Origin of the sequence: Pseudomonas sp. W22_MBD1_FP4 (assembly GCF_052113765.1) — a bacterium.
Taxonomy (GTDB): Bacteria; Pseudomonadota; Gammaproteobacteria; order Pseudomonadales; family Pseudomonadaceae; genus Aquipseudomonas; species Aquipseudomonas sivasensis.
In genome coordinates, this window is record NZ_JBGQOI010000033.1 from 1 (window position 1) to 50,077 (window position 50,077).

Genomic DNA, 50,077 nt, shown 5'->3' on the forward strand with positions numbered 1-50,077 from the left:
CGATAGCGGTCCTTCAGCCGAGCATTTATTGGCTGAAGGACCGCTATCGGGAGCAAGCCCCCTCCCACAATTGTTTTGGGTTGTTATTGAAAACGGTGACCTGTTTCAGGGCAGTACAGAGAAAACGATCGCAGACAGCGCAATCACGCCTATCACCACCACAAATACATTCGACACCTGGCCCGAATACTGGCGCAAGGCTGGCACGCGCTGGATCGCGTACATCGGCATCAGGAACAACAGGCACGCGATAATCGGCCCGCCCAGGGTTTCGATCATGCCCAGGATGCTTGGGTTGAAGGTGGCCACGGCCCAGCAGGTCAGCACCATGAACAGGGCGGTGCTGCGTTCCAGCCACTTGGACGACAGGGAGCGGTTACGCCCGCGTAGAGATTTGACGATCAAGCCCTGGAAGCCTTCGCTGGCGCCGATGTAGTGGCCAAGGAAGGATTTGGTAATGGCCACCAGCGCGATCAACGGCGCGGCGTAAGCGATCACAGGGGTTTGGAAGTGGTTGGCCAGGTACGACAGGATCGAAATGTTCTGCGCCTTGGCTACCGCCAGGTCCGCCGGGGACAGAGCCAGCACGCAGCTGAAGCAGAAGAACATCACCGTCAGCACCATCATGCCGTGGGCTGTGGCGAGGATGCCGCTGCTTTTGCGCTCGGCCAGCGGGCCGTACACGCGTTTCTGGTCGACGGCGAATGCGGAGATGATCGGCGAATGGTTGAACGAGAACACCATCACGGGGATCGCCAGCCACAGGGTCTTGAAGAACACGGGCAGCGGCATGCCCTCACTGGCAGAAGCGAAAAACGCGCCGTTCCAGTTGGGAATCAGACTGAGCGCAAGCAACAGCAAGGCGGCGACGAACGGGTACACCAGCACGCTCATGGCCTTGACGATCACGCCCTGGCCGCAGCGCACAATCGCCATCAAACCCAGGATCAGCACCAGCGACAGGATCGCCCGGGGCGGCGGTGTCATGTGCAGTTGGTGTTCCATAAAGCTGCCCAGGGTGTTGGTCAACGCGACGCTGTACACCAGCAAAATCGGGAAGATCGCAAAGAAGTACAGCAAAGTGATCAGCTTGCCTGCACCGACGCCGAAATGTTCTTCGACCACTTCGGTGATGTCGCCGGATGTGCCTGACAGTACAAAGCGCGTCAGCCCACGGTGGGCGAAGAAGGTCATCGGGAAGGCCAGTAACGCCAGCACGATCAGTGGCCAGAAGCCGCCGACGCCGGCGTTGATCGGCAGGAACAAAGTGCCTGCGCCGATGGCGGTGCCATAGAGGCCGAGCATCCAAGTGGTGTCGTGCTTGGTCCAGCCGGTTGTTACGGTGTTTTCTACCTCAACAGGATTTTCGGCAGCAGGTGTACGTACATCGGTCATCGTTATTGCCTCGTTATTATTTTTGCGCAGGCTCACGTTGGGGCAGTCAGGGAATACTCCTCAGCACTCCACCCAGCTCACGGCCAGGCCGCCCCGTGAAGTTTCTTTGTATTTGTCATGCATGTCGGCGCCGGTATCGCGCATGGTGCGGATCACCCGGTCCAGGGAGATGAAGTGTTTGCCGTCGCCGCGCAGGGCCATTTGCGTGGCGTTGATGGCCTTGACCGCCGCGATGGCGTTGCGCTCGATGCACGGCACTTGCACCAGGCCGCCGACCGGGTCGCAGGTCAGGCCGAGGTTATGTTCCAGGCCGATTTCGGCGGCGTTTTCCAGTTGTTCGGGGGTGGCGCCGAGGATGTCGGCAAGGCCGGCGGCGGCCATGGCGCAGGCCGAGCCGACTTCGCCCTGGCAGCCGACTTCGGCACCAGAGATCGACGCATTTTTCTTACACAGGATGCCGACGGCGGCGGCGGCCAGGAAGAAATTGACCACGTCGTCGTCGGACGCGTCGGCGTTGAACTTCATGTAGTAATGCAGCACCGCCGGGATGATCCCCGCCGCGCCGTTGGTGGGTGCGGTGACCATACGTCCGCCGGCGGCGTTTTCTTCGTTGACGGCAAGGGCGAACAGGTTGACCCATTCCATGGCCGACAAGGTCGAGGTGATGACATTGGGTTTGCCGATTTCCAACAAACTGCGGTGCAATTTCGCCGCGCGCCGTGGCACATCTAGACCGCCGGGCAAGATGCCTTCATCGCGCAGGCCTTGCTCCACGCATTCGCGCATCACCGACCAGATATGCAGCAGGCCGCTGCGGATCTGTTCGTCACTGCGCCACGCGCGCTCGTTGGCCATCATTAACTCTGAAACGCGCAGCCCGTGCTTGTTGCACAAGGCCAGCAGTTCGACGGCGCTGGAAAAGTCGTAGGGCAATTCAACATCGCTGGTCGGCGCAATGCCTGACGCTGCTTCGGCAGCTTCGATGATGAAACCACCGCCCACCGAGTAATACGTCTGCTCGCTAAGCAGTCCGCTGTCGCCATAGGCGTGTAGGGACATGGCGTTGGGGTGGTAGGGCAGGCTTTCTTCCAGCAGCAGGAGATCGGTGTGCCAGTTGAAAGCAATGTCCTGGGCGCCTGCCAGCAGTAAGCGGCCGGTCTCGCGCAGTTGCTGGATACGGCTGTTGATCGAGGTGGGGTCAATACGGTCCGGCCATTCACCCATCAGGCCCATTACGCAGGCGCGGTCGGTGGCATGGCCGACGCCGGTGGCGGACAGCGAGCCGTACAAACGCACTTCAACCCGTCGGGTGTCGGTAAGCAATCGCTGGTCGATCAGGGCTTGGGCGAAGGTCGCCGCTGCCCGCATGGGGCCGACGGTGTGGGAGCTGGACGGGCCGATGCCCACCTTGAATAGATCAAAAACACTGATAGCCATGCTAAACCCTTACAAGCAATGGAGTAGGAATCGCTGCCATGTTTTGTAGGACGAGCGCAATTGGCGCGATACTGAGCCTCTGGATCGGCACTGACCAACGAATTATCCTAAGACACCCTTTAGCAGGACTAAACCCTATGGCTCGCCCTCTCCATGGCCAGACTTATGTCTGGTTGCACGTGTTTTCCTGCGCTGCGCGGCATCTGTCGTTCACCCGCTGCGCCGAAGAACTGCACATCACACCGGGGGCGGTGAGCCAACAAATCCGCCAGTTGGAGGAGCGTCTTGGGTTTCGGCTCTTCCATCGACGGGCGCGGGGTGTGGAGTTGAGTGCGGAGGGGCAGCGGTTGGCGGCTACGGTGGGGGAGGCTTACGGCAGCATTGATGCCGAATTGCAGCGGCTCGATGCGGGGATGATCAGCGGCACCTTGCGCCTACGCTCGATCCCGTCGTTTCTCGGCAAGTGGCTCACCCCACGTTTGCCACGCTTGCAGCAACGCTTTCCGGACATCCAACTGCGCATGGTTGCCGAGGACAGCAGCATTGCCCTGCATGAGGGGGACTTCGACCTGGCTATCGACTTGAACGACGGCAGCTACCCTGGGCTGTTATCCACAGCCTTGCTGGATGAGCAGATATTTCCGGTGTGTGCGCCAAGCCTATTGCGCGGTCGTCCGCCCTTGCATGGCCCGGCCGACCTTGTGCATTTCCCGCTGCTGCACGACATCACCGCCTGGCGTGGGAGTTATGAGTATGCCGAGTGGGAGTTTTACCTGAATGCAATTGGCTACCACGACGCCGATGTTCGCCGCGGCCACACCTTCAACCGCAACCACCTGACCATAGAAGCCGCCATCGCCGGTATGGGCGTGGCGATTGCGCGGCGTACCTTGCTCAACGATGAGCTGGAGCGCGGCACCTTGATCGTGCCGTTCGGCCTCGCGGTGCCCAACCACAAGCGCTATGTGCTGCTGTATGCGCCGGGCGCACTGAGCCATCCGGGCGTGCGCGCGGTGCATGACTGGCTGGTAGAGGAAGCGGGGATTTTTCGCGGATTGCACCCGTTGGGAGAGGGGCAATTATGACGTTTACAGAGCGTAAGAAGATGTAACTAACTCCCCACCCTAACAGCGTTTTTGCCCGTAGTCAGGCTTAATTTGTAATGTAGGATTTATCTTTGCAAAGGGGTTGAATTGTTTGTCTGGCTGCTCAATTGTGTAATCAAGAGGTCATGGTTTCACCACCCCGGTGTTGCAGTTTGTGACCTCTCGCGAGCTAGCTGAAATAAGGGAAGAACTATGCAAATCCAAGTCAATAGCGATAACCATATTGAAAGCAGCATCCGACTGGAGGAGTGGGTACGTACTACCATTGAGAGCACGCTCGAACGTTATGAAGAAGACCTGACCCGAGTGGAGGTCTATCTGCGGGATGAGAACGGCGACAAGCCCGGTCCCCACGATTTAAGTTGCCGCCTGGAAGCGCGGCCAAAAGGCCATCAACCACTGTCGGTATCCGCCAAGGGCGATACCCTGGAACAAGCGATCGACAGTGCGGCCACCAAGCTGGACCACGCGTTGGAACATCTGTTTGGCAGACTGCAAGGCAAGCCCCGCGCTGCCGCGAAAAACCAGCCAATCAACAAAGTGAATGAAGACGCGCTGGAACAGGAATTCCTGGAAAACGAAAACGCTGTCATCAACGGCTAACTTTCTTTTGACCCCCTCAAACGGGCCTGCATCTGCAGGCCCGTTTTCGTTTAGCGCCTGCGTCGGAAAAAATACCGGCTCAGCATCGCCAGCCCGCCAGCACCCAACCCGGCAAACAGCATCGCCCAACCGGCGCCGTGGCGCAGTGCTGCCTGAGCGTCGTTGACTGTCAGCCCCATCGACTCGAGTTTTCCTGCGGCAATCTTTTGACTGATAACCGGCCAATCCATTGCCGTGGCAGCGGGCAGCACCTCGGCCAAGTGATCGCTGATCCCCAGCAACAGCACCAACCCCATGAGGGCAATGTTGAGCGCCAGGGTGATCAGCCGCGCACTGAGGTCGATGCCTGAGGCCATGCCTGCGCGATCCGCCGACACCGAGCCGGTGGTGGTGTTGGTGGTGGGCGAGTTGGTCAGCGCCAGGCCTACGCCGGCGATCACGCAACAGAACAGCACCAGCTCGATACCTGGGTGCTCGGCGCCGTTGACGGCGGCCATGGCCAGAAAGCCCGCGCCCATCAGGCCCAGGCCCAAGGGGATAATGCGTTCGGCGCCATAGCGCAGAGCCAGGCGCTCGGCCAGCGGCGGCACCAGCAAGGTCGGCAAGGTGTAGGCGAGTAGGGCTGCGCCGGTGGTCAGGGTGTCGTAACCCAGGCCCGCCTGGAAGTACAACGGCAGGTAGATCATGAACGGCCAGAAGCTGAAGTTCATGCCGATAGAGCCCATCAACGCGCCGTTGAAACGCTGGATGCGGAACACCGAGAAGTCGAACATTGGGTGTGCACTGCGAAGCTCGACCGCGATGAACAGCAGCAAGCCGAGCACCGACAACGCCGCCCAACCGAGCATGGCCGGTGCGCCGAAGCCGTGCTCGCTGCCTTGGGTGATGAAGTACACCAGGGCAAAGACCGACACGGTCAAGGTGAGCATACCGGCGATGTCCAGGCGACGGGCGGCCGGGTCGCGGGACTCCTGCACGCTGATGTGCAGCAGCACCAGGGTGAACAGGGTGAGGGGCACGTGCACGAGGAACACCCAACGCCAATCCGCCACCGCCAGGATCAATGCGCCGATCATCGGTCCGAAGCCCAGGCCCACGCCAGCAATCACGCCCCATATTGCAAAGGCCCGTGCCCGTGCTACCGGTTCGCTGAACAGGTGCGACAGGATGGCGAACTGGCAAATCATCATCGCTCCGGCACCGATGCCCTGAACAAACCGCGCCGTGATCAGCAGCGAAGCCTCCTCGGCCAGCCCACAGGCCAGCGAGGCCAGGCCAAACACCCACAGGCACAACACCAGCATGCGGCGACGGCCAAAGCGATCCGCCAATGTGCCCGCCGCCATCAGCACGCTGGTACAGGCCAAGGTGTAGGCGTTCATGATCCATTGGGCGTCCTGGAAGCCCGTGCCCAACTCTCGCTCGAGCGTCGGCAGGATCACCGGGACGCTGGAAATCTCCAGGCCGAACATCAGCGCGACGAGGCACACGGCAGTGAGGGCCAGCCCATTCCTGGCGGTGCCCGGGCGGCTGGTGGCGGTTAACGTGGCGACGGGTGGCATGGGATTCTCCTGTGGATGGGTATCGGGATATTTTCAGGGGAATAGGGTTCGTTATTCGTGATAAGTTTTCTGCTAATAGGGGAATCAAGGGCGACAATAGAACCATGGCCACACCGCGTTTTGATGGCGTTGAGCTGTTTCTGCAAATCGTCGAAAGCGGCAACCTGACCGAGGCCGCCGAACGCCTGAATCTCACACGCTCGGCGGTTGGCAAGGGCCTGGCGCGATTGGAGGCACGCTTGGGCACGTGCCTGCTGCAGCGCTCCACCCGCCGCCAGCGTTTGACCGAGGACGGCCAGGCGTACTACGAACATTGCCTGCGGGCATTGGCGGAGCTCGAGGCTGCCGAATCGGTGCTGGAAAGCGGCCGGCAACAGCCACGCGGCCGCTTGCGGGTCAGCTTGCCGCTGGCCTTCGGGCACCACTACGCGGCCCCGGCATTGTGGGGATTGATGGCGCGTTATCCGGAACTGGAAATCGAGATCAGCTTCGCCGATCGGCTGGTGGACCTGGCACAGGAAGGCTTCGACGTCGCCGTGCGGATCGGCCCGCTCCCCGACACCGACCGCCTCAGTGCGCGTCGGCTGGGCGAGCAGGCCGTGGGACTGGCAGCGTCACCGGCGTACTTGCAGCGCGTTGGGCCGATTGAATGCATCGAAGACCTTGCCGGCCATCGCGGCATCGCCTACCGCAGCAGCACTCCGCACCGCAATCGCGTGGCCTCGCCGTTGATGATGGACGACCTCCAGGCTGTGGCCGATGCCGCCATCGCGGGCGTCGGCTTGGCCTGGTTGCCGAGTTGGTTGATTGCGCACTATGTGGTGCGCGGGCAGTTGGTCGCAGTATTGCCCGGCTATCGCGAGCAACCTGCGCCCATCCATGTGATCTGGCCCACGGCCACGCATATGCCGGCCAAGACACGGTGTGCAATCGATGCATTGGTCGAAGCCACCCCCAGTTGCCTGGCGGGCAGTTAGAACCGGCGGGTCAGGGCGAGCATGCTATTAAGGCAAACGGGTTTGTTGTGGCGAGTGGGCTTGCCCCGCGTTAGGTTGCGAAGCGACCCCAGCTCTTTGTTTGAAAAGGCCGGGCCTGCTACGCAGTCCAACGCGGGGCAAGCCCGCTCGCCACAGGTGGTGTGTTGCTTGGGCAGTTAGAACGCGATGGAGGTCTGCACGTACACCGTGCGTGGCTCACCGACGTATTTGCCCTTGTTGTTATCGTCGAACGAGCGCGTGAAGTACTGCTTGTTGAAGATGTTCTTCACGCCGACCGCCACGTTCAAATCCGACAGTTGCGGGCCGAAATCATAGGCCGCGCGGCTGCTGAACAGCATGTAGCCGGGGATGCGTCCGTTGGCACCGTCGGCGCTCTCGGCCTCGGTGTTGGCGTTATCGGCGAACTGGCTGCTCTGGTAGCTGCTGTCCACATTGAGTTTCCAGCGCCCTTCGGTGTAACCCACGCCGAGGGTGCCTTTGTGCTTGGACGAGAAGGGCACGCGGTTGCCTTTGTTCGGGCCGTCTTCGCGGATGGTGGCGTCGACGTAGGCGTAGGTGGCGTACACATCAAAACCGGCCAACGCCGGGCTCAAACCATCGAGGGCGTAGTTGACGCTGGTTTCGATACCCTGATGGCGTGTCTCACCCCGGGCGATTACCGAGTCGTTGGTCTGGTTGCTTTCATACTGGTTATCGAAGTTGATCAGGAACGCACCGATCTCCGCGCGCAAGGTGCCGTTGTCATAGCGGGTACCCAGTTCCCAGGTGCGGGCTTTTTCCGGTTTGACTTCACCGCTGGTGACGCGGTTGGGCATCTGGCTGTACTGCACGCTGCCGAATGAACCTTCGGTGTTGGCATACAGGTTCCAGTCGTCGGTCAGGTGATAGAGCACGTTCAGCGCCGGCAGCGCGGTGTTGTAGTCGCCTTTGTATTTGACGTTGGTCAGATTATTGCTCTGCTGGGACTCGATCATCTCGTAGCGAATGCCCGGGGTGATGGTCCACTTGCCGATATCAATCCGGTCATCGACGAAGAACGCATTGGCTTCTGTGCCGCCACGGGTGTCGCGGTCGTTGCGGCTGTCAGTCGTGGGGATTTGCTGGTTGTTGGCCGAGATCGGCGTGCGGTAGCGCAACTCGTGACCCGCTTCGTTGATGTAGCGGTAGCCGACGCCCACTTCATGGCTGGTCGGGCCGAGGTCAAAGCCCTGGGCGAAGCGGGTTTCCACGCCGCGCACCCAATACTCACGCGGTGACAGCGACAGGAACGTGCCCTGGTCCAGATAACCGCTGCGCAGGGTCTTGGTGAAGAAACTGTTGACGGTGAATTCTCGACGATCCTGTTCGTAGCGGTAGCCGACGTTGAACATCGTGCGGCGGCCCCAGAATTTGTCGTAGGGGCGGGTGGACTGATACGGATCGGCCTTGTAGTTCGCCACGTTCAAACCGCCGGGCATATCGGCCTGGCCTTCGTAGTACTGCGCCATGGCGTTGAAGCTATTGGCGTCGTCGAGCTGGTATTTGCCCTTGAGGATCAAATCGTCGATGCGCGTGTTGCTGTTTTCGCGCCAGTCGCCACCACGGGTGCCGGAATACAGAATCGCGCCGCCAAGGCCATTGTCGGCCGTGCCGCCGGCCAGCAGGTTGCCGGTGGTCTTGAAACCGTCATGGCTGGATGACGGGCTGGTTTCAGTCTGCAAGCCGCCTTTGACCGTGGGCGCATCCGGGATCGCGCGGGTCACAAAGTTGACCACGCCTCCGACGTTCTGCGGGCCGTAACGCACGGCGCCGCCGCCACGTACCACGTCCACCGCGTCCATGTTGCCCATGCTGATCGGTGCGAAGGACAGTTGCGGCTGGCCATACGGTGCGAAGGGCACCGGGATGCCATCCATCAATACGGTGGAGCGCGACGCCAGGCGCGGGTTGAGTCCGCGAATGCCAAAGTTCAGCGCCATGTCGTGGCTGCCGGTGCCGTTGTTGTCCGGAGCGTTGACGCCGGGGATGCGGTTGAGCACGTCCTTGGCCTGGGTGGCGCCTTGGCGTTCGAACTCTTCGCGGCGGATCACATCGCGGGCGCCGGGGTGTTCGAACACATTGGTTTGTGCCGCATCGCCGAGCCAGTCGCCGACCACGCTGGAAGTCGCCAGCTCTACCGCAGCCGGTGCGTTTGCCGGTTGCAGGCTGAAGGCGTTGTCACCTTCAGGGCGGGCCTCCAGGCCTGTGCCTTCCAGCAGTTTTTGCAGGCCTTCGGTGGTGCTGTAGCTGCCGGACAAACCACGGCTCTGCATGCCCGCCGTGATTTCGGAACCGAAGGAAATCAATACGCCGGCTTCGCGACCAAACTGATTGAGGGCCGCTTCCAGCGACGTCGGGGCAATGTGATAAGGCTTGGCGTCCGCGGCCATCACGGGGGGCAATACCGCGAAACTGAGGCTGGCGCCCAGTAACAGTTGGCGCAAGGTGCGGGCGATTAGGGTCGGCTGCTGGGGCATGAAGAGCGGTCCTGAGAAGGAAGGATCAAGGTGGCTTTCCTTCTCTGTCACGCGAGGTGTGGAAAACGGCTCACAGGTACAGAAAATAATTTCAGGCGCGCGCCTGCACTGTCACCCAATAGCGGGTAAAGCGCCGCACTTTCACCGGCAGGCTGACTTCCAACAGGTTGAGAATGCGTTCGCTGTCGTCCAGCGGGTAGCTGCCAGAGATCAATAAATTGGCAACCTGCGGATCGCAATTGACCTGGCCGCGACGATAGCGGCCCAGTTCGCCGAGGAAATCTTCCAGGCGCATGTGTGCAGCCACCAGCATGCCGTCGGCCCAGGCGCCGCTGTTGGCGTCGGTGGGGCGCGGGGTGTCCCAGCCTTTGCGGGTGAAATTGACTTGGCGCGCCGCTTCGACTGTCAGCGGCAGGCCGCTGTAGGTGTTGGGCATCACCTCGACTTGGCCGTCGAGCACCGCCAGCTGGGTGTGGTCGTTGAACTGACGTACGTTCAGGCGCGCCGCTTGGCTGCTGAGCAGGCCCTGGCCGGTAAGGACGCGCAATGGCGTGTTGCCGGCGATGCCGTTCAGCATGATCTCGCCTTCGAGCAGTCGGATCAGCCGTTGCTGGCCATCAAAATGTACATCTACTGCACTGCCGGTATTGAGCTGCAACTGGCTGCCGTCGGCCAGTTGCACCTTGCGGCGTTGGCCCACCGGGCTGCGGTAGTCGGCGGTCATGGGCGGCAGAATATGCTGCTGGCGCAGGCTCCAGGCGGCTGCCGAGCCAGCGCCGAGGATCAACAGCAACTTCAGCGCCTGCCGCCGGCTGGTAGACGTCGGCGCATTCAACGCGGCGTGAGCCAGGGGCGAGGGCATGCCGCGCAGGCGCTGGTTAACGCGCTGGATATGGTCCCAGGCGCGCTGGTGCTCGCTGTGGGCATTCAGCCAGTGTTGCCAGGCGGCCTGTTGGCGTGGGTTGAGCGCGCCTTGCTGCATTTCCATCAGCCAGCGCACGGCCTGTTCGGCGACTTGGGTCGAGACGTTCATAGGGCAAAGTAGCAGCGCATGGCGGCTTTATTCAGGTGGCGTTTGACGGTGGCAATGGAAATGCCCAGTTCAGCGCTGATCTGCGCGTAGGTCAGGCCATCGAGTTGGGCCAGCAGGAACGCGCGCTTGACCTGTGTGGGCAAGCCGGCGAGCAGTTGATCCAGCTCGACCAGGGTTTGCAGGATGATTGCGCGTTCTTCTTCCGACGGCGCCACGTGTTCGGGCATTTGTGCGAGGGCGTCAAGATAGGCGCGTTCGAGGTCCTGGCGGCGATAGAAGTTGAACAGCACGCGCTTGGCGACGGTGGTGAGAAACGCGCGCGGCTCGACCAGCGTGGGCGTTTCCCTTGCAGTGAGTACGCGGACGAAGGTGTCCTGCGCCAGGTCGGCAGCACTTTCCGGGCAGCCGAGCTTGCGTCGCAACCAGCCGGTGAGCCAGTGGTGATGGTCGTTGTACAGAACTTCGACGGGGTTGGACGGGCTCAACGCAAACACTCCGCAAATATCGGCATGCTTTAGAGAACAAGAATTGTTCGCATTGTATGGCCCGAGACCCGGTTCGGCAATCCGGCAAAGCAGGTGTTTCATCCGTTCTCTTTTGCTTATGAGAATATTTATCATTAATATTGCGCGCTGATGAACCTGGCGCCTCCCGCATGAAAAGCAAAACTTCGCTTCACGCGCTCTACCGCTTGGCCGTCACCTCCCGCGTGCTGGCGGCCGTGGTCGGTGGCTACCTCATGGCCTCCCTCGCCGCCATCTGCCTGGCATTGTGGATGCCAACATCTCGCGCCGACGCCGTGATCACCGGGATGATGAGTTCATTTGTGTTCTATTTGCTGGCCGTACTCTGGTGCTTCGCCTGCCGTACGGCTTGGCGCGCCTGGTTTGGCGTGATGCTGCCGAGCGCAGTCTTTGCCGCTTTGGCGGGTGTGGGCTTGTGGATGGTGCGCACATGAAAGAGGGATTTCGCCAGGCCATGGCCTGGCTGCATACCTGGGCGGGCTTGATCTTCGGCTGGCTGCTGTTTGCGATTTTCCTGACGGGCACGCTGTCTTACTTCAAGGATGAGATCAGCCACTGGATGCAGCCCGAGGTCCAGGCTCATCCTTTGGACAATGCGCGCAGCCTCAGCGTCGCGCAAACCTACCTGCAGCAGGTGGCACCCACAGCGGCACGCTGGTTTATCGCCCTGCCGGATAGCCGCGACCCCGGCCTGTCGGTCATGTGGCAAGACAAGCTCGACCCCGGCCGCCGCGGCAATTTCATGCGCAAAACCCTCGACCCCGTCAGCGGCCAAGCCGTAGAGGCCCGCGAAAGCATGGGCGGGGATTTCTTCTACCGTTTCCACTTCCAATTGCAAATGCCGCACCCCTGGGGCCGCTGGCTGTCCACCCTCGCTGCGATGGTGATGTTCGTGGCGCTGATCACCGGCATCATCACCCACAAGAAAATATTCAAGGACTTCTTCACCTTCCGCCCCCGTAAAGGCCAGCGCTCCTGGCTCGACGGGCATAACGCGGTGGGTGTGCTCGTGCTGCCGTTTCACCTGATGATCACGTACAGCAGCCTGGTGATCTTTATGAGCATGGTGATGCCGGCGCCGATCATGGCCTCCTATGGCAACGACACCCGCGCATTTTTCAACGAGATATTCCCCGCGACCAACAACGCGCCGGCGTCGGGGCAGCCGGGCAAATTGGCGCCGCTGCTGCCGATGTACGAGCAAGCGCGGGCGCAATGGGAGGGTGGCCACGTAGGGCGGATCGGGGTGAATAACCCCGGTGATGTCAACGCGTCGGTCAATGTGTTCCGCGCAAGTTCCGACAGCGTGGTGCATGAATTCGACAGCATTGTGTCGTTTAACGGGCACACCGGCGAACTGTTGCGGGCCAGCGACGGGCAATCGTTGACCGCCATGGTCGGCGGCAGTTTCTACGGCCTGCACATGGGCCATTTCGCTGGGCCGGTGCTGCGCTGGTTGTACTTCATCTGCGGCCTGGCAGGCACTGCGATGATCGGCACCGGGCTCGTGATCTGGCTTGGCAAGCGCCAACTCAAACATGCCAAAACCGGTGTGATGCCGTTTGAGCTGCGACTGGTGGAAGTGCTGAATATCGCCAGCATGTCCGGTTTGCTGATCGCCATTGCAGCGTTCTTCTGGGCCAACCGCCTGCTGCCGGTGAGCCTCGCCGAACGCTCCGATTGGGAAGTGCAGACCTTCTTTATCGCCTGGGGCCTGAGCCTGTTGCACGCCATTGTGCGTCGTGGGCGCCAGGGTTGGGTCGAGCAATTGAGCGTCGGTGCGTTGTTGTTTGCCGCGGTGCCACTGCTCAACGCAATCACCACCGACCACGCTTTGGGCGTGTCCCTGGCCCGTGGTGACTGGGCGATGGCCGGCTTTGATCTGACCTGTCTGGGCAGCGGCGTGTTTCTCGCCTGGGCGGCGTGGAAGATGCACCACCGCACGGCACCGCAGCCCAAGGCTGAACGGGCGCGTCCGCTCAACCTCAAGCAAGAGGCCAATTGAATGCTCCTCGCGCTGCTGATGTGCTATGCCGGGTTTACTGCTCTGTGCCTGTCCACCGATCGCCATCACGGCGAACTGCTGCACAGCAAGCCATCGCCTCGTCGACGCCTGGGTTTGCGTGTGGCTGGCGGTTTGCTGCTTGCCGTCGCGATCTGGCCCGCCGTGAGCGTGGCTGGCTGGGGCCTGGGATTGGTGGAGTGGTGCGCTGTATTGATGCTCAGCGCGCTGCTGCTGGTGTTGCTGTTGCCGTATCGGCCAAGGCTGGCCTTGATCCTCGCGGGCGTCGGCCTGATGGCCAGCCCCGTTGCGGCCTTCGCCACCCTCTGAGCCCAAGCCATGATGATCAGCACCCCACCCGAATCCCAGGACAGCTCGCAAGCTGATGCGGCGGGTGGGCGTGCGCATTTTCTGCAGGTGTTTCTGTCCCAGCGTTCGCAGATGGAAGCCTTGGTGAGTCGACGTGTAGGCTGCCGCGCCACGGCGGCTGATCTGGTGCAGGATCTGTTTCTACGCTTCTGGCGCCGGCCGCTGGTGCAGGTCGAAGAGCTCAGCACCTACCTGCTGCGCTGCGCCGGCAATATCGCCATCGACCACCTGCGCAGCGAAGGCGCGCGGGTGCGCAGCAGCGAAGGTTGGTTGCCCGAGCAGCAGGACAACCAGGGCTCTGAACCCCAGGCCGCACTGGAAGCGGGTAACGACCTGCGCCATGTCGAAGCCGCCTTGCGCAGCCTGCCCGAGCGCACTCGGCAGATTTTCCTGCTCAACCGCATCCATGGCCGCAAATATGCGGAAATCGCCAAGGCCATGGGTCTGTCCCAAAGTGCCGTGGAAAAACATATGATGCGTGCCCTCGAAGCTTGCAAGGCCAGCCTTCGCGACCCATCGCCTCCACGCACGCCAGGGAAAGCACCGTGAACGTCACCCCCACGCCCGAGCAGGAACACGCCGCACTGGCCTGGCTGAGTCTGTTGCACGACCAACCCAGCAGCGGCGACCAGGCGACGTTCAGCCACTGGCTGCGCGCCAACCCGGCACACGTCGAGGCCTACGCCCAGGCCCAGGTGCTCTGGGAGCTGAGCGAAGTACCTGCACGCGCCCTGGCGGAAGAAGAAGCCCTGGCATTGCAGGGCTACCTCAATACGATGAACACCGCGAAGCGTTCACGTGTCGTGCGCTGGTCCGGCGCCCTGGCCATGGCTGCCTGCCTGCTGTTGATGGTGTCCATGGGCGCAGGTTGGCAGCCGTCGCGTTGGGTCGATGATTTCGGCGCCGATTACGTGACGGCGCCAGGAGAAATAAAAACCGTCACCCTGGCGGATCAATCTCAAGTCACCCTGGATGCCGACAGCGCGATTGCCGTGGATTTCAGCCATGGCGAGCGGCATATCCAGCTGCGTCGCGGCGCCGGTTTTTTCAGCGTGACCCACACCGGCGAGTCCTTTGTGGTGGGGGCGGGCAGCGGTGAAGCGCGGGTGCTCGGCACACAATTCGAAGTGCGCCTGCAACCAGCGGGCGCTCAAGTGACGGTGTTGTCGGGGCGGGTCGGCGTGACGCCGTCGAAGCAGGGCCAGCAGCAAATTCTGACGGCGGGCCAGCAAGTGGCTTACGCCGATGGCATTGCCGATCCCCTGCACGCGGTCGACAGCGAATCGCGCCTGGCCTGGCGCGACGGCTGGCTCAACTACTACAAGGCACCGCTCGCCGATGTGGTGAAGGATTTGGGGCGTTACTACCCTGGCCGCATCCTGCTGCTCAACGAAGATATGGGCGCCAAGCGGGTCAGTGGCAGCTTCCCGAGCAAAGACCCGCAGGCCGTGCTGAACGCGTTGCAGGCAGTGCTGGGGTTTGAACAGCACAGCCTGCTGGGACGGGTGATCGTGGTGCGCTGATTATTTCAACGCCGCCATGATCGCCTCAGGGTTGTAATCGCGAATCAGCGTCCCATTCACATCCACAAACGGAATCCCGCCACCGCCCAACGCCTCATACGCCTTGCGCGCAGGGGCGTCCTTCTCGATGTCGAAGGCCTGGTACGGAATACCTTTCTGATCCAGGAAGCGCCGGATCTGCTTGCAGTAGCCACACCACTCGGTGGCATAGAGCACCACCCGCGCCGAAGTGCGTACCTGCTCTGAAACCACCTGCGAGGGGTTGAATAGCCGTTCGATCTTGCCCCAGTTCTGGATAACCACCACCACCAGCAACACCAACAGGACTTTCTTGAGAACCCCGCCGAGCATCAGTTACGGCGCTTGAGCTGGTCAGTCAGTTGGGTCGGCAGGCCCTTGATGATCAGGGTGCCAGCGGCTTCGTCGTACTCAATCTTGTCGCCCAGCAGGTGCGCTTCAAAACTGATCGACAGCCCTTCGGCGCGCCCGGTGAAGCGGCGGAACTGGTTAAGGGTGCGCTTATCGGCGGGGATTTCCGGCGACAGGCCGTAGTCCTTGTTGCGGATATGGTCGTAGAACGCCTTTGGTCGATCTTCATCGATCAAGCCCGACAGTTCTTCCAGGCCCATGGGCTCGCCTAGCTTGGCCTGGCTGCTGGCGTAGTCCACCAGGGTTTTGGTTTTCTCGCGGGCGGACTCGTCCGGCAGGTCTTCGCTTTCCACGAAGTCGCTGAAGGCCTTGAGCAAGGTGCGGGTCTCGCCCGGACCGTCGACGCCTTCCTGGCAGCCGATAAAGTCGCGGAAGTACTCCGAGACTTTCTTGCCATTCTTGCCTTTGATAAACGAGATGTACTGCTTGGATTGCTTGTTGTTCTGCCACTCCGACACGTTGATCCGTGCGGCCAGGTGCAGTTGGCCCAAGTCCAGGTGGCGCGACGGAGTCACGTCCAGCTCGTCGGTTACCGCTACGCCTTCGCTGTGGTGCAGCAGGGCGATGGCCAGGTAATCGGTCATGCCTTGCTGGTAGTGGGCGAACAGTACGTGGCCGCCGGTGGAGAGGTTGGATTCCTCCATCAGCTTCTGCAGATGCTCAACGGCGGTGCGGCTGAAGGTGGTGAAATCCTGGCCACCCTCGAAATATTCCTTCAACCAGCCACTGAACGGGTGCGCGCCGGACTCGGCATGGAAGAAACCCCAGGCCTTGCCTTGTTTGGCGTTGTAGCTCTCGTTGAGGTCGGCAAGCATATTCTCGATGGCGGCGGATTCGGAGAGCTCCGAGTCGCGTGCGTGGAGAACTGCGGGCGTGCCGTCGGGTTTTTTGTCGATCAGGTGGACGATGCAATGACGGATCGGCATGGGCTTCTCGGCTGGTTGAAGGGGAGCGGTTGGCCTCCCCGAAAAGTCGCCCAGTGTACCGCACCCATTGGTCAAGACGCGCTTCGAAGGGCGTTTTGGGTGGGGTCCGACCGGGTATATTCCTTTTTTTGACGGTTTAGAGCGATAAAGCTGACCAAATGGGTAGGTAGAGGCGGATATTTCCCCGTCTCTGTGCTAGTTTTGCCCCGTCTTACGCCAAGTCTCGGCGTTAAGCGTGCATTCAGCATCTGTCAGGTCGAACCAATCCCCGTTTCAAGCATCTATAACCCCGTTCTCCGAGGTTATAAGCCTGGGGTGCCAGGCCTAGACGGTCGGGCTCGACGGCTGACACTGCACTCTGCAATCCATATGAATTTGATAGGGAAGGAACACCACAATGGCTATTACTAAAGACCAACTGATCGCTGACCTGGCTGAAGCAGTAGACGCACCGAAAACTACCGTGCGCGCTCTGCTGGACCAACTGAGCCAAGTTGTTGCTGATCAGCTGGAAAACGGCGGCGAAATCACTCTGCCAGGCGTTGGCAAACTGAAAGTGACCGAGCGTCCAGCCCGTACTGGCCGTAACCCTTCGACTGGCGCTGCCATCGAAATCGCTGCCAAGAAAGTTATCAAGCTGGTTGTGGCCAAAGGCCTGACCGACGCTGTTAACAAGTAAGACGCAGCAAAAAAAAACCGTGCTCCGGAGCAATCCGGGCACGGTTTTTTGTTGCCTGCGATTTATTAATCGCGAACCCAGCGTTGGCGCCAGATCTGCTGCTCGTTCTTGGTCTGGAAAGTCCAGGCCACGAAACGGCTTTGCTTCTGACCCTGGGACATCTCCACCACCTGGCTTTCCAGCACGCCGGCTTTTTTCAGGGCTGTCTCAATGGCGGGCAAGTTCGACGCTTTTGATACCAGGGTGCTGAACCACAGCACCTTATGGGCAAAATTCGCGCTTTCAGCGATCAACTGCGTCACGAACCGCGCTTCACCGCCTTCACACCACAACTCGGCCGACTGGCCACCGAAGTTAAGCACCGGCAATTTGCGCTTGGGATCAGCCTTGCCCAGCGCGCGCCACTTGCGTTCGCTGCCCTTGGTGGCTTCGTCCATGGACGCATGGAAGGGCGGGTTGCACATGGTCAGGTCAAAGCGCTCGCCAGGTTCCAGCAGGCCCAACAGGATGTGCTTGGGGTTGTTTTGCTGGCGCAGTTGGATGACCTTACTCAGGTCGTTGGACTGCACGATGGCCTTGGCAGCGGCTACGGCGATAGGGTCGACTTCCGAGCCAAGGAAGTTCCAGCGGTACTCCATGTAGCCAATCAGCGGATAGACGCAGTTGGCGCCCATGCCGATGTCCAACACCTTGACGATGGAACCACGGGGAATCTTGCCGTCGTTGACGCTGGCCAGCAGGTCGGCGAGGAAGTGCACATAGTCCGCACGCCCCGGCACCGGCGGGCATAGGTAATCCTGCGGGATATCCCAATGCTGGATGCCATAGAACGACTTGAGCAACGCCCGGTTGAATACCCGCACGGCGTCAGGGCTGGCGAAGTCGATGCTTTCCTTACCGTAGGGGTTGAGGATCACGAATTTCGCCAGCTCCGGCGTGGTCTTGATCAGCGCCGGGAAGTCGTAACGGCCTGTGTGGCGGTTGCGCGGGTGCAGGGTGGCCTCTTTGCGCGGCGCGACGGGTTTGGCCGTGGCAGCGGTTTTAGGCTTCTTGCGCGGAGGTTTGGGCGTAGTGGGGGCGGTCATGTTGATTCTGGTGTTGGCTCAAAGTGGTGGGCATTGTCACACATCTTGAGCCTGACCCGGACAAATGTGGGAGGGGGCTTGCCCCCGATGGCGGTGTGACAGTCAAAGATATTCAGGCTGATGCACTGCTATCGGGGGCAAGCCCCCTCCCACATTGACCGGGTTCGCAAATAAAAAAAGAGACCCGAAGGTCTCTTTTTTCACGCTGATTCCACCTTACAGGCTGGAAATCCGCGCATGTTGCTCCGCCAGCTTGCCCAGAGCCTGTTCGGCCTCGGCGAGCTTGGCGCGCTCTTTCTCGATCACTTCAGCTGGCGCCTTGTCGACGAATGCCGCGTTGGACAGCTTGCCGCCCACCCGCTGCACTTCGCCCTGCAGGCGCGCAATTTCTTTGTCGAGACGGGCCAGCTCTGCGCCCTTGTCGATCAAACCGGCCATTGGCACCAGCACTTCCATGTCGCCAACCAGCGCGGTAGCGGACAACGGTGCTTCGGCGCCGTCAGCCAAGACGGTGATCGACTCCAGCTTCGCCAGTTTCTTGAGCAGTGCATCGTTTTCGGTAAGGCGACGCTGGTCCTCGGCACTGGCGTTCTTCACGAACACCGCCAACGGCTTGCCCGGCCCGATGTTCATCTCGGCGCGGATGTTGCGCGTGCCGAGCATCAGGGTCTTGAGCCATTCGATATCGCTTTCAGCGGCTTCATCGATGCGTGCTTCATTGGCCACCGGCCAAGGCTGCAGCATGATGGTCTTGCCTTCGATACCGGCCAGCGGCGCGAGGCGCTGCCAGATTTCTTCGGTGATGAACGGCATGAACGGATGCGCCAGGCGCAACGCCACTTCCAGCACGCGTACCAGGGTACGACGGGTGCCGCGCTGGCGTTCGACCGGTGCGTTTTCGTCCCACAGCACGGGCTTGGACAGCTCCAGGTACCAGTCGCAATACTGGTTCCAAATGAACTCGTACAAGGCTTGCGCGGCCAGGTCGAAACGGAACTGGTCGAGTTGGCGGGTCACTTCGGCTTCGGTGCGTTGCAGCTGCGAGATGATCCAGCGGTCGGCCAGGCTCAACTCATAGGCTTCGCCGTTCTGGCCGCAGTCTTCACCTTTATCCAGCACGTAGCGCGCGGCGTTCCAGATCTTGTTGCAGAAGTTGCGATAGCCTTCGACGCGGCCCATGTCGAACTTGATGTCGCGACCGGTAGACGCCAACGAGCAGAAGGTGAAACGCAGGGCGTCGGTGCCGTAGCTGGCGATGCCGTCAGCGAACTCGTCGCGTGTCTGCTTTTCGATCTTCTTTGCCAGTTTCGGCTGCATCAAGCCCGAAGTGCGCTTCTGCACCAGGGTTTCCAGGTCGATGCCGTCGATGATGTCCAGCGGGTCCAGGACGTTGCCCTTGGACTTGGACATTTTCTGGCCCTGGCCATCACGCACGAGGCCGTGCACATACACGGTCTTGAACGGAACCTGCGGCGTGCCGTCCTCGTTCTTCACCAAGTGCATGGTCAGCATGATCATCCGGGCAACCCAGAAGAAAATGATGTCGAAGCCGGTCACCAGCACGTCGGTGGAGTGGAATTTCTTGAGGAATTCGGTCTGCTGCGGCCAGCCCAGGGTGGAGAACGTCCACAGGCCAGAGCTGAACCAGGTATCCAGTACGTCGTTGTCCTGTTGCAGCGCCACGTCCGGGCCGAGGTTGTGCTTGGCACGCACTTCGGCTTCGTCGCGGCCTACATAGACCTTGCCCGACTCGTCGTACCAGGCCGGAATGCGGTGGCCCCACCACAGTTGACGGCTGATGCACCAATCCTGGATGTCGCGCATCCACGAGAAGTACATGTTTTCGTACTGTTTAGGCACGAACTGGATACGGCCATCTTCTACGGCAGCAATCGCAGGCTCAGCCAGCGGCTTGGTGGACACGTACCACTGGTCGGTCAGCCACGGCTCGATCACGGTGCCGGAGCGGTCGCCCTTCGGCACTTTCAGGCCGTGGTCGTCAACGCTGACCAGCAGGCCGGCGGCATCGAAAGCGGCCACGATCTGCTTGCGTGCTTCGAAACGGTCGAGGCCGGCGTATTCGGTCGGGATCTTGCCGTCGATGCTTTCGTTCAGCGTGCCGTCCAGGTTGAACACCTGGCAGGCCGGCAGTACGGCGGCATTTTTATCGAAGATGTTCAACAGCGGCAGGTTGTGGCGCTTGCCGACTTCGTAGTCGTTGAAGTCGTGGGCCGGGGTGATCTTCACGCAGCCGGTGCCGAATTCGGGATCGCAGTAGTCGTCCGCGATGATCGGGATGCGACGGCCTACCAATGGCAGGTCGACGAACTTGCCGATCAGTGCCTGGTAGCGTTCGTCGTTCGGGTTAACCGCGACGGCGGCATCGCCGAGCATGGTTTCCGGACGGGTGGTGGCGACGATCAGGTAGTCGTTGCCTTCAGCGGTCTTGGCGCCGTCGGCCAGCGGGTACTTAAGGTTCCACAGGAAGCCTTTCTCGTCGTGGTTTTCCACTTCGAGGTCGGAAATCGCCGTGTGCAACTTGGTGTCCCAGTTGACCAGGCGCTTGCCGCGGTAGATCAGGCCGTCTTCATGCAGGCGCACGAAGGCTTCTTTCACGGATTCGGACAGGCCGTCGTCCATGGTGAAACGCTCGCGGCTCCAGTCGACGGACGAGCCCAGGCGACGGATCTGACGGCTGATGTTGCCGCCGGATTGGTCTTTCCATTCCCAGATCTTTTCCAGGAATTTCTCACGGCCCAGGTCGTGACGGCTTTGGCCGGTGGCTTCGAGTTGGCGCTCCACCAGCATCTGGGTGGCGATACCGGCGTGGTCGGTGCCCGGTTGCCACAGGGTGTTACGACCCTGCATGCGGCGGAAACGGATCAACGCATCCATGATCGCATTGTTGAAGCCATGGCCCATGTGCAGGCTGCCAGTGACGTTCGGTGGCGGAATCATGATGGTGTAGGACTCGCCCGCACCTTGCGGAGCGAAATAGTTCTCGGACTCCCAGGTGTTGTACCAGGAAGTTTCAATAGCGTGCGGCTGGTAGGTCTTATCCATGCGCGGCGGGACCCTAGTTGGCATATATTCAGGAAAGCCGGCAAGTATAACGGGGGATAGGGCGCAGGGCGAGGCGAAGACGGGCTAAAGGCGTGCGCCGGTCAATGTGGGAGGGGGCTTGCCCCCCGATGGCAATGTGTCAACCATACATGGGCTGACTGATACACCGCTATCGGGGGCGAGCCCCCTCCCACAGGGGATCTATGTACGGTTTAAGACTGGTACTGGCTGAGCAACCGTTCCATTCGCGCATCCATTCGGCGCTTGATCTCGGTTTCGATATGCGGGGCAAAGTCGTCGATCACGTCTTGCATGATCAATTGCGCGGCGGCGCGCAGTTCGTTGTCTAGATGCAGCAGCAGGGCGTCGGGGGTTTTCTCGGCAGCGGCGGCAACGGGGGCTGGTTCTACGACGGGCAGTTCGACCGGTGCCGGCGCAGGTTTGCCGCCCACCATGTCAAACAGCAACGGAATCTGTACCTCGCCGTCGACCGGTTCGGTCAGCAGCGGCGGTTGCAAGCCATCATCACCCAGCAACTGACGGATCGACTCCAGGTCGTCCAGCAGGTGGTCATCTTTTTTTACAGGGTTGGAAGTGTCCATCGTGTGCTCAAAGTCGTTGTAGCCGGTGATCTTGCAAAGGATAGCCCTGTTCGCGGTAGAAACGGAAACTCTCCCGCGCGGCCTGACGAATAGCCGGATCTTCCACCACCACTTCCGCCACACGGGCAAAGGCCTTGGCGAACGGCGGTACTTTCAGGTCCAGGTTGACCAGCAGGTCATGGTGATCGCCGCAGCTGTCACCCAGCCCCAGCACTATCAGACCTTCAGGTTCTGATTCGGCAGGGCCGTGGGGCACGAAGCTTTCACCCTTGAAGCGCCACAGGCGGGCGTCGAGCTCGTCGCGTTGAGCGGCATCGCTGCAGTGCAGGTAGATGCGATGGCCCATGCGCCAGGCTTTTTCGGTGAGTTTGCAGGCAAAGTCCAGGCGCGCGAGCGGGTCGGCGCTGGGCAATATATAGAAGTCGACTTGGGTCATTGCGGTTCCTGAGACCGGAGCGGCGTGATGGCCGCCCCGGCATCTTCAGTTTCAGGCCTTTGCGCGATCCAGCAGGTACTGGGTCAGCAGCGGAACCGGACGGCCAGTGGCGCCCTTGTCCTTGCCGCCGCTGGTCCAGGCCGTGCCGGCGATGTCCAGGTGCGCCCAGTTGAAGTTCTTGGCGAAGCGCGACAGGAAGCAGGCAGCGGTGATGGTGCCGGCTTTCGGGCCGCCGATGTTGGCGATGTCGGCGAACGGGCTGTCCAGCTGTTCTTGGTATTCATCGAACAGCGGCAGTTGCCAGGCGCGATCGTCGGCAGCCTTGCCCGCGCTGAGCAGTTGCTCGATCAGCTCGTCGTTGTTACCCAGCAAGCCCGACGTGTGGGAGCCCAGGGCAACGATGCACGCACCGGTCAGGGTGGCGATGTCGATTACGGCTTGCGGCTTGAAGCGCTCGGCGTAGGTCAAGGCATCGCACAGCACCAGACGGCCTTCGGCGTCGGTGTTGAGGATTTCGACGGTCTGGCCGCTCATGGTGGTGACGATATCCCCTGGGCGGGCAGCGCCGCCGCTCGGCATATTCTCGGCGCAGGCCAGGATGCACACCAGGTTGATCGGCAGCTTGAGCTCCAGTACGGCACGCAGGGTGCCGAACACGCTGGCGGCGCCGCCCATGTCGTACTTCATCTCATCCATGCCCGCGCCCGGCTTGAGGCTGATGCCGCCGGTGTCGAAGGTGATCCCTTTGCCGACCAGGGCGTAAGGCTTCTCGGACTTCTTGCCGCCGTTGTATTGCATCACGATCAGGCGTGGTGGCTGGTCGCTGCCCTGGCCCACGGCGTAGAACGAGCCCATGCCCAGTTCCTTGATCTTTTTCTCGTCCAGCACTTCAACTTTCAGGCCCTTGAACTCTTTGCCCAGCGCCTTGGCTTGCTCGCCCAGGTAGGTCGGGTGGCAGATGTTCGGCGGCAGGTTACCCAAGTCGCGGGTAAACGACATGCCGTTGGCAATCGCGGTAGCGTGGGTTACGGCGCGCTGAACTTCAGCCTGCGCGGCCTTGATGGTCAGCAGGGTGATTTTCTTCAGGGCGCGGGGTTCGGCTTTCTGGCTCTTGAACTGGTCGAAGATATAGCCGCCGTCCACCAGGGTCTCTGCCAGCAGGCGCGTCTTGCCGTAGCTGTCGCGGCCTTTGACCACGATTTCGTCGAGAGCCAGTGTCGCATCGCCACCGCCCAGGCCCTTCAGGGTGCTGAGGATGCCGCTGATGATCTTGCGGAACGGGCGGTCGCCCAGCTCAGCGTCTTTGCCCACGCCGACCAGCAAAATGCGGTCGGCCTTGAGGTTAGGCAGGCTCTGCAACAGAAGGCTCTGACCGACTTTGCCGGCCAGGTCGCCGCGCTTGAGCACGGCGCTGATGGCGCCGCCGCTGAGTTCGTCGAGTTGCTTGGCGGCCACGCCGAGCTTGCGGCCTTCGCCGATGGCGACCACGAGGGTGGCGGTTTTCAACGTTTCGGGGCTAACGCTTTTTACAACCAATTCCATTTTCGGGTCCCTTATAAAGGTCTGAGAGCCTGGTATTTGTATCCAGGCTTTAAAGCGTGGCAGCTGTGTAAACCGCCAGCGACAAAGGCCGCAGTTTGAACCTCGCCGGCGGAGCCTGACAACCCTTCGTACGCGCTTTGTACCCGCGTATGAGGTTGCGCAGTGACAGGCGCGGTCAATCACAGGATAATGCGCCATCTTTTTAATCGGCCCTGCGTAAAGGGGCTGACTCGGTATGCTTGCTTGTTTGGCCGCCTTAGCCTGACAACCCTGGAGTGTCTGGTTTGATTGTCTTCCGTTATCTATCCCGCGAAGTCCTGTTGACCCTGAGTGCCGTGAGTGCGGTCCTGTTGGTCATCATCATGAGTGGTCGTTTCGTCAAATACCTGGCCCAAGCCGCTTCGGGCGCCCTGGATCCAGGCTCGTTGTTCCTGATCATGGGCTTTCGCCTGCCGGGGTTCCTGCAACTGATCCTGCCGCTGGGCCTGTTCCTCGGGATCCTGTTGGCCTACGGTCGTTTGTACCTCGAAAGCGAAATGACTGTGCTCTCGGCCACCGGCATGAGCCAGCAGCGTCTGCTCGGCATGACCATGATCCCGGCAGCCGGCATCGCGCTTATCGTTGCCTGGCTGAGCCTGAGCCTGGCCCCCCAGGGCGCCATGCAGTTCCAGCTGGTGCTGAACAAGCAGGACGCGATGACCGAGTTCGACACCCTTGAACCGGGCCGCTTCCAGGCACTCAATGACGGCACGCGGGTCACCTATACCGAAACCCTGACCGAAGACCGTGCCAACCTGGGCGGGGTGTTCATCTCCGAGAAGCGCCTGGGCCAGGACAAGAAAGACCGTGGCATCTCCGTGCTGGTGGCCGAGTCCGGTCGCCAGGACGTGCGTCCCGATGGCAGTCGCTACCTGATCCTGGAGAACGGCTATCGCTATGACGGCAGTCCCGGCCAGGCCGACTACCGCGCCATCAAGTACGACACTTACGGCGTGTTGCTCGCCCGTCCGGATGTCAGCGACGAGGTGACTGACCGCGACGCCATCCCCACGAAGGATTTGTTCGGCAGCAAGGAACTGCGCTCCATTGCCGAGCTGCAATGGCGTATTTCTCTGCCACTGCTGGTGTTTATCGTGACCTTGATGGCCGTGCCGTTGTCGCGCGTCAACCCACGTCAGGGCCGCTTCCTCAAGCTGTTGCCAGCGATCCTGCTGTACATGGCTTACCTCACCATTCTGATTTCCGCTCGCGGCTCCCTGGAGAAGGGCAAGCTTTCGCCGACCCTGGGGTTGTGGTGGGTGCACGGGATCTTCCTGGTGATCGGCCTGGGCCTGCTCTACTGGGAACCTATCCGTTTGAAAATGTTGAGCCGTCGCGGCCAGAAGGAGTTGGCTCGTGGCTAAGCTCGATCGCTACATTGGTAGCAGCGTCCTGATCGCCATTCTGGCGGTTCTGGGCATCATCCTGGGCCTTGCCTCGTTGTTCGCCTTCATCGATGAAGTGGGCAACGTGAGCGACACCTACACTGTGTGGGATGTACTGAGCTACGTGGCACTCACCGCGCCGCGTCGGCTCTACGACATGATGCCGATGGCTGCGCTGATCGGCTGCTTGATCGGCCTGGGCAGCCTGGCCAGCAACAGCGAACTGACCATCATGCGTGCCGCCGGGGTGTCCATCGGCCGTATCGTCTGGGCGGTGATGAAGCCCATGTTGCTGCTGATGCTGTGCAGTGTGCTGATCGGTGAATACGTCGCGCCGCCGGCAGAAACCACCGCCCAAGCCAACCGCGCCCTGGCGCAGGGTTCGGGCGATGCGCAAAGCGCCAAGCATGGCCTGTGGCATCGCCAGGGTGATGAGTTCATCCACATCAACGCCGTGCAACCGGGCGGCCTGTTGATCGGTGTGACGCGTTACACCTTTGATAAAGAACGTCACATGCTGTCGTCCAGCTTCGCCAAACGTGCGCAGTACAGTGGCGAAAAATGGCAACTGACGGACATCACTACCACTCACTTCCGCAATGTCGGCCAAGGCATCAAGGCCAGCACCGAAGTGATCAATGAGCCAAGCGAAGAGTGGGACATCGCTCTCAAGCCGGAATTGCTCAACACCGTGGTGATGATCCCGGAAAGCCTGCCTATCTCCGGGTTGTGGAGTTACATCCACTACCTCAAGGAGCAAGGGCTGAACAACGGTCGTTACTGGCTGGCGTTTTGGGTCAAGGTGTTGCAGCCAGTGGTAACCGCCGCGCTGGTGTTGATGGCGATCTCGTTCATCTTCGGCCCATTGCGTTCCGTGACCCTGGGTCAGCGTGTGTTTACTGGCGTGTTGGTGGGCTTCACATTCCGCATCGCCCAGGACCTGCTAGGCCCGTCGAGCCTGGTATTCGGTTTCTCGCCGCTGTTTGCGGTGCTGGTGCCGACGGCCATCTGCGCCCTGGCCGGGTTCTGGCTGCTGCGCCGAGCTGGCTGATACCGCGCTTATGCACAAAAAATGCCCCGCTCGAATGAGTGGGGCATTTTTGTTCTGGTCAGCAAAGATGACGTCTGGCCGAAGCTTCAGGTACAATTCCCGGCTATTTTTCAGCGGGCAATCTGCCTGCAGCCTTTTTGAGTGTTGATCCGTGAGTGATTTGAGTCATATCCGCAATTTCTCCATCATCGCCCACATTGACCATGGTAAGTCGACGCTGGCCGATCGATTCATCCAGATGTGCGGCGGCCTTGCCGAGCGTGAAATGGAAGCCCAGGTACTGGATTCCATGGACCTCGAACGCGAGCGCGGGATCACCATCAAGGCCCACAGCGTTACTCTGTACTACACCGCCAAAGACGGTATCAAGTACCAGCTGAACTTCATTGACACCCCGGGCCACGTCGACTTCACCTATGAAGTCAGCCGTTCCCTGGCGGCCTGCGAAGGTGCGCTGCTGGTGGTGGACGCGGGTCAGGGCGTTGAAGCCCAGTCCGTGGCCAACTGCTACACCGCCATCGAGCAAGGCCTGGAAGTGATGCCGGTGCTGAACAAGATCGACCTGCCACAGGCCGATCCGGACCGCGTCAAAGAAGAAATCGAAAAAATCATCGGCATTGACGCCACCGACGCCGTCGAGTGCAGCGCCAAGACCGGCCTGGGCGTTGACGAAGTGCTCGAGCGCCTGGTCAAGACCATTCCTGCCCCCACCGGCAACTACGAAGATCCGCTGCAAGCGTTGATCATCGACTCCTGGTTCGACAACTACCTGGGGGTTGTCTCCCTGGTACGTGTACGCCACGGCCGTGTGAAGAAGGGCGACAAGATCCTGGTCAAGTCCACCGGCAAGATCCACCTGGTGGACAGCGTCGGTGTATTCAACCCGAAACACACTGCAACCACTGATCTGAAAGCCGGTGAAGTAGGTTTCATCATCGCCGGTATCAAGGACATCCACGGTGCGCCGGTGGGTGACACCCTGACCTTGAGCTCCACCCCTGACGTCGACGTGCTGCCGGGCTTCAAACGCATCCAGCCGCAGGTTTACGCCGGTCTGTTCCCGGTCAGCTCCGATGACTTCGAAGACTTCCGCGAAGCGTTGCAGAAGCTGACCCTCAACGACTCGTCGTTGCAGTACACCCCGGAAAGCTCCGACGCCCTGGGCTTCGGTTTCCGTTGCGGCTTCCTCGGCATGCTGCACATGGAGATCATTCAGGAGCGCCTTGAGCGCGAATACGACCTGGACCTGATCACCACCGCGCCAACGGTTATTTTTGAGCTGGCGCTGAAAACCGGTGAAACGATTTATGTAGATAACCCGTCCAAGCTCCCAGACCTGTCTTCTATCGAAGACATGCGTGAGCCGATCGTGCGCGCCAATATCCTGGTGCCGCAGGAACATTTGGGCAACGTCATTACCCTGTGTATCGAAAAACGTGGCGTGCAGCACGACATGCTGTTCCTCGGTACCCAGGTGCAAGTGACCTACGATTTGCCGATGAACGAAGTGGTCCTGGACTTCTTTGACCGTCTCAAATCCACCAGTCGCGGCTATGCTTCGCTGGATTACCATTTCGATCGTTATCAATCGGCTAATCTGGTGAAACTGGATGTGTTGATCAACGGCGACAAGGTTGATGCCCTTGCACTGATCGTGCACAAGGACAACGCGCACTACAAAGGTCGCCAGTTGACCGAGAAGATGAAAGAACTGATTCCGCGCCAGATGTTCGACGTCGCGATCCAGGCCGCTATTGGCGGGCAGATCATTGCACGGACCTCCGTCAAGGCTCTCAGAAAGAACGTACTGGCCAAATGCTACGGCGGTGACGTAAGCCGTAAGCGCAAGCTGCTTGAGAAGCAAAAGGCCGGTAAAAAACGCATGAAGCAAGTGGGCAACGTGGAAATTCCACAAGAAGCCTTCCTTGCGGTGCTCAGGTTGGATAGTTAGGTCCTATGTCGCTAAATTTCCCGCTGTTGCTGGTCATCGCCGTTGCCGTTTGTGGTCTCCTGGCGTTGCTCGATCTGGTGTTCTTCGCCCCGCGTCGGCGGGCGGCTATCGCGTCCTATCAGGGCAGCGTCAGCCAGCCCGATGTCGTGGTGATCGAGAAGCTGAACAAAGAGCCTTTGCTGGTTGAGTACGGCAAGTCGTTCTTCCCGGTGTTGTTCATCGTGCTGGTGCTGCGTTCGTTTCTGGTGGAGCCGTTTCAGATCCCTTCGGGTTCGATGAAACCTACCCTGGACGTGGGCGACTTCATCCTGGTGAACAAGTTTTCCTACGGGATTCGCCTGCCGGTGATCGATAAGAAGGTCATCGAAGTCGGTGATCCGCAGCGCGGTGATGTGATGGTGTTCCGCTATCCAAGCGACCCGAACGTCAATTACATCAAGCGTGTGGTGGGCCTGCCGGGCGACGTGATTCGCTACACCAGCGACAAGCGCCTGTTGATCAATGGCGAGTCGGTGGCCGAGAAACTGCTCGGTTCCGAACCGAACAGCCTGGGCAGCGCCGAGCTGTACCAGGAAAAACTCGGTGCGGTAGAGCACGAAATCCGCAAGGAAATGAGCCGCTACCGCGCCATGCCTGATGGAGAGTGGAAAGTGCCAGCCGGGCACTATTTCATGATGGGCGACAACCGTGACAACTCCAACGACAGCCGCTACTGGGATGACCCGAGCATTCCCAAGGAGCTGCTTGGCATGGTTCCCGACCAGAATATCGTCGGCAAGGCCTTCGCGGTCTGGATGAGCTGGCCGGAACCCAAGCTCAGCCACCTGCCGAACTTCTCGCGGGTCGGGCTGATCAAGTAATACAAGCGGCGCTGTGAACACAGCGCCGACTGCTTTTCTGGGGCTTGGACAATTCCGGCTCCAGGCTGTAACCATCAGGATTTGAATTTGAACACTGCGTCAATCGTCGATGGCCGCCGGTGCCACCCACTAGATATGCAGCAACTAGGTATGGATAAACCGTGACCGTTTCGCTAAGTCGTTTAGAGCGCCAGCTCGGCTACACCTTCAAGGATCAGGAATTGATGATCCTTGCCCTCACACACCGCAGCTTTGCAGGGCGTAATAACGAGCGCCTGGAATTCCTCGGTGACGCCATTCTCAATTTCGCCGCCGGTGAGGCGCTGTTCGAACGCTTCCCGCAAGCGCGCGAAGGCCAGCTGTCGCGATTGCGCGCACGTCTGGTAAAGGGTGAGACCCTGGCCGTACTGGCCCGTGGTTTCGGCCTGGGTGAGTACCTGCGCCTGGGGTCGGGCGAATTGAAAAGCGGTGGCTTCCGTCGCGAGTCGATCCTGGCCGATGCCCTCGAAGCCTTGATCGGCGCGATTTACCTCGATGCAGGTATGGAAACGGCCAAGGAGCGCGTGGTCGCCTGGCTGGCTTCGGAGATTGAAAGCCTTACGCTGGTCGACACCAACAAAGATCCCAAGACCCGCCTGCAGGAATACCTGCAGTCCCGTGGTTGCGAACTGCCACGCTACGAAGTGGTGGATATCCAGGGTGAGCCCCATTGCCGTGTGTTCTTCGTGGAATGTGAAATCACCTTACTGAATGAAAAAAGCCGAGGTCAGGGTGTGAGCCGTCGTATTGCCGAACAGGTAGCGGCCGCTGCAGCACTGATTGCCCTGGGCGTGGAGAATGGCCATGACTGATTCAACCGCAACACGCTGTGGCTATGTTGCCATCGTTGGCCGCCCGAACGTGGGCAAGTCCACGCTGCTGAACCACATCCTCGGTCAGAAGCTCGCGATCACCTCGCGCAAGCCTCAGACCACTCGCCACAACATGCTGGGCATCAAGACCGAAGGCGCCGTGCAAGCGGTCTACGTCGACACCCCGGGTATGCACAAAGGTGGCGAGAAAGCCCTGAACCGCTACATGAACAAGACCGCATCGGCGGCGTTGAAAGACGTCGACGTGGTGATCTTCGTGGTCGACCGCACCAAGTGGACTGACGAAGACCAGATGGTCCTTGAGCGTGTGCAGTACGTCACCGGCCCATTGATCGTCGCGCTGAACAAGACCGACCGCATCGAAGACAAAGCCGAACTGATGCCGCACCTGACCTGGTTGCAGGAGCAACTGCCGAACGCCCAGATCATGCCGATCTCGGCCCAGCACGGTCATAACCTCGAAGCCCTGGAGCGCGTGATCGCTGGCTACCTGCCGGAGAACGAGCACTTCTTCCCGGAAGACCAGATCACCGACCGCAGCAGCCGCTTTCTCGCCGCTGAACTGGTCCGCGAGAAAATCATGCGCCAGATGGGTGCTGAGCTGCCGTACCAGATCACCGTCGAAATCGAAGAGTTCAAGCAACAGGGCAAGACCCTGCATATCCATGCGCTGATCCTTGTCGAGCGTGACGGCCAGAAGAAAATCATCATTGGCGACAAGGGCGAGCGCATCAAGCGCATCGGCACCGAGGCGCGCAAGGACATGGAATTGCTCTTTGATTCCAAGATCATGCTCAACCTGTGGGTGAAGGTGAAAGGCGGCTGGTCCGATGACGAGCGCGCTCTGCGTTCCCTCGGTTACGGCGACCTGTAAGAACACCGCAGGGCAAAAAATGTGGGAGGGGGCTTGCTCCCGATGGCGGTGAGTCAGTTAATAAATAAGTGACTGACACACTGCCATCGGGGGCAAGCCCCCTCCCACATTAGGTTTGTGTAGTTTTCAAAAAATGCATTCCAGCAGTGAGCACCCATGTCCCAACCCCCCAGCCAACTCGCCTACGTCCTGCACAGCCGCGCCTACCGCGAGACCAGCGCGCTAGTGGATTTCCTCACGCCCCAAGGCCGCCTGCGCGCGGTGTTGCGCAGCGCGCGGGGCAAGGCGGGGACATTGGCGCGGCCCTTCGTGGCGTTGGACGTGGAGTTTCGCGGCAAGGGCGAGTTGAAAAACGTCGGCCGCCTGGAAAGCGTCGGCACTTCCGCCTGGCTCAATGGCGATGCGTTGTTCAGTGGGCTCTACCTCAATGAGCTGCTGATCCGTCTGTTGCCCGCCGAAGACCCGCACCCGGCTGTCTTTGATCACTATGCCGCCACTTTGCTGGCCCTGGCCGAAGGCCGCCCTCTGGAGCCGCTGCTGCGTGCCTTCGAATGGCGCCTGCTCGACGACCTGGGCTACGGCTTCGAGCTGAGCAACGACCTGCACGGCGACCCCGTCGCCGCCGACGGCATGTACCGCCTGCAAGTCGACGCGGGTCTTGAGCGCGTCTACCTGCTGCAACCCGGCCTGTTCCAGGGCACCGAACTGCTGGCCATGAGCGAGGCCGACTGGAGCGCACCCGGTGCGTTATCCGCCGCCAAGCGCTTGATGCGTCAGGCCTTGGCCGTGCATCTGGGCGGACGGCCGTTGGTCAGCCGCGAGTTGTTTCGAAAGCCCTGATCTCCCCGTGTATGCTGTGCACCGTTTCTTTCCCTTTTCAGGAGCGCTTCCGTGACCACCAGCAATCGCATTCTTCTTGGCGTCAACATCGACCACGTCGCCACCCTGCGCCAGGCCCGGGGCACCCGTTACCCTGACCCGGTCAAGGCCGCGCTGGACGCCGAAGAAGCAGGCGCCGACGGCATCACCGTGCACCTGCGAGAAGACCGCCGCCACATCCAGGAACGCGATGTGTTGCTGCTCAAGGACGTGCTGCAAACCCGCATGAATTTCGAAATGGGCGTCACAGAAGAAATGATGCTCTTCGCCGAGCGCATTCGCCCAGCGCACATCTGCCTGGTACCGGAAACCCGCCAGGAACTGACCACCGAAGGCGGCCTTGACGTGGCCGGCCAGGAAGCGCGGATCAAGGCCGCGGTGGAGCGCCTGTCGAAAATCGGCAGCGAAGTGTCGCTGTTCATCGACGCCGACGAGCGCCAGATCGAAGCGTCGCGTCGTGTCGGCGCGCCGGCCATCGAACTGCACACCGGCCGTTACGCCGATGCCACCACGCCGACCGAAGTGGCGGATGAACTGCAGCGCATCATTGACGGTGTGAACTGCGGCCTCAATGAAGGCCTGATCGTCAACGCCGGCCATGGCCTGCATTACCACAACGTCGAAGCCGTGGCTGCGATCAAAGGCATCAACGAGCTGAACATCGGCCACGCGTTGGTAGCCCACGCGCTATTCGTCGGTTTCAAAGGCGCTGTGGCCGAGATGAAAGCCCTGATCCTGGCGGCCTCCAAGCCCTAAAAAACAATGAAGAACCAATGTGGGAGGGGGCTTGCTCCCGATAGCGGTGTATCAGCCATAAATGTGGTGGCTGACACACTGCTATCGGGAGCAAGCCCCCTCCCACATGAGAAGCCTTACTGTTTAGCCGATGCAGGTGTATCGTATCTGCCCTTTGCAGGCCTTGGGCCTGCGGCAGATACGTGAGGTTGTTGTGTCCCGATCCTTTTCCCGTCGACAAATCCTGGGTGGTCTTGCAGGCCTGGCCGTAGTGGGCGTCGGTGCCGGTGGCGCCTACCGTTACTGGCTGGGGAAAGTCGCCGAATCCGAAGCGGGTCACGACTACGAGCTGATCGCTGCACCGTTGGACGTGGAGCTGGTGCCGGGGCACAAGACCCAAGCCTGGGCGTTCGGTCCCTCGGCACCCGGCACCGAGTTGCGTGTGCGTCAGGGCGAATGGCTGCGGGTGCGCTTTATCAACCACCTGCCGGTCGCGACCACCATCCACTGGCACGGCATCCGCCTGCCGCTGGAAATGGACGGCGTGCCCTATGTCTCGCAACTGCCGGTGCTGCCGGGCGAATACTTCGACTACAAATTCCGCGTGCCCGACGCCGGCAGCTACTGGTATCACCCGCATGTGAACAGTAGCGAAGAACTCGGCCGAGGCCTGGTCGGCCCGCTGATCATCGAAGAGCGTGAACCCACCGGTTTCAAACACGAACGGACCCTCAGCCTGAAGAGCTGGCATGTGGACGAAGAGGGTGCGTTCGTTGCCTTCAGCGTTCCCCGTGAAGCGGCGCGTGGCGGTACGGCCGGGCGGCTGTCGACGATCAATGGCGTATCCCAGGCGGTGATCGACTTACCCGCTGGGCAGATCACCCGCGTGCGCCTGCTCAACCTCGATAACACCCTGACCTATCGCATCAACATCCCCGACGTCGAAGCGCAGATCTATGCGCTGGACGGCAATCCCATCGAACCGCGTCCATTGGGCAAGGAGTACTGGTTGGGGCCGGGTATGCGCATCTGCCTGGCGATCAAGGCACCGCCGGCGGGCGAAGAGCTCTCGATTCGCAACGGCCCGGTGCGCCTGGGCACTTTCCGCTCAGTCGCCAACACCGATGCACCGACCGAATGGCCCCCGGCGCTGCCCGCCAACCCGATTGCCGAACCGGACCTGGCCAATGCCGAGAAACTCAACTTCAATTTCGAGTGGGTCGGCTCGGTCTCGGTCAACGTCGACAATGGCAAGCCGCCGAGCCTGTGGCAGATCAACGGCCAGGCCTGGGACATCACCGACAAGACCTGCGCCGACCGACCGATTGCCAAGCTGGAAAAGGGCAAGAGCTACATTTTCGAATTGAAGAACATGACCCAGTACCAGCATCCGATCCACCTGCACGGCATGAGCTTCAAGGTGATCGCCTCGAACCGCCACAAGGTGATCCCGTACTTTACCGACACCTATTTGTTGGGCAAGAACGAGCGCGCCCGCGTGGCCTTGGTGGCGGATAACCCTGGAGTGTGGATGTTCCACTGCCACGTCATCGACCACATGGAAACCGGCCTGATGGCCGCCATCGAGGTGGCGTGATGCGCCAGATTCGCCCCGCGGCAATCATCGACCGCAGCCGCGACCAAGACTTCATGCGTGAAGCCCTGGCACTTGCCGCCCAAGGCGCCGCACTGGGCGAAGTGCCCGTGGGTGCGGTGTTGGTACAGGACGGTGAAATCATTGGTCGAGGTTTCAACCGCCCCATCAGCGGCAACGATCCCAGCGCCCATGCCGAGATGGTCGCCATACGCGACGCCGCCCAGGCCATCAGCAACTACCGGCTGGTGGGCAGCACGCTGTATGTGACGTTGGAGCCGTGCAGCATGTGCGCGGGGTTGATCGTGCATTCGCGAGTCGCGCGGGTGGTTTATGGCGCGTTGGAGCCGAAGGCGGGGATTGTGCAAAGCCAGGGGCAGTTTTTTACCCAGGGCTTTCTGAATCATCGGGTGGTGTTTGAAGGCGGTGTGCTGGCCGAGGAGTGCGGCACGGTGTTGAGCGAATTCTTCAAGGCCCGCCGGGCGAAGCCTCAGATCTAACCAACACCGAGTATCAAATGCGGGAGGGGCGGTGCGACGATTCGACTTGCCCCTCCCACATTTTTGATCCTCATTTTTTCAGGGAGATTAGCGGTTACTTCTTGGCGATGATGACCGCCCGCATCGGTGCCGGCAGCCCTTCAATCGTCTTGCTGTGATCCTCGGGATCGAGGAAGTCACTCAGGGACTGATACTTCATCCATTCCGTCCCGCGCTGTTCCTCCACCGTGGTCACGCTCACATCCACGCAACGCACATCGCTGAAACCAGCGCGGCGCAGCCACAGCATCAGCGCCGGCACCGACGGCAGGAACCACACGTTACGCATCTGCGCATAACGGTCTTCCGGCACCAGCACCTGTTGCTGGTCGCCTTCCACCACCAGGGTTTCCAGGACCAGCTCGCCGCCCTTGACCAAGGTGTCCTTCAGCGCCAGCAAATGCTCGATGGGCGAGCGACGGTGGTAGAACACGCCCATGGAAAACACCGTGTCGAAGCCTTCGAGGTTGGCCGGCAAGTCTTCAAACGGAAATGGCAGGTGCCAGGCTTTCGGTTCGGACAGATACCGCTGCACCGCCTGGAACTGACAGAAGAACAGCCAGTTCGGGTCGACACCTATCACGCTGTCGGCGCCGGCGCCGAGCATGCGCCACATGTAGTAACCGTTGCCGCAGCCGACATCGAGGATGCGCTTGCCTTTCAAGTCCAGGTGCGGTGCGACGCGTGACCACTTCCAGTCCGAGCGCCATTCGGTGTCTACGTGCACGCCGAACAGGTGGAACGGCCCCTTGCGCCATGGGCTCAGGCCCATCAATGCGGTGCGCATCTGTGCGCGGGTTTCGTCGTCACAGTCGGTGTCCAGCACCAGGTCATTCAGTAAGTCGACGTCGCTGGGCATGATCTTCGGCAGTGCATCCAATGCACTCTGCCAGCGCCCCAGGTCGCCATGTCCTTTTTCCATTTTGCTGTCGAGCTGCGCTTGCAGGCCTTGGGCCCATACGGCCAGAGGAGTGCCGACCAGATGGCGGGCGAGGGGAGACAAATCAATCATGGCAGGGCAATCAACGAGGCAAAGTTAAGACACTGGAACCACGGCACTACCTTCGAGAACCCGGCCGCCAGCAGGCGTTCGCGGTGTTCTTCGAGGCTGTCGGGCTTCATGACGTTTTCGATGGCGCTGCGCTTCTGGGCAATTTCCAGTTCGCTGTAGCCGTTGGCGCGTTTGAACGCGATATGCAGGTCGGTGAGCAGCGCGTGTTCTTCAAGGTCATTGAAGCGCAGCTTTTCCGAAAGGATCAGCGCACCGCCCGGTAACAGCGCCTGACGAATACGCGACAGCAAGCTCAGGCGCTCGTCGGGCGCGATGAATTGCAGGGTGAAATTCAACGCCACCACCGAGGCCGGCTGGAATTGCAGCGCGAGTATATCGCCCTCGATCACCTCGACCGGCAGCAACTCCTGGAACATCGAGTCCTGGCCGTTGAGGTATTCGCGGCAGCGCTCGACCATGGCGGCGGAGTTATCCACCGCGATCACTCGGCAGCCGTCGGTACGCACGTGTCGGCGCAGGGCTTGGGTGACAGCGCCAAGGGATGAACCCAGGTCGTAGAGCACGCTGTTGGGTTGGGCAAACTGCGCCGCGAGCACACCGAGGTTTTCGACGATAGTCGGGTAGCCTGGCACCGAGCGCTTGATCATGTCCGGGAATACCCGCACCACGTCCTCGTTAAAGGCGAAGTCCGGCACCTGGGGCAGGGGCTGGGCGAAAAGGCGATCGGGTTCTTTGCTCACGGTTGTTCCGGCGACGAGGGGGGAAAGGCCGGCATTTTAGCCAAGTTGGCCCTCGCGTGCGCGGGTTGTCTGATGGAAAGCAGAGGCGGTGATGCCCCACTGGCCAAGCCAATACGTGGTGATCAGCAAATACGGCGCGGCGTCGAACGCCACCACGAACCGATTGATGCCGATCAGGGCGTCTGAAAACACAAACGACACCGCGCCCGCCGCAGCCAGTAAGGCCGAGCGTTTTGGCACGTCACTGCCCAGCCGCGCGAGCGCGCGCCAGAGCATTGCGCTGATCACCAAGGCGTAAACCACGACGGGAATCAACAAGTCGCCAAGGCCATGGGAAATCAGGATGCTCAGCAGGACGACGCCTACACCAAGCGCCAATACCAACGGTAATACCGCCAAACGACGGCAATCGCTGAAATAGGCCTTGAGGTATGCCAGGTGCGCAAACAGAAACGCGCCAAGGCCGAAGATAAACAAGTCGCCAGGCCAAGCGAGCAACACGTCGCCCACCAGTGAGAAAATCAGCCCGAGGCTGATCCAGCGTCGATAGTCGGTGGGCGGTGCGTCATGCAGCCAGCCCAACAACGCCAGTACCGGCAGCGGTTTGACCAGCAGGCAGAGCAACATCGCGTGAGTGCTCAAACCGTAGATAAAAGTGGCGGCGCCCATCAACGCGAGTATCAGCCATGGCATATCAGTTCACCGTAAGGGTGCAGTCGAAGGTCTCCACGGGTTCGGCTTCCGGCTCCCACGGCTGCTGGGACGTCAGGCGTAAACGACCCTGGCCGGCGGCAAACGCCTGGAAGCGCCAGGTGGATTGACCACCGCCCCCGATCACGCCGGACTCAGTGCTGCTGTAGACCTCAGGGCTCAGCGCACGCAGCACGCCGCCGGCGGAATCCTGGATGGCCCAGCGGTAGCCGGTGGTGGGGTTGCTCGGCAGGGTGAGGATCAGGTTTTGCCCGGTTTTAAGCTGGAGCGGGCAGGCGCTCTGGTTTTCCACGGTGACGTTTTGCTTCGGCGCACTGGCGCACGCGGTCAGCAGGCAAAGGCTCAGGGGGAGAAGCAGGCGGGCAGCAGTCATGGAGACTCCGTTTATACACGACGAAGGGCGAGCATAACCGAAGATGAGACAAGGTGTGACGGCGGCACCGTCTGTGCCGCCTAAGTTTCAAATATAGGTTGTAGCCAGCCATACGTCATATTTGATGCTTAGCTTGAGTTCGTTTCCGTTCCGGATCTTGACGGTCAAGTCTAGCTTTGCCGTATGGTGTTTATTGTCTGTCGAGATATCTAAAACCAGCGTTCCTTTTAGGGTTGTGGCCTCACCCAGATAGTGGTCGAAGCGGACGCGGTACATTTCAAAGTAGCGCACTCTCTCCACGGGTGGTGAGGGGGTGCCTTCAAAATGGTACGTGCCGGGCTTAATATCACGATGGAGTACCAGCTCGATTCTTCGCTCGCTTTGGCGGCTGTATCGCTCAGCAATGGCGGTTATGCCAAGCCATTTGTCATCGGCTGTATATTCCAGCTGTTGGGTTTGGAAATTCCCACGTTTGGACACGGATCCTTTGAACTCACCCGTAATGTTTTCGATCTCGGCTGGTGCTTCGCGAGTTGCTGTCATTGGTTTCTCCTTGATTGGACCTGCGCATGATTGGACGCGCAGTCGCTTCAATGTAGAGGGCGCCGGAACAACTGGGACCTGTGAGAAATGACAGTTTTTTAGACGGGTTGGCGATAACTCAGGAAGGGATTGATTACCGCAAATCTGAAATGAAAATGACCAGGCTTGAACCTGGTCATTATGAGTACACGGTTGCTCTCTATCGCTTAGAAAAGCACTTTAGCCACATCCGCGAACCGCTTGGCAAAGTGCACCGTCATGCCCTCTTTAAGATACTCCGGCAACTCTTCAAAACTGCCGCGATTGGGTTCCGGCAATATCAGCTCGTGAATCTTCTGACGTCGCGCTGCGATCACCTTCTCGCGCACGCCGCCGATCGGCAGTACATGCCCGGTCAGCGTCAGTTCGCCGGTCATGGCCACGCCTTTTTTCGGCGCTTGGTTACGGGCCAGGGACAACAACGCACTGGCCATGGTCACGCCAGCGCTCGGGCCGTCCTTCGGCGTGGCACCTTCCGGCACGTGCAAGTGCACGAAGGCTTCGTCGAAGAACTTCGGATCGCCGCCAAACGACTTCAGGTTGGAGCTGATGTAGCTGTAGGCAATTTCGGCAGACTCTTTCATCACCTCGCCTAATTGCCCGGTGAGCTTGAAGCCGCGGTTCAGTGTGTGGATGCGCGTCGCCTCGATTGGCAGGGTCGCGCCGCCCATGCTGGTCCAGGCCAGTCCGGTGATCACACCGGTACCGGACAGCACTTGCTCATTGCGGAACACCGGCATGCCCAGGGAGCTTTCCAGGTCCTTGTTGCCGATTTTGATCACCGAGTTCGGCGCATCCAGCAACTTGACCACGGCTTTGCGTACCAGTTTGCCCAGTTGTTTCTCCAACTGGCGCACCCCTGCCTCACGGGCATAACCGTCGATCAATGCGCGCAGGGCGCCGTCGCTGATGGTCAGGGTGTTTTTCGATACGCCGGCTTTTTCCAACTGTTTTGGCCACAGGTGACGCTTGGCGATGGCGACTTTTTCTTCGGTGATATAGCCCGACAGGCGAATCACTTCCATCCGGTCCAACAGCGGGCCGGGAATTGAGTCAAGGGTGTTGGCGGTGCACACGAACAGCACTTTGGACAGGTCCAGGCGCAGGTCGAGATAGTGGTCGAGGAATTCGACGTTCTGTTCCGGGTCGAGGGTTTCGAGCAGGGCCGAGGCCGGGTCGCCCTGGAAGCTTTGGCCCATCTTGTCGATCTCGTCGAGCATGATCACCGGGTTCATCACTTCAACATCTTTGAGCGCCTGCACCAGCTTGCCCGGCATAGCGCCGATGTAGGTACGGCGATGGCCCTTGATCTCGGCCTCGTCGCGCATGCCGCCGACGCTGAATCGGTAGAACGGCCGGCCCAGGGACTCGGCGATGGATTTACCCACGCTGGTCTTGCCCACGCCCGGCGGGCCGACGAGCAGCACGATGGAGCCGGCGACTTCGCCTTTGTAAGCGCCCACCGCCAGGAATTCGAGGATACGGCTCTTGATGTCGTCCAGTCCGGCATGGTGCTTATCCAGCACCTTGCGCGCGTGTTTCAGGTCGAGCTTGTCCTCGCCGTACACGCCCCACGGCACCGAGGTTGCCCAATCCAGATAGTTGCGGGTGACCGCATATTCCGGCGAGCCGGTTTCCAGGATTGACAGTTTGTTCAGTTCTTCATCGATGCGTTTTTTCGCCTGGGCTGGCAGCACTTTGTCTTCCAGGCGTTGCTCGAATTGCTCCACGTCCGCGCTGCGGTCGTCCTTGGTCAGGCCCAGCTCCTGCTGGATCACCTTGAGCTGTTCTTTAAGGAAGAACTCGCGTTGGTGTTCGCCGATCTTGCGGTTCACCTCGGCGGAGAGCTCCTTTTGCAGGCGCGCGACTTCGACTTCCTTGCGCAGCATCGGCAGCACTTTTTCCATGCGTTTGAGCATGGGGACGCAGTCCAGCACTTCCTGCAGCTCGTTACCGGTGGCGGAGGTCAGCGCGGCGGCGAAATCGGTGAGGGGCGACGGGTCGTTGGGGCTGAAGCGGTTGAGGTAGTTCTTCAGCTCTTCGCTGTACAGCGGGTTAAGCGGCAGCAGCTCTTTGATCGCATTGATCAGCGCCATGCCGTACGCCTTGACCTCGTCGGTCGGCTCGGTGGGCTGGTGTGGGTATTCGACTTCCACCAGATACGGTGGACGATGGTGCTTGAGCCAGGTCTTGATGCGCACGCGGGTCAGGCCCTGGGCCACGAATTGCAGCTTGCCGTTCTCGCGGCTGGCGTGATGCACCTTCACCAGGGTGCCGTACAGCGGCAGGGCGGAGGTGTCGAAGTGGCGTGGATCTTCCGGCGGCGTGTCCATGAAGAACAGAGCGAGTGAGTGGTGGTCGGATTTGCTCACCAGCTCAAGGGTCTCAGCCCACGGTTCTTCGTTGACAATCACCGGCAGCACTTGCGCCGGGAAGAAAGGCCGGTTGTGGATCGGGATGATGTAGACCTTGTCCGGCAGGTTTTGCCCTGGAAGAGCCAGGCCGGTATTGGACGAGGAGGTTTTAGCGTTTTCGGGGTCTGCGTAGTCGTTGAGGTCGTAATCAGGGAATTCTTGCTGGTCGCTCATGGGGCACCTGCATAAGGAAGTATGGAGGTTAGATGGGGCGAGGCAGCAGTGGTTTCAATGGGGGGCGTGAGATAGCAACATATTGCATGAAATTCCTGCGGCGACATTGGTCAATGTGGGAGAGGGCAAGTCAATCGTCGCACCGCCCTGCCTACATTGGCTCCGTGTTGCGTCAGCTTATTTTGTTGAGGTAGGCGGGGAGTGGCTGTTCTGGCAGCACCGATAGCACTTTCAAACGCTGCAACATCCGCTGCCGTGCCCGTTGCAAATGCTCGCGCAGATTCAACGCCGCCGCGTCAAACGCGCCATGCAGCAGCAACTCCAGAATCAAGCGATGTTCGGCGAGCATGGCTGGATCCGCGCCGATCCCCAGCAATCGGTAAAAAATTCGGCTGATGATCATCGGGCTTTGGCCCTGGCGAATCAGCGCGGCAATCTTGCGGTTCTGCATCCCGGCCAGGCAGCGCTGGTGCAAGTCTTCTTCGATCTGCTCGATGGCTTCCAGGCTGCACTCGGCGCTGTTCTGGGCATCCAGTACCCGCTGCAGCATGGCTTCAAGGACCTCGCGGTCCAGGTTCGGTGCGCTCTGGCGCAGCGCCTCGGGCTCCAGGCAGGCACGTAGTTCGTAATCCTCGGTGACTTCCCGCGCGGTCAACGGCCCGGCCAACCATTGGGAGTAGGGCTCTTTTTCCACTAGGCCACGGTCACGCAGGCGCATCAGCGCTTCACGCACCACCGCTCGGCTGACGCCGTAGTGGTCGGCGGCGGCTTGTTCATCCAAGCGGTAATGGCCGAAGGCAATGCAGGTGGACAGTGCCGCACCGATCTCCTCGACGATCCGCTCGCCCAGCGGCCGGGTGTCCACCAGCTCAGCCTCGCCGTTGAGACCCAGGTGCGCATGGCTCAGGGGCAGGCGCAGCGGCTCCATGACCAGGCCTTCGGGGTTGATCAGGTAACCCCGGCCGTTGAAGCGGCAGATCAAGCCTTCAGCATGCAGCAGGTCCAGCGCCTTGCGCACCGGCACGCGGCTGGTGCCGAACAGTTCGGCCAAGGGCGCTTCCAGTAAAACCAAGCCATGACGGGCGGTGCCATTGACGATCGCGTCGCGCAACACCTGGTGAATCATCGCGTAACGGGAGGCCGAGGCGGACACTGCTTTCATCACTTTCTCTGGGGCTTGTAGGACGGTGGCCGGGGATTCTCTCATAAGTTGCGCCTGTCACTCTGTGCTACGTCGGTGGCACTTTTTTGGGGCCTGAAAGGTGTGACTGTTACTTTTCTGCACCAAAATGTACTTATTAGTAAAAGATACATTATTTCATTGGAGGTGGATCCAGTTGTGATGCAAGACATTTTTCCATCGATCAAAACCATCTATCCCGCTGCTATGGGCGAAAAACCGTAACCGCGTAAACAGCGCTACGTAGAGACTGGCACGAAAGCTGCCTTTGTAAAATGTACATTTTATGAATATGTACGTTTTATGAGGTTCTCCTGATGTCAGACGCCACATCAATGGCCGAGGATTTCGCCAGCGGTCGCAGCGACCCGGTGCAAGCCCTCGAACAGGCACTCGATCAAGCGAGCCGCTCGGCCAGCGTTTTCATTTCCCTGACCGCCGAGCGCGCCCGCCGTGAAGCCGAAGCGTCCGCGGCCCGTTGGCGAGCTGGCCAACCCTTGAGCGGGTTCGATGGTGTGCCCGTGGCCTGGAAAGACCTGTTCGACGTGGCTGGCAGCGTCACCACAGCCGGCGCTGCTTACCGGCGCAACGCGCCTGCGGCCTTGCTCGACGCACCGAGCGTGGGCCTGCTTTGCCGCGCCGGGATGGTCAGCATCGGCAAAACCAACCTCAGCGAACTCGCTTATTCAGGGTTGGGCCTCAACCCGCATTTCGGCACTCCGCACAACCCCCATGGCACGGACCAACCGCGCATTCCCGGCGGCTCGTCCTCGGGTTCGGCCGTGGCCGTGGCCGCCGGCATTGTGCCGATTGCCATGGGCACCGACACCGCAGGCTCCATTCGCATCCCGGCGGCGCTCAATGGTGTGGTGGGTTACCGCAGCAGCAGCCGACGTTACAGCCGTGACGGCGTATTTCCCCTGGCTCGTTCCTTAGACAGCCTCGGCCCGCTGACCCGCAGCGTGCGTGATGCGCTGGCCATCGATGACCTGCTCCATGGCCGCACACAGACCCACAGCGCCCGCAGCCTCAAAGGCCAGCGCTTTGTACTGGCGCAGCAGGACGTCGAGCCCGCTGTGCGCAACAATCTGCTGAGTGCCGTGGTGCAACTCAAGGCCCAAGGCGCGCTGATCGAAGAACGTGAATGCCCGACCTTCCAGGCCACTCTGGACCTGATCAAACACCACGGCTGGCTCGGTGCCTTCGAAGCGTTCGCCCTGCACCAAACCCTGCTTGACAGCGCCGATGCCGAGCAACTCGACCCCCGCGTGCGCCGCCGCCTCGAAGCCGCCCGCGCGCTGCCGGCCAGCCAACTTATCCACCTGACCGATGCGCGCCGTCGTCTGCAACAGCAACTGCTCGACGACCTTGACGGCGCGATCCTGATCACCCCCACCGTCGCCCACGTCGCGCCCGCTTTGGCGCCCCTGGAAAACGACGACGACCTCTTCGTGAACACCAACCTCGCCACCCTGCGCCTGACCATGCCCGGCAGTTTGCTGGACATGCCAGGCGTGACCTTGCCCAGCGGCCGCGATGCCCAGGGCCTGCCCACCGGGCTGCTGCTCAGCGCCCCGACAGGAGAAGACGCACGCCTGCTGCGCGCAGCGTTGTCCGTCGAAACCGTAATTAACGTTTAAGGAGACACACCATGGCTAAAGACATCCTCTGTGCATTTGGCGTCGACGTGGACGCCGTCGCCGGCTGGCTCGGTTCCTACGGCGGCGAAGACTCGCCCGACGATATTTCCCGTGGCCTGTTCGCCGGTGAAATCGGCGCGCCGCGCCTGCTCAAATTGTTTGAACGTTACGGCCTGCGCACCACCTGGTTTATCCCTGGCCACTCGATGGAAACCTTCCCTGAGCAGATGAAGGCCGTGGCCGACGCCGGTCACGAAATCGGCGTGCATGGCTACAGCCACGAAAACCCGATTGCGATGACCGCCGAGCAGGAAGAAATCGTCCTCGATAAATCCATCGAGTTGATCACTCAGGTGACTGGCAAACGTCCCACCGGCTACGTCGCGCCTTGGTGGGAATTCAGCAAGGTCACCAACGAACTGCTGCTGAAAAAGGGCATCAAGTACGACCACAGTCTGATGCACAACGACTTCCATCCGTACTACGTCCGCAAGGGCGACACCTGGACCAAGATCGACTACAGCCAGCACCCCGACACCTGGATGAAACCCTTGGTGCGCGGCGAAGAAACCGACCTGGTGGAGATCCCGGCCAACTGGTACCTGGACGACCTGCCGCCGATGATGTTCATCAAGAAAGCCCCCAACAGCCACGGTTTCGTCAACCCGCGTCACCTCGAAGAAATGTGGCGCGACCAGTTCGACTGGGTCTATCGCGAACACGAACACGCGGTGTTCACCATGACCATCCACCCCGACGTGTCCGGCCGCCCGCAAGTGCTGTTGATGCTTGAGCGCCTGATCGAACACATCCAGAGCCATGCCGGCGTGCGCTTCGTCACCTTCGACGAAATCGCCGATGACTTTATCCGCCGCCAACCCCGTACCTGACCCTTAGAAAAACAGCCCCCCACCTCCGAGGCGCGACTCATGTCCATCTACAACAAGCTTGACCTGACTGGCTGGAAACCCCGGCAACTCACCTCCAAGGAAGTGCGGTTTGCGACCTGGATTGCGTTTTTCGCCTGGGTGTTTGCGGTGTATGACTTCATCCTGTTCGGCACCTTGCTGCCGGAGATCGGCCGGCACTTTGGCTGGGGTGAAGTGGAGCAAGCTGAAATCGCGACGTGGGTGGCGGTGGGCACGGCAGTAGTCGCCTTTGCCATCGGCCCTGTGGTCGATAAGTTGGGCCGTCGCAAGGGCATTATCTTCACCGTGGCCGGTTCCGCGCTGTGCTCGGCGCTGACCGCGATTGGTGGGGCGTGGGGTAAGTCACCGCTGATTCTGATCCGTTCGTTGGGCGGCCTGGGCTATGCCGAGGAAACCGTCAACGCCACGTACCTGAGTGAGCTGTACGGCGCCTCGGAAGACCCGCGACTGACCAAACGTCGCGGTTTCATCTACAGCCTGGTGCAGGGCGGCTGGCCGGTCGGTGCATTGATCGCCGCTGGCTTGACTGCACTGTTGCTGCCGATCATCGGCTGGCAGGGCTGCTTTATCTTCGCCGCGATCCCGGCGGTGGTGATTGCGATCATGGCGCGCAAGCTCAAGGAGAGCCCGCAGTTCCAGATCCATGAACGCATCAGCCAACTGCGCAAAAACGGCGCGGTGACAGAAGCACAGAACGTGGCGGCAACCTACGGCGTGGATTACGACGAACACAGCAAGGCCGGCCTGAAAGCTGCGTTCCGTGGCCCGGCCCGCCGCGCCACCCTGGTGATCGGCGCTGCGTTGTTGCTCAACTGGGCGGCGATCCAGGTATTCAGCGTGTTGGGCACTTCCGTGATCGTCAGCGTGCACCACATCTCGTTCGAGAACTCGCTGATCATCCTGGTGCTGTCGAACCTGGTGGGTTACTGCGGTTACCTCAGCCACGGCTGGATGGGTGACAAGATCGGCCGTCGCAACGTGATCGGCCTGGGCTGGATGCTGGGCGGCCTGTCGTTCGCCGGTATGCTGTTTGGCCCAAGCAACATGGCCATGGTGGTCGGGCTGTATAGCCTGGGCCTGTTCTTCCTGATCGGGCCGTACTCGGCGGCTTTGTTCTTCATCAGCGAAAGTTTCCCTACCAGCATCCGCGCCACCGGTGGCGCGATCATCCACGCCATGGGGCCGATTGGCGCAGTAGTCGCCGGTTTCGGTGCAACCCAGGTGTTGTCCGCCGGCAGCGACTGGCAGACCGCCGCGCTGTGGTTCGGCGCCTTGCCGTGCTTTTTGTCCGGTGTCCTGATGTTTGCCGCGCGCCATGTGCGTCCGGAAACCGTTCAGTAAGGAGTGATTGATGAGTCGTAAAGTTGCCTTGATTACCGGTGCCGCCAGTGGCATCGGCCAAGCCCTCGCCGTGGCGTATGCGCGCAACGGCGTGGCGGTGGTGGGCGGGTACTACCCGGCCGATCCCCATGATCCACAGACCACCGTTTCCCTGGTGGAAGAGGCCGGTGGCGAATGCCTGATGTTGCCGCTGGATGTCGGTGATACTGCCTCGGTCGACGCCCTGGCCGCACAGGCCGTGCAGCACTTCGGCCGATTGGATTACGCGGTAGCCAACGCCGGCTTGCTGCGTCGCGCGCCACTGCTGGAAATGACCGATGCACTCTGGGACGAGATGCTCAACGTCGACCTGACGGGGGTGATGCGCACCTTCCGTGCGGCGACGCGGCACATGAAGGAAGGCGGCGCGCTGGTGGCGATTTCCTCGATTGCCGGCGGCGTGTATGGCTGGCAGGAGCACTCGCACTATGCCGCCGCCAAGGCCGGTGTGCCGGGCTTGTGCCGGTCGCTGGCGGTGGAATTGGCCGGTTTGGGGATTCGCTGCAATGCGGTGATCCCAGGCTTGATCGAGACGCCGCAGTCCTTGGATGCGAAGAATTCGCTGGGGCCGGAAGGTTTGGCGAAAGCCGCGCGGGCGATTCCGCTGGGGCGGGTAGGGCGCGCGGATGAAGTGGCGTCGCTGGTGCAGTTCTTGACCAGTGATGCGTCGAGTTATTTAACCGGGCAGAGCATCGTCATCGACGGCGGCCTGACCGTGCGCTGGCCTGACTGACTGATGTACTTGATCCAAATGTGGGAGGGGCGGTGCGACGATTCGACTTGCCCCCGATGGCGGTGTTTCAGTTAGCCCATCTGTGACTGACCCACTGCCATCGGGGGCAAGCCCCCTCCCACATTGGAAGTGGAATTTTTCAGGAGTTTTTGCATGAACCAACTGACCAACCGCCGCGCCGTGATCACCGGCGCCGGCAGCGGCATCGGTGCCGCCATCGCCCGCGCCTACGCCGTTGAAGGCGCGCGTCTGCTATTGGCCGACCGCCACGCCGCCAGCCTCGCTGAAACCGCAATCACCTGCCGCAACCTCGGCGCCGAAGTGGTCGAGTGCGTGGCCGATGTGGGCACCGTCGAAGGCGCCCAAGCCAGTGTCGACCGCTGCGTCGAACATTTCGGCGGCATCGATATTCTGGTCAACAACGCTGGCATGCTTACCCAGGCGCGGTGCGTCGACCTGTCCATCGAGATGTGGAACGACATGCTGCGCGTTGACCTCACCAGCGTGTTCGTCGCCAGCCAGCGCGCGTTGCCCCACATGGTCGCGCAGCGCTGGGGGCGGATCATTAATGTGGCCTCGCAACTGGGCATCAAGGGCGGCGCCGAACTGACTCACTACGCGGCGGCCAAAGCGGGTGTGATTGGGTTTACCAAGTCCCTGGCGCTGGAAGTGGCCAAGGACAACGTGCTGGTCAACGCTATCGCCCCTGGCCCGATCGAAACCCCTTTGGTCGGTGGCATCAGCGACGACTGGAAACGCGCCAAGGCCGCCGAACTGCCCTTGGGCCGCTTTGGCCTGGCGGACGAAGTCGCGCCTACCGCCGTGCTGCTCGCCAGCGAGCCGGGCGGCAATCTGTTCGTCGGCCAGACCCTGGGCCCGAACTCCGGCGATGTCATGCCATGAGTGAGGTGTAGCCATGTGCGGACTCTGCGGATTGCTCGGCGAAGACCTGCACTGGAGTGATCCCCTGGGCGACGAATTGCCCCGGCGCCGCGAGCGCCTGCGCCGTATCGCTGCGATCAACCAGGTGTTGGCGGTGTTCCGGCTCAAGGTCGAAGATTTCCAGGGCGCCTCCTATCTGCTGTTGGGCGCCACCGGTAAACAGGAACTGGCGAGCGGCCTGGATCAACTCTGGCAGGCGGCCGAAACCATGCTCGGCCGCCCGCTGGATCCTCTCGATCCACGGCTGTTGGATCACTTGGAGTCAACCCCATGAGCATCGCGCTGAATGTCATTACCGGCTTCCTCGGCAGCGGCAAGACCACCTTGCTCAAACGCCTGCTGCAAGGCGAAAGCCTCGGCGATACCGCGTTGCTGATCAACGAATTCGGCGACGTCGGCATTGATCATCTGTTGGTGGAAGAAGTCGCGCCAGACACCGTGCTGCTGCCCAGCGGCTGCATCTGCTGCTCGATCCGTGGCGAACTCAAGGACGCGTTGCTCGGCCTGTTGCAGCGCCGCGAGCGTGGCGAAATACCCGCGTTCAAACGCGTGATCCTGGAAACCACCGGCCTGGCCGACCCGGCACCGATCCTCGCCACCCTGAACAACGATGTGCAATTGCGTGGACGTTTTCATATCGGTCTGGTGATCACGCTGGTCGATGCCAGCCACGCCGCCCTGCAAGAGCGCCTGCACCCGGAATGGCTGGCCCAGGTGGCGGCTGCGGACCGTTTGCTGCTGAGCAAGACGGACTTGGCGGGCGAGTGCGAGCCCCTGCGCGCGCATCTGCGGGCACTCAATACCGGCACGCCGATCCTCAATACCCATGACATTCACAGCGGCGATCAATTGCTGCTGGGCGAGGGCTTGCGCAGCGCCGAGCCGGCGATGGAAGTCAGCCGCTGGCAACTGCATCAAACCACCACCGCCACCCATGGCGCGGCGCAAGTGTGCAGCCTGACCTTCGACCAGCCGCTGGACTGGGTCGGCTTCGGGGTGTGGTTGTCGATGCTGTTAAGATGCCACGGCGAACGAATCCTTCGCGTCAAAGGACTGCTCAACGTGAACGCCAGCAACGCCCCCATCGTCATTCATGGCGTGCAGCACTGCCTGCATGCCCCGGTCCATCTGCCTGCGTGGCCGGGCACAGACCGGCAATCGCGCCTGGTGTTTATCCTGCGTGGTCTTGACCCTGCGCTGTTGCGGCGTTCTTTTGATGTGTTCTCGCGGCGGTTCGCCGGATGATCACTTTACGCGTCCTCGGCACCTCCGTGACCTTGCTCGAAACCCTGCGCGTACGTGCCGAACAGGAGCTGGGCATTCGCCTGGTGTACCAGGTGCACGACGTTGAACAGGCCCAACGCATTGCGGTGATGCAGCCCGACAGCTACGACCTGTACGACCAGTGGTTTCATAACGTCGACTTCGTGTGGCCGGCCCGGGCGATCCAGCCCATCGACACACGGCGCATCGCGCTGTGGCATGAGATCAACGACCTGCCCAAACGCGGGCGTTTGTCGCCCAGCGACCGCCTGGGTAGCGGCAGCGTGCCCAGTGAGCGTTTATTTGTGCAGCACGACGGCAGCCTCGGCAGCACCGTCACCGACCGCATCAGCATGCTGCCCCTGACCCACAACGCCGACAGTTTCGCCTACCGCCCCGAGCGCCTGCCCGAAGGTTTTTGCCACGGCAACGAAAGCTGGGGCTGGCTGCTGGACCCGGCCTGGCGCGCGCGCACAGCGCTGCAAAGTGACGCCGCCATCGGCGCCCTGGACGCCGCACTGGCGGTGCAGGGCGCGGGGCTTGCCCGCTTTAACGACATCGGCAACATGAGCATCGAAGAGATCGACGTGCTTGCTGACATTCTGGTGCGCAAACAGAAAGAAGGGCATTTCGCCGCGTTCTGGTCCGACGATGAAGAGGCTGCGCAACTGATGCTCAGCCCCAGCATCGATATCCAGAGCCTGTGGTCGCCGACGCTGATGCGCCTTCACCGCGCCGGAGTGAAGTACCGCCTGGCCGTACCCCGCGAAGGCTATCGCGCCTGGTTTGGCGGTTTGTCACTGTCGCGCCATGCCCAAGGCCCGGTGCTGGATGCGGCCTATGCCTACCTCAATTGGTGGTTGTCCGGCTGGCCCGGCGCGGTCATGGCCCGCCAGGGTTACTACATCGGCAACCCGGCGCGCAGCCGCGATCACCTGAGCAGCGCCGAGTGGGATTACTGGTACGCCGGCAAGCCTGCGCTGGAGGAATTGTTGGGGAGTGACGGGCTACCGCTGATTGATATTGGCGAAGTGCGTGATGGTGGTTCGTATGAGCAGCGGATGGGGCATATTGCGGTGTGGAACTCGGTGATGGATGAGCACAACTACCTGGTGCGCAGGTGGGGGGATTTCATGCGGGCGCGTGGTGTTTGATTGAGTGCGTGGGTTGGGGGGCATATCCGTTGCTGCGGTAACGGCCGCCTATGGTTCCGCTCTTACAGCGGGTCACTTTTGGAAAAGGCCGGAATGCTGGCCCAGCGTGGTTGACGGGGCGATTCCAGATCAAAAGCAACAGCGCGGCGGCCTTAGAGCCGACCGGGTTCTTAAGCCGAACTCCGTCCAAATGTGGGAGGGGGCTTGCTCCCGATGGCAGTGGGTCAGTCACAGCTGCATCAACTGACACACTGCCATCGGG

At 60.9% G+C, this 50,077-nt stretch carries 47 protein-coding genes; 27 read left to right on the plus strand and 20 right to left on the minus strand.

Going from position 1 to position 50,077, the window contains the following annotated elements; translation table 11 throughout:
* Positions 1-105: 105 nt before the first annotated feature.
* Both ACEN2T_RS27975 and ACEN2T_RS27980 read right to left on the minus strand, forming a co-directional pair.
* Entirely contained in the window at positions 106-1,395 is a 1,290-nt protein-coding gene (locus ACEN2T_RS27975) for a serine/threonine transporter (RefSeq protein ID WP_442117886.1), read from the minus strand.
* Between the two features lie 60 nt (positions 1,396-1,455).
* Positions 1,456-2,832 (minus strand): L-serine ammonia-lyase, encoded by a 1,377-nt coding sequence (locus tag ACEN2T_RS27980; RefSeq protein ID WP_179179491.1) that lies wholly within the window; start codon positions 2,830-2,832, stop codon positions 1,456-1,458.
* Between the two features lie 137 nt (positions 2,833-2,969).
* On the opposite strand from ACEN2T_RS27980, the gene ACEN2T_RS27985 reads away from it, so the two are divergent.
* Together ACEN2T_RS27985 and ACEN2T_RS27990 are read left to right on the plus strand one after the other, a co-directional pair.
* Complete coding sequence (locus tag ACEN2T_RS27985; RefSeq protein ID WP_095183904.1) at positions 2,970-3,917, plus strand: LysR substrate-binding domain-containing protein; 948 nt, start codon at positions 2,970-2,972, stop codon at positions 3,915-3,917.
* A gap of 213 nt (positions 3,918-4,130) precedes the next feature.
* Complete coding sequence (locus ACEN2T_RS27990) at positions 4,131-4,541, plus strand: HPF/RaiA family ribosome-associated protein (RefSeq protein ID WP_027604683.1); 411 nt, start codon at positions 4,131-4,133, stop codon at positions 4,539-4,541.
* A gap of 50 nt (positions 4,542-4,591) precedes the next feature.
* On the opposite strand, the gene ACEN2T_RS27995 is transcribed toward ACEN2T_RS27990, so the two are convergent.
* A complete protein-coding gene (locus ACEN2T_RS27995) occupies positions 4,592-6,103 on the minus strand; it encodes an MFS transporter (protein ID WP_442117887.1) in 1,512 nt (503 codons plus the stop codon).
* A gap of 104 nt (positions 6,104-6,207) precedes the next feature.
* Between ACEN2T_RS27995 and ACEN2T_RS28000 the strand changes: the two genes are divergently transcribed.
* Positions 6,208-7,080 (plus strand): LysR family transcriptional regulator, encoded by an 873-nt coding sequence (locus ACEN2T_RS28000; protein WP_442117888.1) that lies wholly within the window; start codon positions 6,208-6,210, stop codon positions 7,078-7,080.
* Positions 7,081-7,256: 176 nt separating this feature from the next.
* Here the strand turns inward: ACEN2T_RS28000 and fecA are convergent, their stop codons facing one another.
* From fecA to ACEN2T_RS28015, 3 genes are all read right to left on the minus strand, one after another.
* Positions 7,257-9,596, minus strand: coding sequence for a TonB-dependent Fe(3+) dicitrate receptor FecA (gene fecA, locus ACEN2T_RS28005; protein ID WP_442117889.1), 2,340 nt, complete (start codon positions 9,594-9,596; stop codon positions 7,257-7,259).
* 91 nt (positions 9,597-9,687) lie between these two features.
* Entirely contained in the window at positions 9,688-10,629 is a 942-nt protein-coding gene (locus ACEN2T_RS28010) for a FecR domain-containing protein (RefSeq protein ID WP_339482235.1), read from the minus strand.
* Positions 10,626-11,114 (minus strand): sigma-70 family RNA polymerase sigma factor, encoded by a 489-nt coding sequence (locus ACEN2T_RS28015; protein ID WP_032886418.1) that lies wholly within the window; start codon positions 11,112-11,114, stop codon positions 10,626-10,628. The genes ACEN2T_RS28010 and ACEN2T_RS28015 overlap by 4 nt, the downstream gene beginning before the upstream one ends.
* Positions 11,115-11,284: 170 nt before the next feature.
* Here ACEN2T_RS28015 and ACEN2T_RS28020 point away from each other — a divergent pair, with 170 nt between their 5' ends.
* The 5 genes from ACEN2T_RS28020 to ACEN2T_RS28040 are packed head-to-tail and all read left to right on the plus strand — an operon-like array spanning position 11,285 to position 15,047.
* Positions 11,285-11,587: a DUF3649 domain-containing protein gene (locus ACEN2T_RS28020; protein ID WP_442117890.1), complete on the plus strand. Its 303-nt coding sequence runs from the start codon at positions 11,285-11,287 to the stop codon at positions 11,585-11,587.
* The gene (locus ACEN2T_RS28025) at positions 11,584-13,158 is read left to right on the plus strand and encodes a PepSY-associated TM helix domain-containing protein (protein WP_260366749.1); all 1,575 of its coding nucleotides are present in this window, start codon (positions 11,584-11,586) and stop codon (positions 13,156-13,158) included. Before ACEN2T_RS28020 ends, ACEN2T_RS28025 begins: the two co-directional genes overlap by 4 nt.
* On the plus strand, positions 13,159-13,485 hold the full coding sequence (locus ACEN2T_RS28030; RefSeq protein ID WP_032886424.1) for a DUF3325 domain-containing protein: 327 nt from the start codon (positions 13,159-13,161) through the stop codon (positions 13,483-13,485).
* A gap of 9 nt (positions 13,486-13,494) precedes the next feature.
* The gene (locus ACEN2T_RS28035; protein ID WP_032886425.1) at positions 13,495-14,073 is read left to right on the plus strand and encodes an RNA polymerase sigma factor; all 579 of its coding nucleotides are present in this window, start codon (positions 13,495-13,497) and stop codon (positions 14,071-14,073) included.
* Positions 14,070-15,047, plus strand: coding sequence for a FecR family protein (locus ACEN2T_RS28040; protein ID WP_442117891.1), 978 nt, complete (start codon positions 14,070-14,072; stop codon positions 15,045-15,047). The genes ACEN2T_RS28035 and ACEN2T_RS28040 overlap by 4 nt, the downstream gene beginning before the upstream one ends.
* Here ACEN2T_RS28040 and ACEN2T_RS28045 read toward each other — a convergent pair whose 3' ends face one another.
* The gene (locus ACEN2T_RS28045; protein ID WP_032886428.1) at positions 15,048-15,398 is read right to left on the minus strand and encodes a glutaredoxin family protein; all 351 of its coding nucleotides are present in this window, start codon (positions 15,396-15,398) and stop codon (positions 15,048-15,050) included.
* Entirely contained in the window at positions 15,398-16,402 is a 1,005-nt protein-coding gene (gene yejK, locus ACEN2T_RS28050; protein WP_032886429.1) for a nucleoid-associated protein YejK, read from the minus strand. Before yejK ends, ACEN2T_RS28045 begins: the two co-directional genes overlap by 1 nt.
* Positions 16,403-16,799: 397 nt before the next feature.
* Here yejK and ACEN2T_RS28055 point away from each other — a divergent pair, with 397 nt between their 5' ends.
* Positions 16,800-17,081: an HU family DNA-binding protein gene (locus ACEN2T_RS28055; RefSeq protein WP_003188840.1), complete on the plus strand. Its 282-nt coding sequence runs from the start codon at positions 16,800-16,802 to the stop codon at positions 17,079-17,081.
* Positions 17,082-17,146: 65 nt separating this feature from the next.
* Here ACEN2T_RS28055 and rlmF read toward each other — a convergent pair whose 3' ends face one another.
* From rlmF to ACEN2T_RS28080, 5 genes are all read right to left on the minus strand, one after another.
* Complete coding sequence (rlmF, locus tag ACEN2T_RS28060) at positions 17,147-18,166, minus strand: 23S rRNA (adenine(1618)-N(6))-methyltransferase RlmF (RefSeq protein ID WP_095183912.1); 1,020 nt, start codon at positions 18,164-18,166, stop codon at positions 17,147-17,149.
* 216 nt (positions 18,167-18,382) lie between these two features.
* A complete protein-coding gene (locus tag ACEN2T_RS28065; RefSeq protein ID WP_442117892.1) occupies positions 18,383-21,229 on the minus strand; it encodes a valine--tRNA ligase in 2,847 nt (948 codons plus the stop codon).
* Between the two features lie 212 nt (positions 21,230-21,441).
* Complete coding sequence (locus ACEN2T_RS28070) at positions 21,442-21,831, minus strand: hypothetical protein (protein ID WP_032886434.1); 390 nt, start codon at positions 21,829-21,831, stop codon at positions 21,442-21,444.
* A gap of 7 nt (positions 21,832-21,838) precedes the next feature.
* Positions 21,839-22,267: a DNA polymerase III subunit chi gene (locus ACEN2T_RS28075; protein ID WP_095183913.1), complete on the minus strand. Its 429-nt coding sequence runs from the start codon at positions 22,265-22,267 to the stop codon at positions 21,839-21,841.
* 51 nt (positions 22,268-22,318) lie between these two features.
* Positions 22,319-23,809 carry a leucyl aminopeptidase gene (locus ACEN2T_RS28080; protein WP_032886438.1) on the minus strand — a complete coding sequence of 497 codons (1,491 nt, stop codon included), beginning with the start codon at positions 23,807-23,809 and terminating at the stop codon, positions 22,319-22,321.
* Between the two features lie 284 nt (positions 23,810-24,093).
* Between ACEN2T_RS28080 and lptF the strand changes: the two genes are divergently transcribed.
* The 10 genes from lptF to tadA all read left to right on the plus strand — a co-directional run bounded on the left by lptF (position 24,094) and on the right by tadA (position 34,549).
* Positions 24,094-25,212: an LPS export ABC transporter permease LptF gene (lptF, locus tag ACEN2T_RS28085; RefSeq protein WP_032886439.1), complete on the plus strand. Its 1,119-nt coding sequence runs from the start codon at positions 24,094-24,096 to the stop codon at positions 25,210-25,212.
* Positions 25,205-26,284: an LPS export ABC transporter permease LptG gene (gene lptG, locus ACEN2T_RS28090; RefSeq protein WP_442117893.1), complete on the plus strand. Its 1,080-nt coding sequence runs from the start codon at positions 25,205-25,207 to the stop codon at positions 26,282-26,284. Before lptF ends, lptG begins: the two co-directional genes overlap by 8 nt.
* 151 nt (positions 26,285-26,435) lie before the next feature.
* Positions 26,436-28,235 (plus strand): translation elongation factor 4, encoded by a 1,800-nt coding sequence (gene lepA, locus ACEN2T_RS28095; RefSeq protein WP_003210439.1) that lies wholly within the window; start codon positions 26,436-26,438, stop codon positions 28,233-28,235.
* A gap of 5 nt (positions 28,236-28,240) precedes the next feature.
* Positions 28,241-29,095: a signal peptidase I gene (gene lepB / locus ACEN2T_RS28100; RefSeq protein WP_032886444.1), complete on the plus strand. Its 855-nt coding sequence runs from the start codon at positions 28,241-28,243 to the stop codon at positions 29,093-29,095.
* Positions 29,096-29,256: 161 nt separating this feature from the next.
* A complete protein-coding gene (rnc, locus tag ACEN2T_RS28105; protein WP_032886446.1) occupies positions 29,257-29,946 on the plus strand; it encodes a ribonuclease III in 690 nt (229 codons plus the stop codon).
* Positions 29,939-30,841 (plus strand): GTPase Era, encoded by a 903-nt coding sequence (gene era, locus ACEN2T_RS28110; RefSeq protein WP_032886448.1) that lies wholly within the window; start codon positions 29,939-29,941, stop codon positions 30,839-30,841. The genes rnc and era overlap by 8 nt, the downstream gene beginning before the upstream one ends.
* Positions 30,842-30,997: 156 nt before the next feature.
* Positions 30,998-31,681 (plus strand): DNA repair protein RecO, encoded by a 684-nt coding sequence (recO, locus tag ACEN2T_RS28115; protein WP_095183914.1) that lies wholly within the window; start codon positions 30,998-31,000, stop codon positions 31,679-31,681.
* Positions 31,682-31,732: 51 nt separating this feature from the next.
* On the plus strand, positions 31,733-32,476 hold the full coding sequence (pdxJ, locus tag ACEN2T_RS28120) for a pyridoxine 5'-phosphate synthase (protein ID WP_122752519.1): 744 nt from the start codon (positions 31,733-31,735) through the stop codon (positions 32,474-32,476).
* 193 nt (positions 32,477-32,669) lie between these two features.
* On the plus strand, positions 32,670-34,052 hold the full coding sequence (locus ACEN2T_RS28125; protein WP_095184314.1) for a multicopper oxidase family protein: 1,383 nt from the start codon (positions 32,670-32,672) through the stop codon (positions 34,050-34,052).
* Positions 34,052-34,549, plus strand: coding sequence for a tRNA adenosine(34) deaminase TadA (tadA, locus tag ACEN2T_RS28130; protein WP_122680314.1), 498 nt, complete (start codon positions 34,052-34,054; stop codon positions 34,547-34,549). The genes ACEN2T_RS28125 and tadA overlap by 1 nt, the downstream gene beginning before the upstream one ends.
* A gap of 94 nt (positions 34,550-34,643) precedes the next feature.
* On the opposite strand, the gene cmoB is transcribed toward tadA, so the two are convergent.
* The 7 genes from cmoB to ACEN2T_RS28165 form a co-directional block, all read right to left on the minus strand.
* On the minus strand, positions 34,644-35,600 hold the full coding sequence (gene cmoB, locus ACEN2T_RS28135; protein ID WP_122764783.1) for a tRNA 5-methoxyuridine(34)/uridine 5-oxyacetic acid(34) synthase CmoB: 957 nt from the start codon (positions 35,598-35,600) through the stop codon (positions 34,644-34,646).
* Positions 35,597-36,340, minus strand: a complete 744-nt coding sequence (gene cmoA / locus ACEN2T_RS28140; protein ID WP_032886460.1) for a carboxy-S-adenosyl-L-methionine synthase CmoA — start codon at positions 36,338-36,340, stop codon at positions 35,597-35,599. The genes cmoB and cmoA overlap by 4 nt, the downstream gene beginning before the upstream one ends.
* A gap of 36 nt (positions 36,341-36,376) precedes the next feature.
* Positions 36,377-37,033: a lysoplasmalogenase gene (locus ACEN2T_RS28145; RefSeq protein ID WP_442117894.1), complete on the minus strand. Its 657-nt coding sequence runs from the start codon at positions 37,031-37,033 to the stop codon at positions 36,377-36,379.
* A 1-nt stretch (position 37,034) separates the two neighbouring features.
* The gene (locus tag ACEN2T_RS28150) at positions 37,035-37,424 is read right to left on the minus strand and encodes a protease inhibitor I42 family protein (RefSeq protein WP_032886463.1); all 390 of its coding nucleotides are present in this window, start codon (positions 37,422-37,424) and stop codon (positions 37,035-37,037) included.
* Between the two features lie 87 nt (positions 37,425-37,511).
* Positions 37,512-37,967: a hypothetical protein gene (locus ACEN2T_RS28155; RefSeq protein ID WP_442117895.1), complete on the minus strand. Its 456-nt coding sequence runs from the start codon at positions 37,965-37,967 to the stop codon at positions 37,512-37,514.
* A 206-nt stretch (positions 37,968-38,173) separates the two neighbouring features.
* Positions 38,174-40,594, minus strand: coding sequence for an endopeptidase La (gene lon, locus ACEN2T_RS28160; RefSeq protein ID WP_032886465.1), 2,421 nt, complete (start codon positions 40,592-40,594; stop codon positions 38,174-38,176).
* A gap of 172 nt (positions 40,595-40,766) precedes the next feature.
* A complete protein-coding gene (locus ACEN2T_RS28165) occupies positions 40,767-41,756 on the minus strand; it encodes a GntR family transcriptional regulator (protein WP_442117896.1) in 990 nt (329 codons plus the stop codon).
* A 335-nt stretch (positions 41,757-42,091) separates the two neighbouring features.
* Between ACEN2T_RS28165 and ACEN2T_RS28170 the strand changes: the two genes are divergently transcribed.
* From ACEN2T_RS28170 to ACEN2T_RS28205, 8 genes are all read left to right on the plus strand, one after another.
* The gene (locus ACEN2T_RS28170) at positions 42,092-43,414 is read left to right on the plus strand and encodes an amidase (RefSeq protein WP_442117897.1); all 1,323 of its coding nucleotides are present in this window, start codon (positions 42,092-42,094) and stop codon (positions 43,412-43,414) included.
* A gap of 11 nt (positions 43,415-43,425) precedes the next feature.
* On the plus strand, positions 43,426-44,304 hold the full coding sequence (locus ACEN2T_RS28175; protein ID WP_003210406.1) for a polysaccharide deacetylase family protein: 879 nt from the start codon (positions 43,426-43,428) through the stop codon (positions 44,302-44,304).
* 39 nt (positions 44,305-44,343) lie between these two features.
* Positions 44,344-45,684, plus strand: coding sequence for an MFS transporter (locus ACEN2T_RS28180; RefSeq protein WP_032886468.1), 1,341 nt, complete (start codon positions 44,344-44,346; stop codon positions 45,682-45,684).
* Between the two features lie 10 nt (positions 45,685-45,694).
* Positions 45,695-46,456 (plus strand): SDR family NAD(P)-dependent oxidoreductase, encoded by a 762-nt coding sequence (locus ACEN2T_RS28185; RefSeq protein ID WP_095183921.1) that lies wholly within the window; start codon positions 45,695-45,697, stop codon positions 46,454-46,456.
* A 153-nt stretch (positions 46,457-46,609) separates the two neighbouring features.
* On the plus strand, positions 46,610-47,359 hold the full coding sequence (locus tag ACEN2T_RS28190) for an SDR family NAD(P)-dependent oxidoreductase (protein WP_032886471.1): 750 nt from the start codon (positions 46,610-46,612) through the stop codon (positions 47,357-47,359).
* 13 nt (positions 47,360-47,372) lie between these two features.
* Positions 47,373-47,672, plus strand: coding sequence for a hypothetical protein (locus tag ACEN2T_RS28195; protein WP_032886473.1), 300 nt, complete (start codon positions 47,373-47,375; stop codon positions 47,670-47,672).
* Positions 47,669-48,643: a CobW family GTP-binding protein gene (locus tag ACEN2T_RS28200; protein WP_032886474.1), complete on the plus strand. Its 975-nt coding sequence runs from the start codon at positions 47,669-47,671 to the stop codon at positions 48,641-48,643. The genes ACEN2T_RS28195 and ACEN2T_RS28200 overlap by 4 nt, the downstream gene beginning before the upstream one ends.
* The gene (locus tag ACEN2T_RS28205; protein WP_442117898.1) at positions 48,640-49,815 is read left to right on the plus strand and encodes an ABC transporter substrate-binding protein; all 1,176 of its coding nucleotides are present in this window, start codon (positions 48,640-48,642) and stop codon (positions 49,813-49,815) included. Before ACEN2T_RS28200 ends, ACEN2T_RS28205 begins: the two co-directional genes overlap by 4 nt.
* The last annotated feature ends 262 nt before the right edge of the window (positions 49,816-50,077 follow it).

What these genes read in the sequence shown, in the direction of transcription:
- ACEN2T_RS28035 (WP_032886425.1), top strand. Translation starts at nt 13,495, where the DNA reads ATGATGATCAGCACCCCACCCGAATCCCAGGACAGCTCGCAAGCTGAT.
- ACEN2T_RS28000 (WP_442117888.1), top strand. Translation starts at nt 6,208, where the DNA reads ATGGCCACACCGCGTTTTGATGGCGTTGAGCTGTTTCTGCAAATCGTC.
- era (WP_032886448.1), top strand. Translation starts at nt 29,939, where the DNA reads ATGACTGATTCAACCGCAACACGCTGTGGCTATGTTGCCATCGTTGGC.
- recO (WP_095183914.1), top strand. Translation starts at nt 30,998, where the DNA reads ATGTCCCAACCCCCCAGCCAACTCGCCTACGTCCTGCACAGCCGCGCC.
- yejK (WP_032886429.1), bottom strand. Translation starts at nt 16,402, where the DNA reads ATGCCGATCCGTCATTGCATCGTCCACCTGATCGACAAAAAACCCGAC.
- ACEN2T_RS28195 (WP_032886473.1), top strand. Translation starts at nt 47,373, where the DNA reads ATGTGCGGACTCTGCGGATTGCTCGGCGAAGACCTGCACTGGAGTGAT.
- cmoB (WP_122764783.1), bottom strand. Translation starts at nt 35,600, where the DNA reads ATGATTGATTTGTCTCCCCTCGCCCGCCATCTGGTCGGCACTCCTCTG.
- ACEN2T_RS28165 (WP_442117896.1), bottom strand. Translation starts at nt 41,756, where the DNA reads ATGAAAGCAGTGTCCGCCTCGGCCTCCCGTTACGCGATGATTCACCAG.
- ACEN2T_RS27990 (WP_027604683.1), top strand. Translation starts at nt 4,131, where the DNA reads ATGCAAATCCAAGTCAATAGCGATAACCATATTGAAAGCAGCATCCGA.
- ACEN2T_RS28025 (WP_260366749.1), top strand. Translation starts at nt 11,584, where the DNA reads ATGAAAGAGGGATTTCGCCAGGCCATGGCCTGGCTGCATACCTGGGCG.
- ACEN2T_RS28010 (WP_339482235.1), bottom strand. Translation starts at nt 10,629, where the DNA reads ATGAACGTCTCGACCCAAGTCGCCGAACAGGCCGTGCGCTGGCTGATG.
- ACEN2T_RS28155 (WP_442117895.1), bottom strand. Translation starts at nt 37,967, where the DNA reads ATGACAGCAACTCGCGAAGCACCAGCCGAGATCGAAAACATTACGGGT.
- ACEN2T_RS28070 (WP_032886434.1), bottom strand. Translation starts at nt 21,831, where the DNA reads ATGGACACTTCCAACCCTGTAAAAAAAGATGACCACCTGCTGGACGAC.
- ACEN2T_RS28145 (WP_442117894.1), bottom strand. Translation starts at nt 37,033, where the DNA reads ATGCCATGGCTGATACTCGCGTTGATGGGCGCCGCCACTTTTATCTAC.
- ACEN2T_RS28080 (WP_032886438.1), bottom strand. Translation starts at nt 23,809, where the DNA reads ATGGAATTGGTTGTAAAAAGCGTTAGCCCCGAAACGTTGAAAACCGCC.
- ACEN2T_RS28055 (WP_003188840.1), top strand. Translation starts at nt 16,800, where the DNA reads ATGGCTATTACTAAAGACCAACTGATCGCTGACCTGGCTGAAGCAGTA.
- ACEN2T_RS28175 (WP_003210406.1), top strand. Translation starts at nt 43,426, where the DNA reads ATGGCTAAAGACATCCTCTGTGCATTTGGCGTCGACGTGGACGCCGTC.
- fecA (WP_442117889.1), bottom strand. Translation starts at nt 9,596, where the DNA reads ATGCCCCAGCAGCCGACCCTAATCGCCCGCACCTTGCGCCAACTGTTA.
- ACEN2T_RS28170 (WP_442117897.1), top strand. Translation starts at nt 42,092, where the DNA reads ATGTCAGACGCCACATCAATGGCCGAGGATTTCGCCAGCGGTCGCAGC.
- lepB (WP_032886444.1), top strand. Translation starts at nt 28,241, where the DNA reads ATGTCGCTAAATTTCCCGCTGTTGCTGGTCATCGCCGTTGCCGTTTGT.
- rlmF (WP_095183912.1), bottom strand. Translation starts at nt 18,166, where the DNA reads ATGACCGCCCCCACTACGCCCAAACCTCCGCGCAAGAAGCCTAAAACC.
- ACEN2T_RS28075 (WP_095183913.1), bottom strand. Translation starts at nt 22,267, where the DNA reads ATGACCCAAGTCGACTTCTATATATTGCCCAGCGCCGACCCGCTCGCG.
- ACEN2T_RS28045 (WP_032886428.1), bottom strand. Translation starts at nt 15,398, where the DNA reads ATGCTCGGCGGGGTTCTCAAGAAAGTCCTGTTGGTGTTGCTGGTGGTG.
- tadA (WP_122680314.1), top strand. Translation starts at nt 34,052, where the DNA reads ATGCGCCAGATTCGCCCCGCGGCAATCATCGACCGCAGCCGCGACCAA.
- ACEN2T_RS28020 (WP_442117890.1), top strand. Translation starts at nt 11,285, where the DNA reads ATGAAAAGCAAAACTTCGCTTCACGCGCTCTACCGCTTGGCCGTCACC.
- ACEN2T_RS28065 (WP_442117892.1), bottom strand. Translation starts at nt 21,229, where the DNA reads ATGGATAAGACCTACCAGCCGCACGCTATTGAAACTTCCTGGTACAAC.
- ACEN2T_RS28150 (WP_032886463.1), bottom strand. Translation starts at nt 37,424, where the DNA reads ATGACTGCTGCCCGCCTGCTTCTCCCCCTGAGCCTTTGCCTGCTGACC.
- ACEN2T_RS27995 (WP_442117887.1), bottom strand. Translation starts at nt 6,103, where the DNA reads ATGCCACCCGTCGCCACGTTAACCGCCACCAGCCGCCCGGGCACCGCC.
- ACEN2T_RS28030 (WP_032886424.1), top strand. Translation starts at nt 13,159, where the DNA reads ATGCTCCTCGCGCTGCTGATGTGCTATGCCGGGTTTACTGCTCTGTGC.
- ACEN2T_RS27985 (WP_095183904.1), top strand. Translation starts at nt 2,970, where the DNA reads ATGGCTCGCCCTCTCCATGGCCAGACTTATGTCTGGTTGCACGTGTTT.
- ACEN2T_RS28180 (WP_032886468.1), top strand. Translation starts at nt 44,344, where the DNA reads ATGTCCATCTACAACAAGCTTGACCTGACTGGCTGGAAACCCCGGCAA.
- lon (WP_032886465.1), bottom strand. Translation starts at nt 40,594, where the DNA reads ATGAGCGACCAGCAAGAATTCCCTGATTACGACCTCAACGACTACGCA.
- ACEN2T_RS28190 (WP_032886471.1), top strand. Translation starts at nt 46,610, where the DNA reads ATGAACCAACTGACCAACCGCCGCGCCGTGATCACCGGCGCCGGCAGC.
- ACEN2T_RS27975 (WP_442117886.1), bottom strand. Translation starts at nt 1,395, where the DNA reads ATGACCGATGTACGTACACCTGCTGCCGAAAATCCTGTTGAGGTAGAA.
- ACEN2T_RS27980 (WP_179179491.1), bottom strand. Translation starts at nt 2,832, where the DNA reads ATGGCTATCAGTGTTTTTGATCTATTCAAGGTGGGCATCGGCCCGTCC.
- ACEN2T_RS28185 (WP_095183921.1), top strand. Translation starts at nt 45,695, where the DNA reads ATGAGTCGTAAAGTTGCCTTGATTACCGGTGCCGCCAGTGGCATCGGC.
- ACEN2T_RS28200 (WP_032886474.1), top strand. Translation starts at nt 47,669, where the DNA reads ATGAGCATCGCGCTGAATGTCATTACCGGCTTCCTCGGCAGCGGCAAG.
- ACEN2T_RS28205 (WP_442117898.1), top strand. Translation starts at nt 48,640, where the DNA reads ATGATCACTTTACGCGTCCTCGGCACCTCCGTGACCTTGCTCGAAACC.